At 49.9% G+C, this 42,617-nt stretch carries 59 protein-coding genes (1 of these 59 only partly in view); 54 read left to right on the top strand and 5 right to left on the bottom strand.

Annotated features, from left to right (window positions below):
* The first annotated feature begins 562 nt into the window (after positions 1-562).
* The 36 genes from rpsJ to FD30_RS03480 all read left to right on the top strand — a co-directional run bounded on the left by rpsJ (position 563) and on the right by FD30_RS03480 (position 20,299).
* Positions 563-871 (top strand): 30S ribosomal protein S10, encoded by a 309-nt coding sequence (gene rpsJ / locus FD30_RS03645; protein WP_003638059.1) that lies wholly within the window; start codon positions 563-565, stop codon positions 869-871.
* 43 nt (positions 872-914) lie between these two features.
* Positions 915-1,565 (top strand): 50S ribosomal protein L3, encoded by a 651-nt coding sequence (gene rplC / locus FD30_RS03640; protein WP_024746867.1) that lies wholly within the window; start codon positions 915-917, stop codon positions 1,563-1,565.
* Between the two features lie 21 nt (positions 1,566-1,586).
* Positions 1,587-2,210 (top strand): 50S ribosomal protein L4, encoded by a 624-nt coding sequence (gene rplD / locus FD30_RS03635; RefSeq protein WP_024746868.1) that lies wholly within the window; start codon positions 1,587-1,589, stop codon positions 2,208-2,210.
* A complete protein-coding gene (rplW, locus tag FD30_RS03630) occupies positions 2,210-2,497 on the top strand; it encodes a 50S ribosomal protein L23 (RefSeq protein WP_024746869.1) in 288 nt (95 codons plus the stop codon). Before rplD ends, rplW begins: the two co-directional genes overlap by 1 nt.
* 29 nt (positions 2,498-2,526) lie before the next feature.
* Positions 2,527-3,375, top strand: a complete 849-nt coding sequence (gene rplB, locus FD30_RS03625) for a 50S ribosomal protein L2 (protein ID WP_056943908.1) — start codon at positions 2,527-2,529, stop codon at positions 3,373-3,375.
* 79 nt (positions 3,376-3,454) lie between these two features.
* Positions 3,455-3,730: a 30S ribosomal protein S19 gene (rpsS, locus tag FD30_RS03620; protein ID WP_024746871.1), complete on the top strand. Its 276-nt coding sequence runs from the start codon at positions 3,455-3,457 to the stop codon at positions 3,728-3,730.
* Between the two features lie 13 nt (positions 3,731-3,743).
* Complete coding sequence (rplV, locus tag FD30_RS03615) at positions 3,744-4,100, top strand: 50S ribosomal protein L22 (RefSeq protein ID WP_024746872.1); 357 nt, start codon at positions 3,744-3,746, stop codon at positions 4,098-4,100.
* Between the two features lie 3 nt (positions 4,101-4,103).
* Positions 4,104-4,760 carry a 30S ribosomal protein S3 gene (gene rpsC / locus FD30_RS03610; protein ID WP_024746873.1) on the top strand — a complete coding sequence of 219 codons (657 nt, stop codon included), beginning with the start codon at positions 4,104-4,106 and terminating at the stop codon, positions 4,758-4,760.
* 2 nt (positions 4,761-4,762) lie between these two features.
* Entirely contained in the window at positions 4,763-5,197 is a 435-nt protein-coding gene (rplP, locus tag FD30_RS03605; protein ID WP_024746874.1) for a 50S ribosomal protein L16, read from the top strand.
* The gene (gene rpmC / locus FD30_RS03600) at positions 5,187-5,381 is read left to right on the top strand and encodes a 50S ribosomal protein L29 (RefSeq protein ID WP_024746875.1); all 195 of its coding nucleotides are present in this window, start codon (positions 5,187-5,189) and stop codon (positions 5,379-5,381) included. Before rplP ends, rpmC begins: the two co-directional genes overlap by 11 nt.
* A gap of 28 nt (positions 5,382-5,409) precedes the next feature.
* Positions 5,410-5,676, top strand: a complete 267-nt coding sequence (gene rpsQ / locus FD30_RS03595) for a 30S ribosomal protein S17 (protein ID WP_024746876.1) — start codon at positions 5,410-5,412, stop codon at positions 5,674-5,676.
* A 50-nt stretch (positions 5,677-5,726) separates the two neighbouring features.
* Positions 5,727-6,095 carry a 50S ribosomal protein L14 gene (rplN, locus tag FD30_RS03590; protein ID WP_024746877.1) on the top strand — a complete coding sequence of 123 codons (369 nt, stop codon included), beginning with the start codon at positions 5,727-5,729 and terminating at the stop codon, positions 6,093-6,095.
* A 36-nt stretch (positions 6,096-6,131) separates the two neighbouring features.
* Positions 6,132-6,443: a 50S ribosomal protein L24 gene (gene rplX / locus FD30_RS03585; RefSeq protein WP_024746878.1), complete on the top strand. Its 312-nt coding sequence runs from the start codon at positions 6,132-6,134 to the stop codon at positions 6,441-6,443.
* Positions 6,444-6,468: 25 nt separating this feature from the next.
* Positions 6,469-7,011 (top strand): 50S ribosomal protein L5, encoded by a 543-nt coding sequence (gene rplE, locus FD30_RS03580; protein ID WP_024746879.1) that lies wholly within the window; start codon positions 6,469-6,471, stop codon positions 7,009-7,011.
* A 17-nt stretch (positions 7,012-7,028) separates the two neighbouring features.
* Positions 7,029-7,214 (top strand): type Z 30S ribosomal protein S14, encoded by a 186-nt coding sequence (locus FD30_RS11405; protein WP_011668486.1) that lies wholly within the window; start codon positions 7,029-7,031, stop codon positions 7,212-7,214.
* Between the two features lie 33 nt (positions 7,215-7,247).
* Entirely contained in the window at positions 7,248-7,646 is a 399-nt protein-coding gene (gene rpsH / locus FD30_RS03575; protein WP_024746880.1) for a 30S ribosomal protein S8, read from the top strand.
* A 29-nt stretch (positions 7,647-7,675) separates the two neighbouring features.
* Positions 7,676-8,212 (top strand): 50S ribosomal protein L6, encoded by a 537-nt coding sequence (gene rplF / locus FD30_RS03570; RefSeq protein WP_024746881.1) that lies wholly within the window; start codon positions 7,676-7,678, stop codon positions 8,210-8,212.
* A gap of 37 nt (positions 8,213-8,249) precedes the next feature.
* The gene (rplR, locus tag FD30_RS03565; RefSeq protein ID WP_056943913.1) at positions 8,250-8,615 is read left to right on the top strand and encodes a 50S ribosomal protein L18; all 366 of its coding nucleotides are present in this window, start codon (positions 8,250-8,252) and stop codon (positions 8,613-8,615) included.
* A 22-nt stretch (positions 8,616-8,637) separates the two neighbouring features.
* Positions 8,638-9,141, top strand: coding sequence for a 30S ribosomal protein S5 (gene rpsE / locus FD30_RS03560; protein ID WP_056943907.1), 504 nt, complete (start codon positions 8,638-8,640; stop codon positions 9,139-9,141).
* Positions 9,142-9,155: 14 nt separating this feature from the next.
* Positions 9,156-9,338 carry a 50S ribosomal protein L30 gene (gene rpmD, locus FD30_RS03555; protein WP_024746884.1) on the top strand — a complete coding sequence of 61 codons (183 nt, stop codon included), beginning with the start codon at positions 9,156-9,158 and terminating at the stop codon, positions 9,336-9,338.
* A gap of 35 nt (positions 9,339-9,373) precedes the next feature.
* Positions 9,374-9,808 (top strand): 50S ribosomal protein L15, encoded by a 435-nt coding sequence (gene rplO, locus FD30_RS03550; protein WP_024746885.1) that lies wholly within the window; start codon positions 9,374-9,376, stop codon positions 9,806-9,808.
* A complete protein-coding gene (secY, locus tag FD30_RS03545; protein ID WP_024746886.1) occupies positions 9,808-11,118 on the top strand; it encodes a preprotein translocase subunit SecY in 1,311 nt (436 codons plus the stop codon). The genes rplO and secY overlap by 1 nt, the downstream gene beginning before the upstream one ends.
* Before the next feature lie 99 nt (positions 11,119-11,217).
* Positions 11,218-11,868: an adenylate kinase gene (locus tag FD30_RS03540; protein WP_286162515.1), complete on the top strand. Its 651-nt coding sequence runs from the start codon at positions 11,218-11,220 to the stop codon at positions 11,866-11,868.
* 163 nt (positions 11,869-12,031) lie between these two features.
* A complete protein-coding gene (gene infA / locus FD30_RS03535) occupies positions 12,032-12,250 on the top strand; it encodes a translation initiation factor IF-1 (RefSeq protein ID WP_011668477.1) in 219 nt (72 codons plus the stop codon).
* 30 nt (positions 12,251-12,280) lie between these two features.
* Positions 12,281-12,400: a 50S ribosomal protein L36 gene (gene rpmJ, locus FD30_RS11400; RefSeq protein ID WP_008855781.1), complete on the top strand. Its 120-nt coding sequence runs from the start codon at positions 12,281-12,283 to the stop codon at positions 12,398-12,400.
* 25 nt (positions 12,401-12,425) lie between these two features.
* Positions 12,426-12,791 (top strand): 30S ribosomal protein S13, encoded by a 366-nt coding sequence (rpsM, locus tag FD30_RS03530; protein WP_024746888.1) that lies wholly within the window; start codon positions 12,426-12,428, stop codon positions 12,789-12,791.
* A 29-nt stretch (positions 12,792-12,820) separates the two neighbouring features.
* On the top strand, positions 12,821-13,210 hold the full coding sequence (gene rpsK, locus FD30_RS03525; RefSeq protein WP_024746889.1) for a 30S ribosomal protein S11: 390 nt from the start codon (positions 12,821-12,823) through the stop codon (positions 13,208-13,210).
* Between the two features lie 86 nt (positions 13,211-13,296).
* Positions 13,297-14,247, top strand: coding sequence for a DNA-directed RNA polymerase subunit alpha (locus tag FD30_RS03520; protein ID WP_056943906.1), 951 nt, complete (start codon positions 13,297-13,299; stop codon positions 14,245-14,247).
* Positions 14,248-14,277: 30 nt separating this feature from the next.
* Positions 14,278-14,661: a 50S ribosomal protein L17 gene (gene rplQ / locus FD30_RS03515; protein ID WP_024746891.1), complete on the top strand. Its 384-nt coding sequence runs from the start codon at positions 14,278-14,280 to the stop codon at positions 14,659-14,661.
* Between the two features lie 275 nt (positions 14,662-14,936).
* The gene (locus FD30_RS03510) at positions 14,937-15,806 is read left to right on the top strand and encodes an energy-coupling factor ABC transporter ATP-binding protein (protein ID WP_056943905.1); all 870 of its coding nucleotides are present in this window, start codon (positions 14,937-14,939) and stop codon (positions 15,804-15,806) included.
* Complete coding sequence (locus tag FD30_RS03505; protein ID WP_056943904.1) at positions 15,752-16,627, top strand: energy-coupling factor ABC transporter ATP-binding protein; 876 nt, start codon at positions 15,752-15,754, stop codon at positions 16,625-16,627. The genes FD30_RS03510 and FD30_RS03505 overlap by 55 nt, the downstream gene beginning before the upstream one ends.
* Positions 16,620-17,420 carry an energy-coupling factor transporter transmembrane component T family protein gene (locus tag FD30_RS03500; protein WP_056943903.1) on the top strand — a complete coding sequence of 267 codons (801 nt, stop codon included), beginning with the start codon at positions 16,620-16,622 and terminating at the stop codon, positions 17,418-17,420. The genes FD30_RS03505 and FD30_RS03500 overlap by 8 nt, the downstream gene beginning before the upstream one ends.
* Before the next feature lie 13 nt (positions 17,421-17,433).
* Positions 17,434-18,231 (top strand): tRNA pseudouridine(38-40) synthase TruA, encoded by a 798-nt coding sequence (gene truA / locus FD30_RS03495; protein ID WP_056943902.1) that lies wholly within the window; start codon positions 17,434-17,436, stop codon positions 18,229-18,231.
* A gap of 148 nt (positions 18,232-18,379) precedes the next feature.
* Positions 18,380-18,823 (top strand): 50S ribosomal protein L13, encoded by a 444-nt coding sequence (rplM, locus tag FD30_RS03490; RefSeq protein WP_024746896.1) that lies wholly within the window; start codon positions 18,380-18,382, stop codon positions 18,821-18,823.
* 13 nt (positions 18,824-18,836) lie between these two features.
* A complete protein-coding gene (gene rpsI, locus FD30_RS03485; RefSeq protein WP_011668466.1) occupies positions 18,837-19,229 on the top strand; it encodes a 30S ribosomal protein S9 in 393 nt (130 codons plus the stop codon).
* A 158-nt stretch (positions 19,230-19,387) separates the two neighbouring features.
* Positions 19,388-20,299 (top strand): aldo/keto reductase, encoded by a 912-nt coding sequence (locus FD30_RS03480; protein WP_056943912.1) that lies wholly within the window; start codon positions 19,388-19,390, stop codon positions 20,297-20,299.
* Between the two features lie 64 nt (positions 20,300-20,363).
* Here the strand turns inward: FD30_RS03480 and FD30_RS03475 are convergent, their stop codons facing one another.
* Positions 20,364-21,137: an SDR family NAD(P)-dependent oxidoreductase gene (locus FD30_RS03475; RefSeq protein ID WP_056943901.1), complete on the bottom strand. Its 774-nt coding sequence runs from the start codon at positions 21,135-21,137 to the stop codon at positions 20,364-20,366.
* Between the two features lie 184 nt (positions 21,138-21,321).
* Between FD30_RS03475 and FD30_RS03470 the strand changes: the two genes are divergently transcribed.
* The 5 genes from FD30_RS03470 to FD30_RS03450 all read left to right on the top strand — a co-directional run bounded on the left by FD30_RS03470 (position 21,322) and on the right by FD30_RS03450 (position 27,159).
* Positions 21,322-22,680 carry a TrkH family potassium uptake protein gene (locus FD30_RS03470; RefSeq protein ID WP_056943900.1) on the top strand — a complete coding sequence of 453 codons (1,359 nt, stop codon included), beginning with the start codon at positions 21,322-21,324 and terminating at the stop codon, positions 22,678-22,680.
* A gap of 12 nt (positions 22,681-22,692) precedes the next feature.
* Positions 22,693-23,355, top strand: a complete 663-nt coding sequence (locus FD30_RS03465) for a potassium channel family protein (RefSeq protein WP_024746901.1) — start codon at positions 22,693-22,695, stop codon at positions 23,353-23,355.
* A gap of 143 nt (positions 23,356-23,498) precedes the next feature.
* Entirely contained in the window at positions 23,499-24,914 is a 1,416-nt protein-coding gene (locus FD30_RS03460; protein WP_056943899.1) for an APC family permease, read from the top strand.
* A 51-nt stretch (positions 24,915-24,965) separates the two neighbouring features.
* A complete protein-coding gene (locus FD30_RS03455; protein ID WP_056943898.1) occupies positions 24,966-25,988 on the top strand; it encodes a lipoate--protein ligase in 1,023 nt (340 codons plus the stop codon).
* A gap of 124 nt (positions 25,989-26,112) precedes the next feature.
* Positions 26,113-27,159 carry an LCP family protein gene (locus tag FD30_RS03450; protein ID WP_056943897.1) on the top strand — a complete coding sequence of 349 codons (1,047 nt, stop codon included), beginning with the start codon at positions 26,113-26,115 and terminating at the stop codon, positions 27,157-27,159.
* A gap of 45 nt (positions 27,160-27,204) precedes the next feature.
* Here the strand turns inward: FD30_RS03450 and FD30_RS03445 are convergent, their stop codons facing one another.
* Positions 27,205-27,876 carry an EAL domain-containing protein gene (locus tag FD30_RS03445; protein WP_056943896.1) on the bottom strand — a complete coding sequence of 224 codons (672 nt, stop codon included), beginning with the start codon at positions 27,874-27,876 and terminating at the stop codon, positions 27,205-27,207.
* Between the two features lie 392 nt (positions 27,877-28,268).
* Here FD30_RS03445 and FD30_RS11720 point away from each other — a divergent pair, with 392 nt between their 5' ends.
* The 3 genes from FD30_RS11720 to FD30_RS03435 are packed head-to-tail and all read left to right on the top strand — an operon-like array spanning position 28,269 to position 29,527.
* Positions 28,269-28,703 (top strand): hypothetical protein, encoded by a 435-nt coding sequence (locus FD30_RS11720; protein ID WP_225426459.1) that lies wholly within the window; start codon positions 28,269-28,271, stop codon positions 28,701-28,703.
* Positions 28,700-29,278, top strand: a complete 579-nt coding sequence (locus tag FD30_RS11715; protein ID WP_225426458.1) for a GGDEF domain-containing protein — start codon at positions 28,700-28,702, stop codon at positions 29,276-29,278. Before FD30_RS11720 ends, FD30_RS11715 begins: the two co-directional genes overlap by 4 nt.
* Before the next feature lie 42 nt (positions 29,279-29,320).
* The gene (locus FD30_RS03435; RefSeq protein WP_056943895.1) at positions 29,321-29,527 is read left to right on the top strand and encodes a hypothetical protein; all 207 of its coding nucleotides are present in this window, start codon (positions 29,321-29,323) and stop codon (positions 29,525-29,527) included.
* 73 nt (positions 29,528-29,600) lie between these two features.
* On the opposite strand, the gene FD30_RS03430 is transcribed toward FD30_RS03435, so the two are convergent.
* The gene (locus tag FD30_RS03430; protein WP_056943894.1) at positions 29,601-29,930 is read right to left on the bottom strand and encodes a hypothetical protein; all 330 of its coding nucleotides are present in this window, start codon (positions 29,928-29,930) and stop codon (positions 29,601-29,603) included.
* Positions 29,931-30,095: 165 nt separating this feature from the next.
* On the opposite strand from FD30_RS03430, the gene FD30_RS03425 reads away from it, so the two are divergent.
* The 4 genes from FD30_RS03425 (at position 30,096) to arsC (ending at position 35,262) form a co-directional block, all read left to right on the top strand.
* On the top strand, positions 30,096-31,829 hold the full coding sequence (locus tag FD30_RS03425) for an ABC transporter ATP-binding protein (RefSeq protein WP_056943893.1): 1,734 nt from the start codon (positions 30,096-30,098) through the stop codon (positions 31,827-31,829).
* Positions 31,822-33,660 (top strand): ABC transporter ATP-binding protein, encoded by a 1,839-nt coding sequence (locus tag FD30_RS03420; RefSeq protein ID WP_056943892.1) that lies wholly within the window; start codon positions 31,822-31,824, stop codon positions 33,658-33,660. Before FD30_RS03425 ends, FD30_RS03420 begins: the two co-directional genes overlap by 8 nt.
* Positions 33,661-33,801: 141 nt before the next feature.
* Positions 33,802-34,821, top strand: a complete 1,020-nt coding sequence (locus FD30_RS03415; RefSeq protein ID WP_056943891.1) for a serine hydrolase domain-containing protein — start codon at positions 33,802-33,804, stop codon at positions 34,819-34,821.
* Between the two features lie 24 nt (positions 34,822-34,845).
* Positions 34,846-35,262: an arsenate reductase (thioredoxin) gene (gene arsC / locus FD30_RS03410; RefSeq protein WP_056943890.1), complete on the top strand. Its 417-nt coding sequence runs from the start codon at positions 34,846-34,848 to the stop codon at positions 35,260-35,262.
* A 60-nt stretch (positions 35,263-35,322) separates the two neighbouring features.
* Here arsC and FD30_RS03405 read toward each other — a convergent pair whose 3' ends face one another.
* Positions 35,323-36,027 carry a type 1 glutamine amidotransferase gene (locus tag FD30_RS03405; RefSeq protein WP_056943889.1) on the bottom strand — a complete coding sequence of 235 codons (705 nt, stop codon included), beginning with the start codon at positions 36,025-36,027 and terminating at the stop codon, positions 35,323-35,325.
* Positions 36,024-37,373, bottom strand: a complete 1,350-nt coding sequence (locus FD30_RS03400) for a Mur ligase family protein (RefSeq protein ID WP_056943888.1) — start codon at positions 37,371-37,373, stop codon at positions 36,024-36,026. The genes FD30_RS03405 and FD30_RS03400 overlap by 4 nt, the downstream gene beginning before the upstream one ends.
* Before the next feature lie 187 nt (positions 37,374-37,560).
* Here FD30_RS03400 and FD30_RS03395 point away from each other — a divergent pair, with 187 nt between their 5' ends.
* From FD30_RS03395 to upp, 6 genes are all read left to right on the top strand, one after another.
* On the top strand, positions 37,561-38,145 hold the full coding sequence (locus FD30_RS03395; RefSeq protein WP_024746914.1) for a thymidine kinase: 585 nt from the start codon (positions 37,561-37,563) through the stop codon (positions 38,143-38,145).
* A 21-nt stretch (positions 38,146-38,166) separates the two neighbouring features.
* Positions 38,167-39,252, top strand: a complete 1,086-nt coding sequence (prfA, locus tag FD30_RS03390; RefSeq protein ID WP_024746915.1) for a peptide chain release factor 1 — start codon at positions 38,167-38,169, stop codon at positions 39,250-39,252.
* Positions 39,245-40,093 carry a peptide chain release factor N(5)-glutamine methyltransferase gene (gene prmC, locus FD30_RS03385; RefSeq protein ID WP_056943887.1) on the top strand — a complete coding sequence of 283 codons (849 nt, stop codon included), beginning with the start codon at positions 39,245-39,247 and terminating at the stop codon, positions 40,091-40,093. The genes prfA and prmC overlap by 8 nt, the downstream gene beginning before the upstream one ends.
* Before the next feature lie 20 nt (positions 40,094-40,113).
* The gene (locus FD30_RS03380; protein ID WP_056943886.1) at positions 40,114-41,130 is read left to right on the top strand and encodes an L-threonylcarbamoyladenylate synthase; all 1,017 of its coding nucleotides are present in this window, start codon (positions 40,114-40,116) and stop codon (positions 41,128-41,130) included.
* Between the two features lie 88 nt (positions 41,131-41,218).
* Entirely contained in the window at positions 41,219-42,460 is a 1,242-nt protein-coding gene (gene glyA, locus FD30_RS03375) for a serine hydroxymethyltransferase (protein WP_056943885.1), read from the top strand.
* A 93-nt stretch (positions 42,461-42,553) separates the two neighbouring features.
* Positions 42,554-42,617, top strand: the start of a protein-coding gene (gene upp / locus FD30_RS03370; protein WP_024746919.1) for a uracil phosphoribosyltransferase. It continues 566 nt past the right edge of the window; only the first 64 of its 630 coding nucleotides appear in the window; it begins with the start codon at positions 42,554-42,556; its stop codon lies beyond the right edge, outside the window.

The following is a 42,617-nucleotide window of genomic DNA, read 5'->3' as shown; positions in this document are numbered from 1 at the left end:
AAATGAATTGGATTCTCACATTAGTCCTCATCAACACCAGTTGACAAAGAGCCTTTTTTTGTGGCATAAGGCGCGGGGGCCAAGCTACTGGTATCAAGGGATAAGCCTCATTTGGGGGTTCTAGATTAGGACGAGTTCTACTATTATATATGCAAAGACTTCCGCGTGGAGCTGGTTTAGTCGGCGGTTGAGGGGGAGTAGTGGGGGGCAGTTAGTTACTTACTAAAATAAAGTATCAAAATAATTGACAGGGGTGCCCATTCCGCGGTATTCTAATACGCGAGTTTGTAATAAGAATTTTTATTCGGTGCGCGGGAATGAACCGGGCACTGGCTAAGAAGTTTTAGGAAATTCAGCGAAAACCCTTGTCATACGGCGTTTTATTTAGTATGATAGTTAAGTGCTGATTTTCAGGGGTGTTTTTTGCACTTCTGGTGACGGCTCAAAAGTTTAAGCGATGATGTGGGAGATTGCGACACGCCCGGCCGCTTTGCCATGAGGGCGTGGCGGGAATTCACACGGAGTTAGTCTTATTTTTAAAATAGACGAAGGAGGGAACACAATGGCAAAACAAAAGATTCGGATCCGGTTAAAGGCATACGAACATCGTATCCTGGACCAATCCGCAGACAAGATCGTTGAAACGGCAAAGAGAACTGGTGCCACTATTTCAGGCCCAATTCCATTGCCAACTGAACGGACGATCTACACGGTTTTACGTTCACCACACAAGTTCAAGGACTCGCGTGAACAATTCGAAATGCGGACGCACAAGCGTCTGATTGATATCGTTAACCCAACGCCTAAGACGGTCGACTCATTAATGAAGCTTGACCTGCCTAGCGGTGTGGACATCGAAATCAAGTTATAATTCTAGTGTACCAACTATAAAACATTAAATCGGAGGTGTACTCATGACCACAAAAGGAATCTTAGGGAAAAAGGTCGGGATGACGCAAGTCTTCACTGATGCTGGCGAATTAATCCCCGTTACTGTTGTCGAAGCAACGCCAAACGTTGTGTTGCAAGTTAAGACGATGGAAAACGACGGTTACGAAGCTATCCAACTTGGTTACCAAGACAAGCGTGAAGTACTTAGCAACAAGCCCGAACAAGGTCATGTAGCAAAAGCAAACACGACTCCTAAGCGCTTCATTCGTGAATTCAGAGATGTTGAGCTGGGAGATTACAAGGTGGCTGATGAAGTCAAGGTAGATGTCTTCGCAGCAGGCGACATCGTGGATGTCACTGGTGTCACTAAAGGTCATGGATACCAAGGTAACATTCATAAAGACGGTCAAAGCCGTGGCCCTATGGCCCATGGTTCTCGTTACCACCGTCGTCCAGGTTCTCTGGGTGCCATCATCAACCGGGTATTCCCTGGTAAGAAGCTCCCAGGTCGGATGGGTAACAAGCAAGTTACCATTCAAAACCTGCAAATCGTTAAGGCCGACGTTGACAATAACGTTCTGCTGATCAAGGGTAACGTGCCTGGTGCTAACAAGTCACTCGTTGTTGTTAAGAGTGCTGTTCGCCCACCACGTCCTAAGCAATCTGAAAAATAAATCGGAAGGGAGGATAATTAAATGACAAGCGTAGCATTATACAAACAAGACGGTAGCCAAAACGGCGACGTCACTTTGAATGCCGATATCTTTGGTATCGAACCTAACGAAAACGTTGTGTTCGATACGATCTTGATGCAACGGGCTTCCATGCGCCAAGGAACTCACGCCGTTAAAAACCGGAGTGCTGTCCGTGGTGGTGGTAAGAAGCCATGGCGTCAAAAGGGTACTGGTCGGGCCCGTCAAGGTTCCATCCGTTCCCCACAATGGGTCGGTGGTGGTGTGGTCTTTGGCCCTACCCCTCGTTCCTACAGTTACCGTCTTCCTAAGAAGGTCGGTCGCTTAGCTATCAAGTCCGCGCTTTCCCAGAAGGTCTTGGACGAAGGCTTAGTCGTTGTTGACGGCTTAGCATTCGATGCACCTAAGACGAAGGAATTCGCTGCTGTGTTGGCTGGTTTGAATGTCACGACGAAGACGTTAGTTGTTCTTGAAGACGACAACGTTACGGCCGCATTAGCAGCCCGGAACTTGGCGAACGTCAAGGTTATTCCAGCCAAGAGCTTGAATGTCCTGGACGTCGTTGATGCCGATAAGTTAGTGATTACCCAACCAGCCCTTTCTCAAGTAGAGGAGGTGCTCGCATAATGGAAGCACGTGACATTATCTTACGTCCTGTTATCACCGAAGCCTCAATGGCAACGATGGATGACAAGCGTTACACGTTCGACGTTGACGTACGGGCAACCAAGACGCAAGTCAAGCACGCTATCGAAGAAATCTTCGACGTGAAGGTTGTTAAAGTTAACATCATGAATTTAAAGGGTAAGAAGAAGCGTCAAGGACGTTACGAAGGCTACACTAAGAAGCGTCGTAAGGCCATTGTCAGCTTATCTGCCGACTCAAAAGAAATCAAGTTATTCAACGAAGAATAACAATCTGATAAATATAGGAGGGAAATAACGTGGCGATTAAGAAATACAAACCAACAAGCAATGGTCGTCGTAACATGACGAGCTTGGTTTACAAAGACGTCATCACTAAGACGACTCCTGAAAAATCATTGCTTGATTCACAAAGCCACACCGCAGGGCGGAACAACGCCGGTCGTATGACCGTACGTCACCGTGGCGGTGGTAACAAGCGCCAATACCGGATCATCGACTTTAAGCGGATTAAGGATGAGGTTCCAGCAACGGTTAAGGCTATCGAATACGATCCTAACCGGACTGCCAACATTGCATTATTAGTTTACGCCGATGGTGTTAAGTCTTACATCATTGCTCCTAAGGGCTTAAAGGTTGGCGACCAAGTACAATCTGGTCCCGATGCTGATATCAAGGTTGGGAACACGTTGCCATTGAAGAACATCCCATTTGGGACTGTGATTCACAACATCGAATTGAAGCCAGGTAAGGGTGGCCAATTGGTCCGCTCCGCTGGGACTTCCGCACAACTTTTAGGTAAGGCAAACGATGACAAGTACGTCTTGGTTCGTTTATCTTCCGGTGAAGTTCGGATGATCTTAAACGTTAACCGGGCAACGATTGGTGCCGTAGGTAACGAAGAACATGAACTGGTTAACGTTGGTAAAGCCGGCCGGACTCGTTGGGCTGGTCAACGTCCTCACGTTCGTGGTTCTGTTATGAACCCTAACGATCACCCACATGGTGGTGGTGAAGGTAAAGCGCCTGTTGGTTTACCATCTCCTCTGTCCCCATGGGGTAAGAAGACCGTTGGTAAGAAGACGCGTAAGAAGAAGAACCAGACTGACAAATTTATCGTTCGTCGTCGTAAGGGTTCTAAGATGTAATCATCCGCTTGTTCGGATGATTCGAGACCTGGTGATCATCGTGAGAAACGATGCGCCACAAGTAGAGGAGGTTTCATAAATGGGTCGTAGTTTAAAAAAGGGACCTTTCGCCGATGCGCATTTGCTGAAGAAGATTGATGCACAGAAGGATCAAGACAAGAAGGCCGTTATTAAGACCTGGTCCCGCCGGTCTACTATTTTCCCTAGCTTCATTGGTTACACCATTGCTGTTTATGACGGACGGAAGCATGTCCCAGTTTACATCCAAGAAGACATGGTAGGCCATAAGCTTGGCGAATTTGTCCCAACGCGGACGTTCCGTGGCCATGGTGGCGACGACAAAAAGACACGATAAGGAGGAATAACTAATGGCTGAACAAGTTACATCAGCACAAGCGACTGCTAAGACGGTTCGGATTGCTGCACGCAAGGTCCGTCTGGTTATCGACCTTATTCGCGGTAAGAGCGTCGCTGAAGCATTGGCTATCTTAAAGTTCACACCGCGTGGTGCTTCACCGGTTGTGGCTAAGGTATTAAACTCTGCAATTGCAAATGCAGAAAACAATTTTGACTTAGATCGTCAAGATTTAGTTGTTAGCGAAGCTTACGTTAACGAAGGACCAACCCTCAAGCGGTTCCGTCCTCGTGCCAAGGGTTCCGCTTCACCAATCAACAAGCGTACGAGTCACATTACGGTTGTTGTATCTGAAAAAGAGGAGGGATAACGCGTGGGTCAAAAAGTAAATCCAACCGGATTACGGGTCGGTATCATTCGTGACTGGGAAGCAAAGTGGTATGCTGAAAAAGATTTTGCTGCTTACTTACGAGAAGACCTTCAAATCCGTAAATTCATCGAAAAGCGTCTTGAAGATGCTTCAGTTTCAACTGTTGAGATTGAACGGGCTGCGAACCGCGTCAACATCTCAATCCACACTGCCAAGCCAGGGATGGTTATTGGTAAGGGTGGTTCCGAAGTTGAAAACTTACGGAAAGAACTTAACAGCTTAACTGGCAAGCGAGTTCACATCAACATTGTGGAAATCAAGAAGCCAGACTTAGATGCTAAGTTGGTCGGCGAAAACATTGCACGTCAATTGGAAGGCCGGGTTGCTTTCCGTCGGGCAATGCGTCAAACGATGCAACGGACGATGCGTTCTGGTGCCAAGGGTATCAAGACGCAAGTTTCCGGTCGGTTGAACGGTGCTGATATGTCCCGTGTCGAAAGCTATGCTGACGGTACGGTTCCTCTGCACACGTTGCGGGCCGACATCGACTACGCATGGGTAGAAGCTCACACGACTTATGGTTCTTTAGGTGTTAAGACCTGGATCTACCGTGGTGAAGTTCTCCCTGCTAAGAAAAATAACGGACAAGGAGGGAAATAAACATGCTGGTACCTAAGCGAGTAAAGTTCCGTCGTGTCCACCGTGGTAAGCTACGTGGCGAAGCCAAGGGTGGTAAGAGCGTTGCTTTCGGCGATTACGGTTTGCAGTCATTAGATTCACATTGGATCACGAACCGTCAAATCGAAGCAGCACGTATTGCAATCACGCGTTACATGAAGCGTGGTGGGAAAGTTTGGATCAAGATTTTCCCTCATAAATCCTACACCGCTAAAGGTGTTGGGGTCCGGATGGGTAATGGTAAAGGTACGCCTGATGGTTGGGTAGCACCTGTTAAGCGCGGCAAGGTCTTATTCGAAGTTGGTGGCGTTGATGAAGCGACTGCCCGTGAAGCCTTGCGTTTAGCTGCCATGAAGCTTCCCGTTCGTACTAAAGTTTTGACCCGAGAGGAAGTAGGTGGCGAATCTAATGAAGACTAAAGACATCAATGAATTAACCACTGCTGAAATGCTCGATAAAGAAAAGAGCTACAAGGACGAATTATTCAACTTGCGGTTCCAATTAGCCACTGGTCAGTTGGAAAACACCGCTCGGTTGAAGCAAGTTCGCAAGAACATTGCGCGGATTAAAACCGCTCTTCGCCAGCAAGAATTGAACAAGTAGAATACGATAAAAAGGAGGTCACTACTACATGAGTGATGCACGTAATCACCGTAAGGTATATCGCGGTCGGGTTGTTTCTGACAAGATGGAAAAGACGATCACCGTCGAAGTCAACACGACCAAGACGGATGCACGGTATGGCAAGCGGGTCAAGTACTCCAAGAAGTACAAGGCGCATGATGAAAACAACGAAGCCCACACCGGCGATCTTGTTGAAATCATGGAAACACGGCCATTGTCTGCTACCAAGCGGTTCCGCTTAGTCGACGTTGTTGAAAAAGCAGTCATTATTTAAGTGTCGTTTTTATCGTATTCTGAACTAGAACTGAAGGGAGGACACTAGCTGTGATCCAACAAGAAAGTCGCTTAAAGGTTGCCGATAACTCCGGCGCCCGGGAAATTCTGACCATCAAAGTTCTGGGTGGCTCAAAGCGTCGCTACGCCGGAATTGGTGATATTATCGTTGCTACTGTCAAACAAGCAACACCAGGTGGCGTTGTCAAAAAAGGTGATGTCGTAAAGGCGGTTATCGTTCGTACGAAGTCACGGGTCCGTCGGAATGACGGTTCCTACATCAGTTTTGATGAAAATGCCGCTGTGCTGATTAAAGACGACAAGAGCCCTCAAGGGACTCGGATCTTTGGACCAGTTGCTCGTGAATTACGGGACAACAACTACATGAAGATCATCTCATTAGCACCCGAAGTACTGTAATCAAGAATCGTTTTTAACAAGGAGGTGCCCACAGGAATGCTTATTAAAACTGGTGACAAGGTCCGCGTGATCGCTGGCAAGGACAAAGGCAAGGAAGGTACGATTTCCAAGGTCTTTGCAGCCAAGAACCGTGTGATTGTCAAAGGCGTCAACATGATCAAGAAACACCAAAAGGCTTCTCAATCGAACCCTCAAGGTGGCATCCTTGATGTTGAAGCACCAATTCACGCATCCAACGTTATGCTTATCGATCCTTCGAACAACGAACCAACCCGGCTTGGCGTTCGTATCGAAGATGGTCACAAAGTCCGGTTCGCGAAAAAGTCCGGCGAAACCATCGACAAATAATCCGCGAAAGGAGGAATAACATTTCATGTCAGCTCGTTTAAAAGAAAAGTACGTTAATGAAATTACGCCATCTATGATGGATAAGTTCAGTTACAGTTCAATTATGCAGACTCCTAAGATCGACAAGATCGTCTTGAACATGGGTGTTGGTGACGCGGTCTCCAACGCTAAGAATCTGGACGAAGCCGTTGAAGAACTCGGTTTGATTTCTGGTCAAAAGCCATTGGTTACTAAGGCCAAGAAGTCAATCGCGACCTTCCGTCTTCGTGAAGGTATGTCCATTGGGGCCAAGGTTACCCTGCGTGGCGACCGGATGTACGAATTCCTGGATAAATTGATCAACGTGTCATTGCCACGTGTTCGTGACTTCCATGGTGTTAGCTCCCGCTCCTTTGATGGTCGCGGTAACTACACTCTGGGTGTTAAGGAACAATTGATCTTCCCAGAAATCAACTTTGATAACGTTAACCGTGTCCGTGGTTTGGACATTGTCATCGTTACGACGGCAAACACCGATGAAGAGTCTCATGAATTACTGGCTCAATTCGGCATGCCATTTGCACACTAAAAAGGAGGTCCATACAATTGGCTAAGAAATCACAAATTGCTAAGAACAAGCGTCCTGCGAAGTTTTCTACTCAAGCATATACTCGTTGCGAACGTTGTGGACGTCCACACTCTGTTTATCAAAAGTTCCACCTTTGCCGTATCTGCTTACGGGAATTAGCCCACAAGGGTCAAATTCCTGGCATGAAGAAGGCTAGCTGGTAAACCGAATTTTAAACAAAGGGAGGGAAAACGTTAATGTCCATGACTGATCCTATTGCAGACTTCTTGACGCGGATTCGTAACGCCAACATGGTTCGTCACGAATCACTCGAAGTACCTGCATCAAAAATTAAACGTGACATCGCTGAAATCCTGAAGCGCGAAGGGTTCATCCGGAACGTGGAATACATCGATGACGACAAGCAAGGCATTATCCGCGTATTCTTAAAGTACGGTAAGGATAACCAACGTGTCATCAGTGGTTTGAAGCGTATTTCAAAGCCCGGCTTACGTTCATACGTTAAGGCCGACGCTGTACCAAAGGTATTGAACGGTTTAGGTATCGCCATTATCTCCACCTCTGAAGGGGTTATTACTGATAAAGAAGCGCGGGCCAAGAAAATCGGTGGCGAAGTTCTCGCCTACGTTTGGTAAAACTTTAAAAAGACAGGAGGTGCCTTACTGTGAGTCGTATTGGTTATAAAACGGTTGTTGTTCCTGCCGGCGTTGAAGTTAAGCGCGACGGGGACCAAGTTACGGTCAAGGGTCCTAAGGGTTCCTTAACGCGTACTTTTGCATCCGAAATCTCAATGAAGATTAGTGACGGTGCGGTTGATTTCGACCGTCCTAACGATAACAACAAGATGCGGGCCTTACATGGTACGCAACGTGCCAACCTTAACAACATGGTTGAAGGGGTTGTCAACGGTTTTGCGAAGACCTTGAAGCTCGTCGGTGTTGGGTACCGTGTTCAATTGAAAGGTAACGACCTGATTTTGAGCGTTGGTTACTCCAACCCAGTGCACATGGATGTTCCTGAAGACCTGGATGTTAAGGTCCCAGATAACACCACGATCAACATTGCTGGTATCAGCAAGCAAGAAGTCGGCGACTTTGCTGCCGAAGTTCGTGCCGTTCGTTCCCCAGAACCTTACAAGGGTAAGGGTATCCGTTACGAAAACGAATATGTTCGGATTCGTGAAGGTAAGACCGGTAAGTAAACTTAAAGCAGCTTAATTGCTGAAATTTTTCAAAGAGGTGACTATTTTGATTACGAAACCAGATAAAAACAAGACGCGTCAAAAGCGTCATGGACGTGTCCGGAACAAAATTTCTGGTAATGCAGAACGCCCACGCTTAAACGTATTCCGCTCTAACAAAAACATCTACGCTCAAGTAATTGATGACGTAGCGGGTGTAACGCTTGTTAGTGCCTCTACGTTAGACGATGGTGTTAATGGCGACAACAAGACCGACCAAGCTGCGGCTGTCGGTGCTTTAATTGCCAAGCGTGCCGTTGAAAAGAAGATTGAAAATGTTGTGTTTGACCGTGGCGGGTACTTGTACCATGGCCGTGTTCAAGCGCTAGCGGAAGCTGCTCGTGAAAACGGGCTCAAATTTTAATAGTAAGGAGGAATAACCACACATGGCAAAGTTTATTGATCCCGACAAGTTGGAACTAGAAGACAACGTCGTTGCTATCAACCGGATTACGAAGGTTGTTAAAGGTGGTCGTCGTCTGCGATTTGCTGCTCTTGTCATTGTCGGCGATAAGAACGGTCACGTTGGCTTCGGTACTGGTAAAGCACAAGAAGTTCCAGAAGCTATCCGTAAGGCTGTTGAAGCCGCTCAGAAGAACCTGATCGAAGTTCCAATCGTGGGAACGACCATTCCTCACGAAATTATTGGTAACTACGGTGGTGGGAAGATCTTGTTGAAGCCTGCTGCTGAAGGTTCTGGAGTTGCCGCTGGTGGTGCCGTACGTTCCGTCATGGAATTAGCCGGTGTTGCCGATGTTACTTCAAAGCGTTTAGGTTCCAACACGCCTGTTAACGCTGTTCGGGCTACTTTCGAAGGTCTTGAACGTTTGAAGCGTGCTGAAGAAGTTGCTGCCCTCCGTGGCGTATCACTTCAACACTTAGCTGAATAAGGAGGAGTTCTAAGATGGCTCAATTGAAAGTTACTTTAATTCATAGTGCTGCTCACCGTCTCCCTAAACAGCGTAAAATCGTTGAAGCAATGGGCTTAAAGCGAGTTAACAGCTCTGTTTTACAACCCGACAACGAAGCTACTCGTGGTGCGCTTTTCCAAATCGCCCACTTGATTAAGGTTGAAGAAGTTAAGTAGTACTCATATCATTAAATAAGGAGGTGCGCAATAGCATGAAGTTGAATGAATTGAAACCTGCTGAAGGCTCACGTAAGGTCCGTAACCGGGTTGGTCGTGGTGACTCATCTGGTAACGGTAAGACCTCTGGTCGTGGCCAAAAGGGTCAAAAGGCTCGTAGCAAGACCCGTTTGGGCTTTGAAGGTGGCCAAATGCCATTGTACCGTCGGATTCCAAAGCGTGGGTTTACCAACATTAACCGTAAGGAATTTGCTGTCGTAAACTTGGACGCTTTGAACGTCTTCGATGATGGTGCTGAGGTTAACCCAGCTGCATTGGTTGAAGCCGGAATCGTGAAAAACGAAAAGGCTGGCATCAAGATCTTGGGTAATGGCGAACTGAAGAAGAAGTTGACGGTCAAGGCCGCTAAGTTCTCCAAGTCCGCTAGCCAAGCTATCGAAGCTGCTGGTGGTAAGACTGAGGTGATTTAATGCTATCAAGCTTGAAAAACGCCTTTAAGATTAAAGACATTCGTAATAAGATTCTCTTTACTCTAATGGTTTTGATCGTCTTCCGGCTTGGAACGTACATTACGGTACCTGGCATTAACGCGAAGGCTCTTCAAAGCGTTGCGTCTTCTGGATTGGTTAGTATTTTAGATACCTTTAGTGGTGGTGGGTTGACCAACTACTCCATCTTTGCGATGGGGGTGTCGCCTTACATCACTGCACAAATCGTTATTCAATTGTTACAAATGGACATCGTTCCACGTTTCGTGGAATGGAGTAAGCAAGGGGACGTTGGTCGGCGGAAGTTAAACCAAGCAACGCGTTATCTCGCGATTGTTTTGGCTTTCGTCCAGTCTATCGGGATCACGGCTGGTTTCAGTGCCTTAAGTTCACTGAAGTTGGTTGAGAACCCGAGTGTGCAGACATACTTAGCGATTGGGTTAATCCTGACCGGTGGGACTATGTTGACCACTTGGATGGGTGATATGATTACCGACCGCGGATTAGGTAATGGTATTTCGATGATTATCTTCGCCGGAATTGTTGCCCGGACCCCGAAGTCGGTTTACCAACTTTACCAAACTTACTTTGTCGATGCGGATAAGGGAACTTTATGGCAAAGTGTCTTGTTCATCATTGCGTTGATCGTGATTGTTTTAGTCATCGTTACGTTCGTAACGTGGGTTCAACAAGCCGAACGGCGGGTGCCGATTCAATACACGCGGCGGGTATCTGGTTCGCCAGATAGCAGCTACTTACCATTAAAGGTCAACGTTGCCGGGGTTATTCCTGTTATCTTCGCAAGTTCGTTTATTGCGACGCCACAAACTATTTTGATGGCGTTCCAAAACGCGCATTCGCAAGATACGTGGTACCGTACCTTATCGGATATTTTCAATATGCAAACGGTCGACGGAGCCATTTTGTACACCGTTCTGATCATTGTGTTCACGTTCTTCTATGCGTTCGTCCAAGTTAACCCAGAAAAGTTATCTGAGAACCTGCAAAAGCAGGGCAGTTACATTCCTGGTGTCTGGCCTGGTCACGAAACACAGTCATACGTTTCCAGATTATTGATGCGACTCTCAACGGTCGGGTCACTGTTCTTAGGATTCGTATCCTTGATTCCGTTGTTAGCCCAAAACCTGTGGGACTTAGATGAGTCCATCGGGTTAGGGGGAACTAGCCTCTTAATCGTGGTTGGTGTGGCCATCGAAACGATGCGTCAAATTGACGGATTAATGATGAAGCGCGAATACGTTGGCTTTATCCAAGATCCAGAACCAGCTTAATGAGTTTCCAGCGGGTGTGTTGAATTCTTTTAGCACACCTGCTTGTGTATTTAAGGCTAAGTTTACGATTAGGAAATGAGGAGTTCGAACATGACAGCAATGAACTTAATTCTTATGGGTCTGCCAGGTGCCGGTAAAGGGACTCAGGCTCAAAAGATTATTGAAGAGTTCCACTTACCACACATCTCAACGGGAGACATCTTCCGTGATGCGATGAAGAACGAAACTGAAATGGGCGTTGCCGCGAAAAAGTTCATCGACAAAGGTGAATTGGTTCCCGACGAAGTCACGAACGGGATCGTTAAAGATCGGTTGGCTCAGGATGATGTGAAGGACGGCTTTATGTTGGACGGGTATCCCCGTTCACTGGCTCAAGCTGAAGCATTGGACAGCTTTGGCCCAGAATTAGGTCGGACGATCAATGCCGTGATCAACATTCATGTTGAACCGGATGTGTTGGTAGAGCGGTTATCCGGTCGGTTTATCTGCCGGACTTGTGGCGCCACTTACCACAAGCTCTACAATAATCCCAAGGTTGCAGGCACTTGTGATGTCTGCGGCGGTCATGACTTCTACCAACGGGAAGACGACAAGCCGGAAACGGTGAAGAATCGCTTGGCGGTTAATCTTAAGATGAACACGCCACTGGTTGATTACTACACCAAGAAGAACTTGTTGTACACCGTTGATGGTGACCGGGACATCGATGACGTCTACGTCGACATCGAAAAAATCCTCAAAACCCTTTAAGCTAACACTCTTCTTGCGTCAGCAAGGGAATTATGGTAAGCTTATTCAGGTTTAGCCTGTAAATGGCGCGCTGTCGCAATTCGCAGGTGCAAGGTGGGGAGACGAATCGTGTCCCTGCCACTTTTCCACGTGTTTTGAACACAATCAAAAGGGAGGTACTTTCGTGGCGAAGAGCGATGTCATTGAAGTCGAAGGTAAAGTTACTGAAACATTACCTAACGCGATGTTTCGGGTCGAATTAGAAAACGGTCATGAGATTCTTGCTCACGTTTCTGGTAAGATTCGGATGCACTACATCCGAATCCTGCCTGGTGATCGAGTAACTGTTGAAATGTCACCGTATGACTTGTCTAAAGGCCGGATTACTTATCGTTTTAAGTAAACCGTCTTTGACAGAAGTAGGAGGGTTATCATGAAAGTAAGACCATCAGTTAAGCCAATGTGCGAACACTGCAAGGTTATCAAGCGTAAGGGCCGAGTTATGATCATTTGCTCTGCCAACCCTAAGCACAAACAACGCCAGGGTAAGTAATTTAATTTAACAGGAGGTGCAAGTAATGCCACGTATTGCTGGAGTGGATTTACCACGTGATAAGCGTATCGCTTATGGTTTGACTTACATTTTCGGAATTGGTATCAACACGGCACACAAGATTGTTGCTGATGCTGGTGTCTCCGAAGACGTACGAGTTCGCGACTTAACGCCAGACCAAGAAGACAAGGTCCGGGCAGAAGTCGACAAGTACAAGGTTGAAGGTGACTTACGTCGTGAAGTCAGCTTAAACATCAAGAACTTACAAGAAATGGGTTCATACCGTGGGATGCGTCACCGTCGCGGTTTGCCAGTTCGCGGTCAACATACCAAGAACAACGCCCGCACTCGTAAGGGTAAAGCCGTATCGATTGCCGGGAAGAAGAAGTAATTAAGTAATAAGGGAGGTTTAAATCTTTTATGGCTACTAGAAGAACTAGTCGCAAGCGTCGGGTCAAGAAGAATATTGAATCCGGTGTTGCGCACATTCATGCTACGTTTAACAATACTTTAGTAATGATCACTGACGTTCAAGGGAACGCAATTGCGTGGTCATCAGCCGGTGCCTTAGGTTTCAAGGGTAGTCGGAAGTCAACGCCATTCGCCGCACAAATGGCTGCCGAAGCTGCTGCTAAGGCATCTATGGAACACGGTGTAAAGTCCGTTGAAGTTGCTGTTAAGGGTCCTGGTTCAGGACGTGAATCTGCTATTCGTGCAATCCAAGCTACTGGTATCGAAGTTACGGCTATTCGTGACGTGACGCCAGTGCCTCATAACGGTACTCGTCCTCCAAAGCGTCGTCGGGTTTAATTGAGCGTTTCATTTATGAAGGTATCCTTCATGATGGGATTGACTTATAGGAGCTCAACGCGGTTTGAAAGGGGTAAACGATAAGAATGATTGAATTTGAAAAGCCTAACATTCATAAAATTGATGAGAGCAGCAATTACGGCAAGTTTATTGTCGAACCGTTGGAACGAGGTTATGGGACTACCTTAGGGAACTCATTACGTCGGATCCTGCTTTCTTCATTACCTGGTGCAGCCGTTACCAGCATTCAAATCGACGGGGTTCTGCATGAGTTTTCGACTATCGAAGGCGTCGTTGAAGACGTTACGCAGATTATCTTGAACGTCAAGAAAATCGCGTTGAAGCTTAATGGCGCTGACGATCAGGAAGAAACGATGGAGATCAACGTTAAGGGACCTGCACAGGTCACTGCCGGTGATATCGTCGCTGGGGCGGATGTTGATGTGTTGAACCCAGACCTGTACATTGCGACGGTCGCTGATGGGGCAACCTTCCACATGCGAATGACAGCAGATAAGGGCCGTGGCTATGTTTCCGCTGACGAAAACAAAGCTCGGAATACCGAAATGCCAATTGGTGTTTTAGCTGTTGATTCGATCTACACCCCAATCGAACGGGTTAACTACCAAGTAGAGAATGCACGGGTCGGCCAACGGGCTGACTATGATAAATTGACCCTAGATGTTTGGACGAACAGTTCAATCAATCCTAGCGAGGCCATTTCATTAGCTGCGAAAATCTTGACCGAACACTTAGCAATGTTTGTTGACCTAACGGACGAAGCTAAGAATGCGGAAATCATGGTTGAAAAGGAAGAAACTCACAAGGAAAAGATGCTTGAGATGACTATCGAAGAGCTCGACTTGTCAGTTCGTTCTTACAACTGCTTGAAGCGTGCTGGTATCAACACGGTTCAAGAATTGACTAACAAGACGGAAGCGGACATGATGAAGGTTCGTAACTTGGGTCGCAAGTCCCTGGAAGAAGTTAAGGCAAAGTTAGCCGATCTCGGTTTGTCACTTCGGAAAGAAGACTAATTTTAGACACTCAAAGGAGGGTTTCTGGTTATGAGTTACCGTAAATTACAACGGACTAGTTCTCAACGTAAAGCTTTATTACGCGACTTGACCACTAGTTTAATCTTAAACGGTCGGATCGAAACGACTGAAGCACGCGCTAAAGAAGTTCGTAAGACTGCCGACAAGATGATCACGTTAGGTAAGCAAGGCGACTTGCACGCCCGGCGTCAAGCTGCTGCGTTCGTTCGTAACGTAGTTGCCGATGTTAAGGAAGACGGCGATGACATCAAAGTTACCAGCGCATTGCAAAAGCTGTTCAGCGAATTAGCACCTAAGTACGCGGACCGTAACGGTGGTTACACGCGGATCTTAAAGACGATGCCTCGTCGCGGTGATGGTGCTGCAATGGCAATCTTGGAATTCGTTGACTAATCTGATTAGTTAAGGTTTTCGGGCTGATCGCGCCCCTTAGTGTGCGGTAATAGGTAACACATAAATCACTAGGACCATGTGGTATAGAGCGTTATGATGATGGGATTTCCCCGAGTCTAGCTTGAATGGGGGCGAAAGCCTCAGCGCCGCTGGTTTGTTAGTGATTTTTTTGTACCCAAAATTCGATGGCTGACGGACAATGGGAGAAGCCCTACGAATGTTGGTGATTCTTTGGTATAATTAGCGGTGACTTTTTAAAGGGAGAATCTGCGCGAATGGCAAATATTATTGAAGTACAACAACTTTCATACCAGTATCCCGATAGTGGCGACCGGCACGCCTTAGACCGGGTGAGCTTTGATGTTCACCAAGGGGAGTGGCTAGCCATCGTGGGCCATAACGGGAGTGGTAAATCTACTTTGGCCCGAGCGATTGACGGCCTGTTGCCCTTCAAGGAGGGAACGGTCACGGTCGGAGGGATTCAACTGTCTCCTGAGACGGTCTGGGATGTTCGGGCGCAGATTGGGATGATCTTTCAGAACCCGGATAATCAATTTGTGGGTGCCACGGTCGCCGATGACGTTGCCTTTGGGTTGGAGAATCGACAGGTTCCGCGTGCGACCATGCAAAAACGGGTCCAAGCAGCGCTAGCTAAGGTTGGCATGACGCAGTTTGCACACCGTGAGCCGGCTTCGTTGTCGGGCGGTCAGAAGCAACGCGTCGCCTTGGCTGGTGTTGTGGCCATTGCGCCTAAGATCTTAATCTTGGATGAAGCAACCAGCATGTTAGATCCCCAAGGACGCCAGGCCGTCTTAGAACTCGTACGTGAGTTACGCCAAACGCAGCAACTGACCGTTATTTCGATTACACACGATATTGATGAAGCTGCCAGCGCTGACCGAATCTTGGTGTTGGATGACGGTCGATTAATCGAAGAAGCGACTCCCGCAACAATTTTTGCGCGGGGAACGGCGCTGATTCAAACGGGATTAGACGTTCCCTTCACGGTGAAGTTAGCCGCTGAGTTACGCGCCCGAGGAATCGCCGCTCCGCAGGACTTTCAAACCACAGAAGAAATGGAGGCGTGGCTATGTCAATCGCTTTTAAACACGTCGACTACACCTACCAAGCAGGGACGCCCTTAGCAACGCCAGCTTTAACGGATATTTCCTTAACGGTGCCGGATCATGGCTACTTGGCCATCATTGGCCATACGGGGAGTGGAAAATCAACGCTGATTCAACAGCTGAACGCACTACTTAAGCCCACAGCCGGTGAGATTCAAATCGACCAGTTTACGATTACGCCGCAGACGACTAACGCTGCTTTAAAACCTTTGCGGCAACACGTGGGCATGGTCTTTCAATTCCCTGAGAGTCAGCTGTTCGAAGAGACGATTCAAAAAGACATTGCTTTCGGTCCCCGTAACTTTGGGGCCAGTGTTGACCAGGCCAATCAATTAGCCACCACCATGTTGGATCTAGTTGGATTGGATGCCAGCTATGCCCAACGCTCACCGTTTGACCTCTCAGGGGGCCAGATGCGCCGGGTCGCAATTGCCGGTGTTTTGGCCATGCACCCCCAAATCTTAGTGCTGGACGAACCTACTGCGGGGTTAGATCCGCAGGGGCGCCAAGAAATGATGGCCCTCTTTGACCGATTACACCGAGAACAGGGATTAACCATCGTCTTAGTGACCCATCAAATGGAAGATGTGGTGGCTTACGCTGAGCAGGTCGCGGTGATGCAAGGCGGGCGACTGGTCAAGACGGGAACACCGCAGGAAATCTTTCAAGATCCTGCGTGGCTACGAGCCCACCAGCTGGATGTCCCGCGAGCGGCTAAATTCGCCCAGAAATTGGCGCAGCGGGGCGTTCAATGGCCAGCGGGTCTCCCGCTAAGCGCGGAGGCTTTAGCCGATTCCATCGCCCAGCAGTGGCCGCAGGGAGGTGGCACCCATGTCTAAGTTTATTTTTGGCCGGTACCTGCCCTTAAATTCGGTGGTGCATCGTCTCGATCCCCGGAATAAACTACTTCTTAGTTTTTGTTATATTATTTTGGTCTTTTTAGCAAATAGCTGGGTGAGCTACCTCATCTTGATTATCTTAACGTTGGGGGCCATCGCAGCCTCGAAGATTAAGTTGGGATTTTTAATGCGGGGAATCCGGCCCCTGATTTGGTTGATTATTTTTACGGTGTTATTGCAGATTTTATTTAGTCCCGTAGGCGGACAAGTCTACTGGCATTGGGCGTTTATTAATATCACCCAGTCAGGATTGATCAATGCCGGGTTTATTTTTATTCGGTTCTTATTAATCATTATGATGTCGACGCTGCTGACCCTGTCCACCCAACCGCTGGACATTGCTACCGGGTTAGCGTCATTAATGCGTCCTTTGCGGTGGTTACACGTTCCCGTAGATACTCTTGCCATGATGCTTTCAATCGCGCTACGGTTCGTGCCTACGTTGATGGATGAAGCGCAGAAGATCATGAACGCGCAGCGGGCCCGCGGGGTCGATTTTGGCGAAGGGGGCCTGGTCAAGCAGGCCAAATCCCTGATTCCATTGATGGTTCCGCTATTTATGAGTGCCTTTAACCGCGCAGAGGACCTGTCAACCGCGATGGAAGCCCGCGGGTACCAGGACAGTGAACATCGCAGTCAGTACCGTATCTTAACTTGGCAACGACGGGATACGGTGACTTGGATTATTTTTGGGGTGGGGTTGGTCCTCATCCTGATTAGTCGTCGTTGGTGAGAGAGGATAAACTATGCAACGCTATAAAGTAACTTTGATGTATGATGGAACGGCTTTTGCTGGTTTTCAGCGGCAACCCAATAAACGGACCGTTGAAGGCGTCTTGACCCAAATCGTGAACAAAATGGCCAAGCATCCCGATCCGGCGATTGTCGTCTACGGCTCGGGGAGAACGGATGCGGGGGTCCATGCCTTAGCGCAGGTCGTGCATTTCGACCTACCGTTTGTGATCCCAGCGGCGAATATGCATAAGGGACTCAACAGTATGTTACCGTTAGATATGGAGATCACTAAGGTGGAGTTGGTGCCAGAGACCTTCCATGCCCGGTACGACGTTTCGGGTAAACGCTATCTGTACCGCATGGATCTAGGCGAGTTCCGTAACCCCTTTAAGCGGAACTACACTGGTCACTGGAAATTCCCAGTGGACTTAGCGAAGATTCGGCTGGCGTTAGCGGACCTGGTAGGGGAACATGACTACACCAGTTTTGTTGCCTCGGGCGCGCAGACGCGGACGTTTGTCCGGACCATCTACGAAGCCACTTGTCGGGTAGATCAGGCCAATAACGAACTGGTCTTTGAATTCTACGGCAACGGCTTTATGTATAATCAGATTCGAATCATGGTGGGGGTCTTGGTGGAGATTGGGTCGGGGACCCGGCCGGTCCATGACGTGCTACGGCTCTATCAAGTTAAGGACCGTCGGCAGGCACGGCGCACCGCCCCGGCAGCGGGACTCTATCTTAAGCACGTCTATTACCAGGGTGAAGATCCGCAACATCCAACTAAATTGCCACCCCATCAACGATAAAGTCCTGAAATTTTCAGTGCCGGGGTAATCAGCCATTGACTTTAGCCGGTTTTCTTTGTATTATGGTCATTGGTATTGTTTGCCCCACGATAAGCCCCGGAAAGTTTACTTGGTGTCAGACAAACACAGATTTATGGAGGAATTTAACGTGCGTACAACTTATATGGCAAAACCAAACGACGTTGACCGTAAATGGTACATCGTCGACGCAACTGACGTTAGTTTAGGTCGGCTTGCTTCCGTCGTCGCTTCTATCTTACGTGGTAAGAACAAGCCAACGTTCACCCCTAACGTGGACACTGGTGATAACGTGATCGTTATCAACGCCAGCAAGATTGCTTTGACTGGCCGTAAGACCACGGACAAGATTTACTACCACCATACTCACTTCGCTGGTGGTTTGAAGTCACGGACCGCTGGTAACTTCCGGGATGAAAACCCTGAAAAGTTAATCGAAACTTCTGTCCAAGGCATGCTTCCGAAGAACTCATTAGGTCACCAAATGGCCTTGAAGCTTCACGTTTATGCTGGTGAAGACCACAAGCATGAAGCACAAAAGCCAGAAGTCTTAGACATCACGAACCTAATTTAAGGAGGAAACCCAATTGGCACAAGTTCAATATCGCGGCACTGGCCGTCGTAAAAACTCTTCTGCCCGTGTACGTTTAGTACCCGGTTCAGGTAAGATTGTCATGAACAACAAGGCAATCGAAGATTACATTCCATTTGCAAGTATCCGTGAAGTGGTTTTACAACCCTTCAACGTTACGGAAACGCTTGGTAACTACGATGCTTTAGTTACTGTACGTGGTGGCGGTTTCTCTGGCCAAGCTGGAGCTACTCGTCATGGGATCGCACGGGCTTTGCTCGAAGTTGACCCAGACTTCCGTGGCCCATTGAAGCGTGCAGGTCTGTTGACCCGTGACGCTCGAATGAAAGAACGGAAGAAGCCAGGTCTCAAGAAGGCCCGGAAAGCTTCACAATTCTCCAAGCGTTAATCTCAGGATTACCTTGGTGCAACCAAAAGGCGCTCACAGCGATGTGGGGCCTTTTTTGGTTTGTTTAGCAAAACGCCTTCCCAAGCGTGCCGATTGCGTTCAATTGAAGACCGGCACTAAACTAGGGGTGGTATTAGAGAAGGGGAGGATTTTTAATGATGCCAGAATCTGTTTTAAATCAACGCATCACCTTAAATAACGGTGTTACGATGCCACGGTTAGGCTTAGGCTCTTGGAAGGCGTCCAACACGGCGACTGATCAGGCGGTGAGTGCAGCCATTCAACAGGGCTACCGGTTGATTGATACCGCTAAACAGTATGGTAACGAAGCCGGCGTGGGTGCTGGGATTCGCAATGGTCTGTTAGCGACGGGATTGAATCGAAAAGACCTCTTTGTGACTACTAAGGTATATAACGGCGATCAGGGGTATGACAGCACGCTACGGGCTTTCGATCAGACTTTGAAGCAGTTGCAACTTCATTACGTCGATCTTTATTTGATTCACTGGCCAGTCGATGGGAAGTATATCGACACTTGGCGCGCCTTAGAGGAACTCTATCGTAATGGTCAGGTACGCGCGATTGGGGTTTCCAACTTTGACCAAGAACGTCTCACGAACTTATTGGACAAGACAGCGGTGACGCCAGTGGTCAATCAGATGGAATTCAATCCGCTTAATCAAGAGCGCGGATTACGCCAGTTGATGCGGCTCACCGGGATCCAGTTAGAAGCTTGGTCCCCATTAGGCGGCGGGGCATCGTTGAATCAACCCGTGATTCAAGAATTGGCGCACAAGTACCATAAGACGCCCGCACAAATTATCTTACGGTGGGATTATCAAGAAAATATTGTGACGATTCCTAAGTCCGTTCATTCCGGGCGTATCTTGGAAAACAGCCAGATTGGCGACTTTACGTTGAGTGAGCATGACGTGGCGGCCATCCAAGCGCTCGACCAGGAGAAGCGGGGCTTGTGGTATGAGGACTTTGCTTGGCATAACCCGACGGATCCCAAAGCGATGAAGGATTTTGTCTCATCTTGGGATGATACGGCTAAGTATCAGAAGTAACCATTAGTGTATCAAAAGTGGCCTAAGGCGAATGTCTTAGGCCACTTTCTGTTGGATTAGATTTTTACCGCAGGAGGTACCCGCCGTCTACGGGTAACATGACCCCCGTGACGTAATCGGAAGCGGCGCTGGCCAGAAAGACCATGGGTCCCATGAGTTCGTCCGGGACGCCCCAGTCACCGGAAGGGATGTGCGCTTTGATTTCGGGCCCCCGGACCGGGTCTTGCTGGAGTGCGACGGTCATGTCCGTCTTAATGTAGCCGGGTGCTAGGCCATTGACCTGGATATGGTAAGGTGCCAGCGCGTCAGCGTAGGCTTTAGTTAGGCCTAAGACGGCGTGTTTACTGGCGGTGTAAGGGAAGATGTACTTTCCTGCCCGGTAGGACTGCATGGACCCAATGTTGATGATTTTACCGTGACCTTGTGGGACCATCACTTGGGCGGCAGCGTGTGATAGGTAGTAGAGGGCGTTGAGGTTGACATCGATGACCCGTTGCCAATCAGCGTCTTTAAAGGCCAAGACGTCATCCCGTCGTTGCATCCCCGCGTTATTGACCAGGATATCTAGGTGGCCGAAACGGTCAATGACCTGTTGGATGATTCGGGGGGCACACCCTTCTTCCGTGATGTCTTGTTGCAGAAAAGCAATTTGGTGGCCGTTCGCTTCAACTTTTTGTCGGGTAGTCTCCCAGCCGGTCTGTTGCCGACTGACCACGAAGATATCAGCCCCGTATAGCGATAAGGCTATGGCGTAGTTTTGGCCTAAACCACTAGCCCCACCAGTAATCAGTGCCACTTTACCGGTTAAATCAAAACTTTGACGATTAAATGTAGACATTTGCGTCACCCCTTCGAAAGATTAAAAGCCTCTGGCGTTAATATAGGCTGGTGGCAGGCGCCCTGTCAACGGCCAATATTTAGGGACCGGTGTTGGGGAGAGAAATTGGCAAGAATCGCTTGCGTTATCCCGGGAATAAGGCTTAAGCTAGTGAGAGATATTTAAAGACATAAGGCAGGCACATATGAAAAAACTGGTAAAATTGAACTTTTTTAATACATTATCGAAGAAAATGGTCTTCGGATTCATTCTGCTGATTATTCTGGGGACCATTCTTCTGAGTCTGCCGATTGCAACGGTTCATCAGCAAGGAACGGCCTTTATTGACGTCGTGTTCACGGCCGCTTCGGCGACCTGTATCACGGGGTTAACCGTGGTGAACACCGCGGCCCATTGGTCGATTTTTGGCCAGTTGGTGATCTTGGGGATGGCTGAAATTGGGGCGTTGGGGTACATGACCTTTGCGGTGTTGCTCTTTAACATTATTCGGCGCCACCGTAGTATGGGACTGTCCACGCAATTATTGGTCAAAGAATCCCTGAACCTGGAAAACCTTAGTGATACCAAAAGTGTGATGAAGTACGTGATTGGGTTATCCGCCTTTTTTCAGATTGGCGGGGTCTTTTTATTGGCTTGGGACTTTGTTCCCCGGTTTGGTTGGAAACGGGGCCTTTACGTGTCGGTTTACCATTCCGTGATGTCGTTTTGTAACGCGGGCTTCGACGTATTTGGCAACAGCCTGATGGCCTTCCAAAATGATTCGTATGTGTTGATCGTGACGATTATCCTGATTGTAGGTGGGGGCTTAGGCTTCTTGGTCTGGCGTGACTTGTTGCTTTACCATGAACGTAAACGGTTAAGTTTGAACTCTAAGCTGACCTTGACCACTACGGGCACGTTATTCGTATTAGGTTTCGTTATTTTGCTGGTCACGGAAGGTAACCTCTCTAGTCTGGCGGGGAAGATGTCGTGGGTTAACCGCACCGTGAACACCCTATTCTTAAGTGTGACGCCCCGGACGGCGGGGATTATTACGCTACCGACGGACTCACTCCACTCCGGAAGTGTCTTCTTGATTATGATCCTGATGTTTGTCGGGGGGACCCCGGGCTCCACGGCCGGGGGGATCAAGACCACCACCTTTGGGGTCTTGATGCTCCAGAGCATTGCGCAGTTACGCGGGCGTGAGGACGTTGAGTTCAGCAAGCGGCGCTTCAGTCAAGCCAATATTAGCCGGGCCCTTTTGCTGGTTTTCTTGGCCAGCATTGTGATTACGCTGGCGACCCTAGTCTTGACGCAGACGGAAAAGATTCCACAGGGCTACGGCCTGGAGTACATTGTCTTTGAAGTGTTGTCTGCCTTCGGGACGGTGGGGTTAAGCCTAGGCCTAACCCCGCATTTGACGGTGATTGGTAAAGTGATTATCATGATTTTGATGTTCGTTGGCCGGGTTGGCATCTTTACGTCCTTATACGCCTTATCGAAACGGCAAACGCGGGTCAGCCGACTCCGGTATCCGGAAGAAAATATTTTGATTGGTTAGGGAGAACTTCTTATGAAAAAGAACTTTGCAGTCTTGGGACTCGGGCGTTTCGGTGAAGCCGTGGTCCGGACGTTAGCGAACATGCAACAAGATGTTTTAGCGGTGGATTGTCGCGAAGACCGGGTCAATGAACTGATGGACGTGGCCACGCAGACGTTGATTGCGGATACGCGGGATGAAGAGGTCTTGCGGCGACTGAATATCGACACTTTCGATTACGTGATCGTGGGAATTGGTAATAACATGGAAGCCAGTATTTTGACCACCCTGTTGGCGAAAGAGCAGGGGGCTAAAAAGGTGATTGCGAAGGCCGAAACCAGTGACCATGGTCGGGTCTTAAAGCGGGTCGGTGCGGACCAAGTGGTCTTCCCAGAACGGGACATGGGTCACGGCATTGCCCGAAAGCTATTATCGAACCATATCTTGAACTTCATTGACTTAAGTGAAGATTACACCCTGGCTGAAGTGGTGATCACGGACCCGACGTTTGTCGATCAGGATCTCGTGAAGCTCAACTTACGGCAACGGTTTGACTTGAACGTGATTGCCATTCAGCGGGGCAACGACGTCGATATCTCGCCACAACCCACGGCGGTCGTCCGGTTGCACGATGTGTTAACGGTGGTGGGACCGGTCAAGAGCGTGGAAGCGTTGGATGAAGCCTTGAAAAAGTAAAGCAGATTGGAAGCGATGACTGGGATTGACCGGTCATCGCTTTTTTAGAAGCCACCCATTGACAAGTGGACCGAATAAAATTAAAATGTGTTAATTAATCTAATCTTATTCTCATTTTAAATTTTTAGAAGGGAGGGACCAAGATGCACCAATCGTGGCACCTGTTTGTGAAGAAACCCGTTCAGACGGACCTTTATCGGAAGACGGGGTTGGCGAAGACCCTAACGGCGTTTAGTCTGACGACCATGGGAATCGGCGCCATTGTGGGGTCAGGTATCTTCATCACCCCGGGACTCATTGCGGCCAAGTATGCGGGCCCCGGCGTCATGTTTTCCTTTATGATTGCGGTCGTAGTCTGTGCGTTGGCCGCGCTGTGTTACTCGGAGTTTTCCTCGACCATTCCACTGGCCGGGAGTGCCTATACCTACGTGTACGCCGTCTTCGGTGAATTTGCCGCTTGGTTGTTAGGATGGGCGTTGATCTCGGAATATTTATTTGCGGTCTCGTCGGTCGCGGTGAGCTGGTCGTCGTACTTTCAGAACCTCTTACGCGGCTTCGGGGTGACCCTGCCGTCCTTTTGGCGGGCAGCGTCCGGCACGGCGGGCGTTCAGGGCGGGGGCATCGACATCATTGCGTTAGGCATTACGCTGATCGTGGCGGGCTTGCTCTCACAGGGCATCCGGGAGTCGGCTAAGGTCAATAACGTCATGGTAGTGGTTAAGATCTTGGTGATTCTCTTATTTATCGGCATCGCGATTTTCTACGTCCGGCCAGCTAACTACCACCCGCTATTGCCATTTGGGGTCAACGGTGTCTTTAAGGGAGCCGCGGTGGCCTTTTACGCGTATATTGGGTTTGATGCCGTTTCGACGGCGAGTGAGGAAGTCAAGAATCCTAAGCGAAATATGCCGATTGGTATCATTGCGTCCTTGCTAGTGGCGGCGGTTCTTTACATTGGGTTAGCCGCAGTCCTGGTTGGCGTGGTCCCTTATAGTCGGTTGAACGTTGCCGACCCGGTGGCCTTAGCACTCAACCTGATTCACCAGGATTGGGCAGCGGGCGTGGTTTCCTTTGGGGCCATTGTGGGGATGACGACGGTCCTGATTGTGATGTCCTACGGGGGAACCCGGTTGCTCTTTGCGATTAGTCGGGATGGCCTGTTACCACGGCCCCTGATGCGCTTGAACACCAAGACTCAGGTTCCCGTGGTCAATACTTGGATCTTTGGGGGGATTGCGAGTGTCTTTGCGGCCGTGATTCCCATTGATAAGATTGCGGAGCTCGTGAATATCGGGACCCTGTCGGCGTTTGCCATGGTCTCGTTAGGAATCGTCTTCTTACGGCGAGACGCACGGTTCAAGAACCTCGATACGGCCTTTAAGGTTCCCGGCTATCCCTGGTTACCCATTATTTCGTTTTTAGCCTGCCTTTATCTGATGAGTCAGCTCCAGCGGTTCACCTGGGAGGCCTTCGGAATCTGGGTGGTCATTGGTCTGTTGGTTTATGGCGGTTACGGGTATCATCACAGTCGGGTACGGTCAGAATTGGTCAACCGATAACGCTTACATCAGTGGTAAGATAGACCCAAGACTATCTTAGGGAGTGACGAGATGCGTTATTTAACCAGTGAAAGTACAGATATTCGCCGCAACTTGGCGGTGGAGACCTATCTCATGGAACATGCCGATTTGACGGAACCGATTTTGTATTTCTATATTAATTCTCCATGCATTATTGTGGGCCGATACCAGAACGTTCTAGCGGAGATCAACCAACAGTACGTCCGGGATCACCAGATTATTTTGACCCGACGGACATCTGGCGGTGGTGCGGTCTACGATGACTTGGGGAATGTCAGCTTTAGCTTCATTACCCGAGACGATGGGGATGCTGTGGGGAATTTCAAGCGGTTCACGGATCCGGTGATTAAGGCCCTCCATCAAATGGGGGCCACTGGTGCGGCGATGACCGGTCGGAACGACTTGACGATCAATGGTCAAAAATTCTCCGGTAATGCAATGCACGTGGAACGAGGACGTATGTTCTCCCACGGAACCTTGATGTATGACGTTGATCAGACCCAGATTGCCAACGCCTTAAATGTGCCGGCGGATAAATTGGCCACTAAAGGCATCAAGTCGGTCAAGAGTCGGGTGACGAACTTGCGCCCGTACTTTGAGCCTAAGTACCAACACCTGACGATCGAAGCGTTTCGGGATACCTTGGCCAAAGAAATCTTGGGGGTCACGGACTTAGCGGCAGCTCGACGCTACCAATTGACCGCGACGGATCAGGAAGGCATTCAGCAACTGGTCGACCAGTACTTTAATAATTGGGACTGGATCTACGGAAGTGATCCAGACTATGCCGTGACGCGACGGAAGCATTTTGCGGCCGGAACCGTCGAATTTGACCTGAACGTGGTCCAGGGACATATCGCAGCGATTCAGATTCACGGGGACTTCTTCGGTCAGCGGCCCATTACGGAGGTCACTGACCGGTTGCAAGGCATTGCGTACACGCCTGAAGCGATTCAAGCAGTCTTTGCACAACTGGATGTCGCCAGTTACTTCGGTAAGATTCCGGCAGCGGCACTGGTGCAATTATTGGCGGAACAACCGCAGGATGCTTAATTCTTGGGTTTTGGTAAAGATTCAGGGGGGCTTAGAAATCTTTAAGATGCACTCCCTATAATGGGGGAATCAGTAAATCCCGCACCATTGTAACCATGCGGGCGAAAGGATGGCTAACTAAGCAATGCAACGACGACAAATCAGACGGCGACACCCAGTTCGAAATACCCTCCTGTTTCTCCTACTCGCGTTAATCATCGGTGGGGTGGCTTACGGGATGCATCGCTATCAGAGTCTCCAGAACTCCGTTAAGCAATCCTATAAGGCTTCGGGCGTGACGAAATTGCGGAACGTGAATAAGCAACTCGCACAAAAAAAGCCGATTTCGATCCTGTTGATGGGGACGGATACCGGGGCCCTAGGTCGGACGTTTCAAGGACGTACGGATAGCATGATGGTGGTGACCATCAATCCAACGACCAATAAGACGACGATTACCAGTATCCCGCGGGACACGGCCGTCAACATCCCCGGGTATGAGAACCTTTCGCCCGCGAAGATCAACGCAGCCTACGCGTACGGAAAGTCCAAAACGGCCATTACCACCGTTCAAAAAATGTTGAACATCCCCATTGATTTCTACGCCATCATCAACATGGGGGGAATGGAAAAGATCATCGATGAAGTGGGTGGGGTGACCCTGAAGCCGTCCCTTAGCTTTAGTTACGGCGGGTTCACGTTTAAAAAGGGGGTCGCCACCCACATGAACGGGAAGAAGGCCTTAGCTTACGCGCGGATGCGGGATGATGACCCTAAAGGGGATTATGGACGTCAAACGCGGCAACGGAAGGTCATTATGGCGTTGTTGAATCAAAGTAATTCGGTTTCGACGTTGCTAAACCAGGACTTTATTAGTTCCTTGAGTAAGCAGACCCAGACTGACTTGACCTTCAATGACCTGACTGCGTTGGTCCGTAGCTACCGGAGTGCGACCCACCACATCAAGAGTACCCACTTACAGGGAACCAGTGAGATGTTGAATGCGCAAAGTATGGAAGTGGCGAGTCAAAAAGAACTCCAACGGGTCACGAACTTCATTCGGACGGGATTGGGGTTGGCTCACGCCACGACCGGTCAGATTGCGTTAACCACTGACCAGGATTCAACGGGCCAAGCAACCAGTACCACAACTGCACAGAATGGTGAGAATAGCGGTGGCGGTGGTTACTAAATTATGGCAAACTAAATGAGCATCCCGTTTTTGGGGTGCTCATTTTTAATCACCATCGAGTTTGAGTAAGTGGGGCTTGCCGTAGAACCAGCCTTGGCGGTAGTCGATGCCGAGATCGTTGGCCATATCGTGTTCGGCTTGATTTTCGACCCCTTCCAGGATCAGCCGTAAGCGGTGCTGGTCAGCAACCTGTTTCCAAAAGGCAAGGGCATCGGGAATCTCAGCGGCCCGCCCTTCCTGACGAAAATTCTGCATGGCGAATTTGATTTCGCTCGCGTAGGGAAGAATCGGTTTGATGTGGTCGTAGGTGTTAATCCCCGTGCCGATATCATCTAGGCTGAGTTGGATGCCATGTTCGTCAAAGTAGTGAACTTGGTCAATAATTTGTTGGTTCGTTACATGTTGGTCGGTCACTTCTTCGGTGACTTCCAAGACAAGGTTCATTGGGTAAATCTGTTTTTGCGCGGATAGAATGGCTTGCGCGATGGTGGGGTCGATGAATTGGCTCTGGTTGGTGTTGAAAGAGACCGAGCCAACCTTTAAGATGATTTTCTGAGCGGTCCGGCGAATGAGATCGGCTTGGACGTCAATGGGGATGGACGCAAAATCGTGGGGGAGAACCCATTTACCAGCAACCTGTTGGCGAATTAAGAGTTCGTAACCAATCAACGAGTTATTGGACGCGTCCAATTGGGGTTGTAAAAAATAACGGTACATGACCAATCCTACCTCCTTAACTTGAGTCAGTGTCTTTATGATACTGTATTTTCTGGAAGCTGAGTAGCCCCACGGGCCTAAAAATAGCGATTTTTATGGGAACGTTCCCAGATAAGTCTGAATAACTAGCTTGGATAATGTATATTTTATGGTTTTAAGACGAAAAATGTTTTATAGTAGTGGTAGATGTTAATCTTATTAACCGCTAAAATAGCGAATCGGTTTATTAACGATGCGACTAATCGATTGAACTTTAATTAATGAGGAGCCTGATATCAATGACCTGGTCCATGTGGCTAGTTCCCCCGTTTGTGACTAGTATTTTCTTTGTGTTAGGGGTTATTACCCTGTACTGGTCAATCTTTAATTGGGTGACTGCAAAAGCAGAATCTTTGAATAAACCTGTCAATCTGAACCACGTCCAGATCTGGGTGGGGGCACTGTGTGCATCCGTATCGATCTTAGCGTTACAAATGTTGGTCCGGGACAGTCACCTATCGTGGACGTTCACGAGCTTCCAGTTACTGATTCTACTGTTCGTCGCGTATTTTCTCCAGATACGGATTCCTTATTGGATGATTGTCATTGTGGCGGTGGTGTTCATGCTGATCAACGGCAACATTCAAGAGCCGTTGTCGTGGGTATACACTTTCATCTTCGGGGCCTTTTACGTGGTGGCCTATGCGCAGAGCGTCCGGATGTGGCCGCATCCTCTAATGCGGTACCTCATGACGACGTTGATTTTTGCCATGGCACTGTGGCTCTTCGTCAAGTTTCGCTTCTCGCTTTCGTGGCGGACCTACGTTGAAGAGCTCATAACTACATGATCTTAGCAGGATTGATGTACGGGTACTTTAAGTTACAGAATAAAGACCGGCGAATCAAAGACCGGTTGTTCCAAGCGGCTAATTGGGATGCGCTGACACGCGTTAAGAATTACGCGGCGTACGACCGCGAGATTGGGTACCAATTTCAGCACAGTGTCGCCCATCACCGGGATTTAGCGATGATTATGTTCGATATCGACCATTTTAAGCATATTAATGATACCTACGGACATTTAGCCGGGGATGAAGTGTTAAAAGGGATTGCGAGTGCGGTCAGCAACGTCCTAAAAAAGGACGGCGAAACGCTGACGCTTTATCGGACCGGGGGTGAAGAGTTTAACGTGATCTTACCCGGTTATAAGGTCGAACAAGCACAAGCGGTCGCGCAAGATGTCTTCAACGCGGTGGCCCAATTATCCGTTAAGTACAATGAAAATGTGATTCACGTCACCTTGTCCATCGGTGTTTCTTCACTAGCAGTGAAGGACCGTAACCCGTTAGACTTCTACAAGCGAGTCGATGCTAACCTGTACCACTCAAAGAAAAACGGGCGGATGCAGATTACGGTCGATTAAGCGACGGGGATGAGTAGACGATTAAGATGAGGAGGCTTCTGTGTGATTTTAGGCCTGTTATGCTTAGTGTTACTGTTTTTCGTTTTACGGCTAGTTTTTGGCTTAGCCGGCTGGCTGTTAGGACTGGTGGGGGCCGTGATTGTTGGGGGCGTGGTTTTACTAGCGTTTGCAGCCCTCTTCAAGGTCTTCTTGCTGCTGATACTCGTGATTGGTGGTGTCTGGGCGGCGAGAACATTAGTCAGTCGCTGAGCGGTTCCAATTTTAGGTGAAAAAAGAGGAGGTTAGGACAGTCGATGTCCTAGCCTCCTCTTTGGGCTTGTCCTTATTCGAATGAAAGCTCGACCAGGTAAGCCCGTTGATCGACCACGTGGCCCGTGGTGATCCAGACGTTCCGGTAGGCGGTCTTTGAACCGTGTGTGCGAATAAAGAAATCGTTGAGTAGGTCGCCGTGCATGGCGAGAAAGTCCTCACTCATCCGGTTGACAACTAGATGACCATCCGGAAAGTAGAGGTCAACGTTGGCGACGGGAACGTCGTCAGGCACGCCTACGGTAACCACGTTACTGTTACGTTGTTGAATGAAGGCAACCTGTTGGGGATGCCGGTGAATATAGGTCAAAACGTTGTAGATGGAATCTGAATTGCTCGCCACGATTTGCTTACTCCCTTCGGTGGTTATATTGTAACAAATTTTCATTGGATTACCAGTTTTGTTCGTGGGATGATAATTGCAAATGAAGGTTATCCGAGTATAATTGTTGCATATGCTTTTTGCAAATTTTTATAGCGTAAATGATAGAAAGAAGGCCAAAATCAAATGATGCGACTTGCCCGAAAACACCTTGATTGGTGGGCAGTGGCCCTAGCAGTGGGCTTTATGATCGTTCAAGTAGCGTGTGACCTCTCGTTGCCCACGTTGACCTCGAATATCATCGACAAAGGGATTGCCAATAACGACATTGGCTACATCTGGCGGGTTGGTGGTCAGATGTTACTCCTGAGCTTTATCGGCGTCCTCGGGGCGGCCGGTAATGTGTATTTCGCCGCCACCCAGTCCCAGAAAATGGGGCAACGGATTCGGTCGGGAATTTTTAAAAAAGTGACGTTTGCGTCCACAGAAGAGTTTGAGACCGTGGGGAATGCTTCCCTGATTACGCGGACCACGAACGACGTGGTGCAGATTCAAAACGTCATGGTACAGATGTTACGGATGATGCTGATGGCGCCAATCATGCTGATTGGCGCGGGGGTCTTAGCTTACCTGAAGAGTCCGCGGTTAACGTTGGTCTTTTTAGTGGCACTTCCCGTATTGGCACTCTTTACTGGAGGAATCATGTACTTTGCGGTTCCTTTGTTCAAGAGTCTGCAAAAGAAAATCGACCGGATCAACCTGATTTTCCGTGAAGGCTTGACGGGGGTCCGGGTCATCCGGGCGTTCAATCAAGACCAGTTCGAACAGGATCGGTTTGAAGGCGCCAACCAAGACTACACCAAGACTGGGATTAAAGTCTTCATGATTGTTTCGTTGATGTTCCCCGTGATTACGCTGATTATTAGCGGGACCAACATCGGTATTGTCTGGTATGGGGGCCAACTGATTGCCCATCAGGCGATGGAAGTGGGGAATTTGGTCGCATTTATGACTTACGCGATGCAGATTCTGATTAGCTTTATGATGGTTTCCATGGTCTTCGTCTTTGTGCCCCGGGCGCAAGCTTCTGCGGCACGGATCAACGAAGTCATGGATCTGAAGTCGAAGATCAACGACGCGGACCAGCCCGTGGACTTACCCAGTCAGGAAGCGAGTCTGGCGTTTGACCATGTTGATTTTCGGTATACGGGTGCTGAGAAGCTGGCGTTAAGTGACGTGAACTTCTCAGCCCAAGCCGGTCAAACCGTTGCCATTATTGGTGGGACGGGGTCCGGTAAATCAACACTGGTCAACCTGATTCCTCGATTATTTGACCCCGAAAGTGGGCAGATTCGCCTGAACGGGGTGGGCTTGACGGCTATTAGTCAGCAGGCCTTACACCAGGCAATCTCCATCACCCAGCAAAAGGCTGTTCTCTTCTCCGGAACGATTCGGAGCAACATGGTCTACGGGATGGCGGACGCAACGGATGAACAAATCTGGCATGCGTTAACGGTCGCTCAAGCGGCCGACTTCACGAAAGAAGCCGGTGGACTGGATGCGGTGGTTGAACAGAACGGGGATAACTTCTCCGGTGGTCAGCGCCAACGATTGGTCATTGCGCGGACGATTCTGAAACGGGCCAGTGTATACGTCTTTGATGATTCCTTCTCCGCACTGGACTTCAAGACCGATGCGTTGCTACGGCAACAATTACGGCAAGATGCCCAGGTACAGGCTGGGGTGACGGTCATCGTGGCACAACGGGTCTCAACCGTTGCGGATGCGGACCTCATCTTGGTTATTGATGGTGGAAAGATCGTGGGCCAGGGCACCCATGCGGAATTGAAAGCTCATAATAAGACTTATCAAGAAATTCTAGAATCACAACTGCGGAAGGGAGATGCTGTCGATGCGTAATGGACGCGGTTCAGCGACGATTCAACGTCCCCAGAGTTTTTGGAAGACCACGGGACGCCTCTTTCGCTATATGAAGCCTTGGCTGTTGGGCATTCTAGTGGTGTTGATTTTTGCCGCAGCCTCGGTTATTTTACAAATTCGGACGCCTAAAATTTTAGGGGAAGCCACCACGGAACTCTTTAAAGGGGTCATGAAGGGGACGGCTGAACTTAAGGCCGGTATCGGCCTGACCAGTCTACCTGTTAACTTTGGCAAGATTGGCCATATTTTGGTCATTGTCGCAATTTTGTACGTAGGTTCCGCACTGTTTGGGATTATCCAGCAAGTCATCATGAACTGGATTGCCCAAAAGGTGGTCTACCAATTGCGGCGTGACCTGAAAGACAAGATGCAGCATCTGCCCATCAACTACTATGATACGCATAGTAACGGGGACTTGATGTCCCGGATGGCCAACGATATGGATAACATTGGGGGCACGTTGCAACAGACGCTGTCGCAAATGGTGACCAGTGTCCTGACCTTCTTCGGGGTCTTGTACATGATGCTGACCATCAGTGGTTGGTTGACCCTGGTGGCGTTGATCTCAGTACCACTGAGTCTACTGGTGGTCATGATCGTGGCACCACGATCACAGAAGTTCTTCGCGAGCCAACAAAAGAACCTGGGGTTGCTGAACAACACGGTTGAAGAAACTTACGCGGGGCATACCGTGATCAAGACCTTTAACCAAGAAAGCAACGCCCAAGAGCAGTTCGAAGAGCATAATCAAAAGTACTACAAATCGGCTTGGAAGGCCCAGTTCGTCTCCAGTCTGATCTTTCCTTTGATGAACTTCGTTAAAAACTTGGATTACCTGGCTGTCGCCGTTATCGGGGGCATTCAGGTTGCCAACGGACAAGTGACGCTGGGGAACGTGCAAGCTTTCTTGCAATACACCAACCAATTCTCACAGCCGATTACGCAGATGGCGAACTTGACCAACACGATTCAGGCCACGATTGCGTCCGCTGAACGGGTCTTTGCGGTCCTGGATGAGGACGATATGCCGAACACCGCGACAGCCGAATTGCCGGCCCAAGCGACGACGGATCAAGTGATTGAATTCGATCACGTAAACTTCCAGTATGTGCCGGAAAAGCCGCTGATTGAGGACTTTAACCTGAAGGTCAAGCCGGGCGCGATGGTGGCCATTGTTGGACCCACAGGAGCCGGCAAGACCACGATCATTAACCTGCTGGAACGGTTCTACGACGTGGACAGTGGTCAGATCAAGTATCGCGGGCAAGACACCCACGCGGTCTCCCGGATGGATCTGCGCAAGCACTTTGCCATGGTCTTGCAGGATACCTGGCTCTTCACCGGGACCATCTTTGATAACATCAAGTATGGTCGCGAGGATGCGACGGCGGATGACGTGTACGCAGCGGCGAAGGCGGCCCACGCCGATACCTTTATTCGGCAGTTACCTCAAGGGTACGACACGGTCTTAAACGAAGCGGCCACGAACATTTCTCAAGGACAACGGCAACTGTTGACGATTGCCCGTGCCTTTGTTGCTGATCCGGATGTGTTGATTCTGGATGAGGCCACGAGTTCTGTGGATACGCGGACGGAAATGCTGATTCAACAGGCTATGACCCGGTTACTTTCCGGGCGGACCAGCTTCGTGGTGGCCCACCGGTTGTCGACGATTCAAAATGCGGAAAACATCGTGGTCATGAACCACGGCCAAATCGTCGAAACGGGGAACCATCAGAGCTTGCTGGCGGCTAATGGCTTCTACGCAGACCTGTATAACAGTCAATTTGCGGGGAATAATCTCGCTTAATTCAAGTCGGGATGACTCAATAATCCTAGGACGTGTAGCATTGCGCTGCACGTCTTTTTGTTTGGCATCATTTTAGCTTGAGAATTGCCTTTCGATCGGGAATGCGGTTAAATAAAAGGCAGAAGAAAGCGAGGAGATTAGATGGCATATCAGGCGACCAAGGCGGCTTTACAGCGGTTGGTGGATGAGCACGTGGTCCCCGGGGTCAGCTACGCGCTGATCGATGGTGATCAGGTGGAAACGGGAACCCTGGGATTGGCGGCCGTGGTCCCACAACCGGAAACGTTAGCCCCGGGGATGACTTATGATTTGGCATCACTGACCAAGGTCGTGGGGACGTTGACCGTAACGTTGCAACTCTTAGCGGAGGGGCGATTAACGTTGGATGCCCCCATCACGCGGTGGTTACCGGACTGGACGGACGACCGGGTCACGGTGCGGCATTTACTGACCCATACGTCAGGAATCGTGGGGTACATTCCGCATCGCAATCAGTTAAACGCCACAGAGTTGACCAAGGCCCTGTATACATTGCACGTAGGACCCACGTTCAACTGGAAGATGGTGTATGCGGATGTCAACTATATCCTGATGGGATGGCTGATTGAGGCGCTATTGGGCGAGCCCGTTCAATTGGCAATTAAGCGACGCGTCTTGGTGCCGTTGGGGATGATTCATAGTACGTTCACCCCGATGAACGCCATGCAATGTGTTCCCACGGCGGTGACGCCTGAACGGGGCTTGATTCGGGGGGCCGTCCATGATCCGAAAGGGTATGTGCTCCAACGTCGGTGTGGTTCGGCGGGGCTCTTCAGCACCGTGGATGACCTGGTCCGTTTCTGTCAGGCGATGCTCCATCCCGAACAGGCCGCAGCGGTCTTGCCACCTGATTGGATCCACCGGTTAGTGGGGGATTGGACGCCGGATGGCCACGCTGGTCGGTCGTTGGGCTGGGCGTTAACGGCAACGCAGTGGCCCACCCCTCATCGGGTCTTGTGGCACTCGGGCTTCACGGGGACCTACTTGGTAATCGATCCGCAGCAGCAACAAGCCATGGTCTTCTTGACTAACCGGGTGCACCCGCAAGCGCCTAACTTACCTTACTTGGATCAACGTAACGCCGTGATTGGAACTTACTTGGCCGAAAAGGCTGGTGTCTAACCAAAACTTTGTGGAGGAATTAGGATGGCTAAGATTTACTTTCTTTGTACCGGCAATTCGTGTCGTAGTCAAATGGCAGAAGGTTTTGCTCGACAATTACTCCCCGCCACCTGGCAGGTCGCCAGCGCGGGACTAGAAGCGCAGGGGGTGAACCCCCGGGCCATTAGGGTGATGCGGGAAGTGGGCGTGGATATCACGGCCCAACGATCGACGCGTCTGGATCCGTCCGCGTTGGCCCAGGCAACCATGATCGTGACGTTATGCGGGGATGCGCGTGACCACTGCCCAGTCACACCGGCCATGGTCACCCGTGAGCACTGGCCCTTACCCGATCCGGCGCAAGCAACGGGAACGCCGGAACAGCAGCTGGCGGTCTTTCGCGCCGTTCGGGATGAGATTCGGCAACGGGTGGTCGCTTTAGCTCAGCAGCTAGCAGATTGAAGATTTGATGAGACAACGCAAAAAGGCGTGAGAGAGCTCTCACGCCTTTTTGGTGTCGTCTTAGAAAGTTGCTGGAATGGGGAGGGCTTCTTGTTGACTGAAGTCCTCATCTGGGAACTTGCGTTTGAGCGCCGCAACCAAGAGGTGCTTAGCGATATCCCCGTTCCGGGTCAGAATTGGGCCGTGGAAGTAGGAACAGTAGACGTTCTTGTAAATGGCGCCTTCAGTCCCGTCTTCGCCGTTATTCCCCTTACCGGAAATCACGTTTCCTAATGGGCGTTCACCTTGGCCGATGAAGGTTCGTCCCTGGTGATTTTCAAAACCATGGTAGGTCTCACCCGTTTCGGCATTCTTAATCACGATATTACCAATGAACCGGTGGTTGTCCTGTTTCAGGGTGTAATGATCCAGGGCGCCGATTCCGGGGAGCTTTTCGCCGTCCGCTCCGATGTAATAGTGGCCGAGCAGTTGGTAGCCACCACAGATTGCCAGTAGTGGGCCGTCAGATTCAATGAACTTGGTCAGTTCAACCTTTTTGGTCTGAATATCCTTAGCCACAATGGTCTGCTCAAAGTCTTGGCCTCCACCGAAGAAGGCTAGATCATAGTCGGCAGCGTGGAAGTCTTCTTCTAAGCTGACGATCTTAACGTGTAACTTAACGTCCATTTGTTTGGCGTAGTAGTTCAACGCTAAGATGTTACCGACATCACCGTAAGTGTTCATTAGGTCGCCATACAGGTGGGCGACGTTTAAATCGTAGGTCATACGCCGAGTCCCTCCTTAATGTAGCCTTTGCTGGCTAAAATCTTACGCATTTGTAACATGGCCGTGTAGGTTGCTAGGACGTAAACCCGCTGGGTCGGGACCGTTTTGATGCGTTCGACGACCTTTTCCAAGTCTGGTTCGACGATGTGCTTGTCGTCAGGCACACCGGCAACCTTGAGCCGGAACGTGATATCCTTGTACCGTTCGCCCCCGGTAATGAAGGTCGGAATATTCAGTCCGGCCAGCTGTTCGAAGTCACCGTCCCAAATCCAACTGGTATCGATCCCGTCCGCGTAGTTCGCGTTGAGGAGTCCGACGAAGGAGAAGGGGTGCTGGTCCGTACTGATCATGTGGAGCACTTGGTCCAGCCCAACGGGGTTCTTGACCAGGATGATGGTGACTTGCTTGCCATCGACGTCGATGACTTCTTGGCGTCCAAAGACCCGTTCGTTCGCCGTAAAGGCATGTGCAATCTGGTCGGGGGTGACGTCCAGAAAGCGGCCTACAGCATAGGCTGCCAAGGCGTTGTAGATGTTATAGGTCCCGCCCACGTGAATCGTGAAGGGATGACCGTCCACGTCGAATTGTGACGATGTCGGGGTCTGTTCCCCCAACTTGGTCAGGCGATAGGTCAACTCAGGGCGTTCGAACCCACAGTTGGGACAGAAGTACTTGCCTTGGTTACTGTAAGTTAAGGAATGGTAGTGGAGAATGTGTTGGCAGTTGGGACATAGGACCCCATCGGTGTTCGGTTTGGCCTTGAAGTCCCGGTCAGGCTGGTCGTCGAATCCATAGTATTGAATGGGGTTCGGCAGTTGTTTCGAATTGAAGATGGGGGAGTCCCCGTTGGCGATGATGGTGGCTTTAGGAGCCAGAGCAACGCCATCTAAGATTTTTTGGTAAGTGGTGTAGATTTCACCGTACCGGTCCATTTGGTCCCGGAAAATGTTGGTGAACACGAACGCTTTAGGCTGGATGTAGGTCGTGACCTTGATCACGTTGGCTTCGTCCACCTCCAGCACTGCTAGGGGCCGACCAGTCTTCGGCCGCTTGGCATTCAAGAAGGTCGTGACGATTCCTTGCTCCATGTTCGACCCCGTGGGATTGGTGAGAATGGAGGGGTACTTTTCGTGGAGGACGGAAACCGTTAGTGCGGTCGTCAACGTTTTACCGTTGGTGCCCGTGATGACGATTACGTCGTATTTGGCGCCCAGAGACCGCAGAATCTGCGGATCTAACTTGAGCGTAATTTTACCTGGTAGAGAACTTCCACCGTGTAGAAACGTGTGAAGAAACCAGTAAGATGATCTCCCCGCAAAGGTGGCAACGCCGCTTCTCAATGACATGGATGATTTCGCTCCTTAATAAAACTAGGTTCATATTCAAGGCTTAATTTTAGCATTTTTTAGCGGAATCGGGGAGTGAAAGCCTTGAACTTTGCGAAAAAGCAAGGAAAGAATCCAAATGGCCGGTCGAATTTTTTATGAGAATCGGCTATAATAGATTGAAAACTGTCAAAAAGGTGGGAGAAACGTGGCGCAGCTCTTTTTTCGGTACGGCGCAATGAACAGTGGGAAGACGATTGAAATTCTCAAAGTCGCGCATAACTATGAGGAACAGGACAAGCGGGTCATCATCATGACCAGTGGCCTGGATACGCGAGATGAAGTGGGGTATATCACCAGTCGAATCGGTCTCAAACGGGCCGCTCACGCAATCTTTAAGACCACTAACGTGTACGAAGAAGTGAAGCGCCTCGACCCTAACGCCAACTGCGTGCTGATCGACGAAGCCCAATTTCTGACTAAGGCGCACGTACTTCAGTTGGCAAAAATCGTGGATGACCTAAAGATTCCGGTCATGACGTTTGGCCTCAAGAATGATTTTCGGAACGAACTCTTCGAAGGCTCCAAATATCTTCTATTATATGCGGATAAGATCGAAGAGATGAAGACCATCTGTTGGTTCTGCACCAAGAAGGCCATCATGAATTTACGTTTTCATGATAATCACCCCGTCTATGAAGGGGAACAAGTTCAAATCGGGGGGAATGAAGCTTACTACCCCGTCTGTCGGCGTCACTACTTTAATCCGCCGTTGGATCAAATCGGCAAATAAGAAATCGAGGTTAACACAAGAATGGATGAAATGTTTGATAAGCTCCAAGCCGTCGCTGACCGCTACGACGAACTCAATGAATTAATCAGTGATCCGGAAGTCATCGCGGACACCCAGAAGTTCATGGCCCTATCTAAAGAAGAAGGGGAATTGCGGGAAACGGTCGAAAAGTATCACCAGTACCAGGATGTCACCAAGCAGATCAAGGATGACGACGAACTGCTTCGGGAAAAGTTAGACGATGATATGGAATCGATGGTCAAAGACGAGCTCAAGGATCTCAACGATCAAAAGGCAAAGTTGGAAGAGGACATCAAGATTCTCCTACTGCCTAAGGACCCCAACGATGATAAGAACATTATCATGGAAATCCACGGGGCCGCTGGTGGGGATGAAGCCAGCCTGTTCGCTGCCGATCTGTTCAGCATGTACTCTAAGTACGCAGAACGGCAGGGGTGGAAGACGGAAATCATTGATGAGAACGCCACGGAAGTTGGTGGATTCAAGGAAATCGTCATGATGATCTCTGGTGATAAGGTTTATTCCAAGCTCAAGTACGAAAACGGTGCGCACCGTGTCCAACGGGTACCGGTAACGGAATCTGCGGGCCGGGTGCACACCAGTACGGCAACGGTCGGTGTGATGCCAGAAGAACAAGACGTCGACATCGATATTGATCCTAAGGATATTCGGACTGACGTTTACCGTTCCTCTGGTGCCGGTGGCCAACATATTAACAAAACATCGTCTGCCGTTCGGATGACCCACTTGCCAACGGGGATCGTGGTGGCCATGCAAGACGAACGGTCACAACAGCAAAACCGGGCGAAGGCCATGCAGATTCTGCGGGCCCGGGTCTACGACTACTACAAGCAGCAAGAAGAAAGTGCCTATAACGCTGAACGAAAGTCGGCGATTGGGACGGGGGACCGTTCAGAACGGATTCGGACCTATAATTATCCGCAAAACCGGGTGACCGACCACCGTATCGGCCTGACGTTGAATAAGCTGGACCGAATCATGAACGGGGAATTAGACGACATCATCGATGCCTTGATTCTTTCCGACCAAGCGGCCAAACTTGAAGACCTCAAGAATAATGGCTAACCCGATCACGTATTTTCAAGTGTTACGGGAGGCTGAGCAACGGCTGACCCGCGACCATCAAGATCCTAGTGCGGCCCAGTTTCTCCTATTGGAGGGCCATCAGTGGACGTTCACCCAACTGGTGCAACATTACCGTGACCAGGTGCCCAGTGACGAATGGCGGACGTATCAGCAGCAGATTCTCCGGGTGGGGCGTGGTGAACCAGCCCAGTATGTTCTCGGCCACGCGCCGTTCTATGGCCGGGACTTTCAGGTGACGCCGGCAACGTTGATTCCTAGAGAAGAGACAGAAGAGCTCGTTGAGTGGGTGCTGGCCAGTGTGCCAACGTCTGAGGCCCACGTGATTGACGTGGGAACGGGAAGCGGGGCGATTGCTGTGACCTTACAGGCCGAACGACCGCAGTGGCAAGTGACGGCAACGGATATTTCAACGGCTGCGTTGCAAGTGGCACAAGCTAACGCCCAGCGGTTAGCAGCTAAGGTGCGGTTTACCAGCGGGGACCTGTTGGCTCCAGTACAGGGGCAACGATTTGACGCCATCGTGTCGAATCCTCCCTACATTGACCGGGAGGAATTGGCCGTGATGGATGATTCTGTTCGACGTTACGAACCCGAACAAGCATTGTATGCGGCGGACCACGGCTTAGCCTTTTACCACCGGTTCGCGGCGGTGCTCACGGATTTCTTAGCGCCTAAGGGGTCCTTTTTTGCCGAGATCGGGTATCGGCAGGGGCCGGCCGTTCAGGCCTTGTTTCAGCAGGCCCTGCCGGGGGCAACCGTGACGATTAGGCAGGACATGAGCGGTCATGACCGGATGGTTCGGGTAAACTTAACAGATTAAAAGAGGAAGAGAGTACAGGTATGGAAACTCAAATTTTTCAACCAAATCAAGTTGAGGCAGCGGCAGCCTTATTGAAGGCCGGTCAATTAGTGGCATTCCCCACTGAGACCGTGTACGGATTAGGTGCCGATGCAACGAACGAAACTGCAGTCAAAAAGGTCTATGCGGCCAAGGGACGTCCTAGTGACAACCCCTTAATCGTGACGGTTACCGGACAGGCCATGGTTGAGGAGTACGCTCAACCGCTTTCCGCTACGGCTCAGAAGCTGATGCAAGCCTTTTGGCCGGGTTCTTTGACGTTGATCTTGAACCTACAGCCGGGCGCCCTCTCTAAGGCGGTAACTGGCGGGTTGCGGACAGCGGCCTTTCGTAATCCCAAAAATAAAACCACGTTGAACTTGATCCAAGCTGCCGGGGTCCCCATTGTAGGGCCTTCGGCGAATACGTCGGGGAAACCTAGTCCGACCCTGGCTCAGCACGTCTATCACGACTTGAACGGTAAGATTGCCGGAATCGTCGATGATGGCCCAGCGGCCGTGGGGGTGGAATCCACGATCTTGGACTTGACGGCGGACGTACCCACGATTCTGCGCCCAGGGGCGGTCACGGAAGAACAGTTGGCGGCCGTCATTGGGACGGTTCGGTCGAACCACCACAAGGTGGGGGCGACCGAAGTTCCTAAGGCGCCAGGGATGAAGTATAAGCATTACGCCCCGGATGCCCAGGTCTACATCGTGGATCAGGTGGCAGATTGGCCAGCTGCTCTGCAGTGGGCGGCTCAACAGACCACACCAGTAGGGGTGATGGCTGTGGATTCCGTTCTAGCTGACCAGACGTTACCTGCAAATGCGGAAGTCTTTTCGTTAGGAACTGACATTGCGAGTGCCAGTCATTTACTCTTTGATGGCTTACGCCACTTCGACCTGGAATCCCCAGTTAAGAACATCTTGACGCAGGGCTTCCCACCAGTGGGATTAGGAGCAGCTTATATGAACCGGCTGAACAAGTCCGCTGGTCAGATGCATTTTTCAAAATAAATAGGATTTCAGCAAGCGGTTCCCCGCTTGAGCGAAAAGTTTGGTAAAATATAACCAGCAATACGCTCAAGCTTAGGAGGGACCGCTTTTGAATTATCAAGAAAAAGATCCAGCATTGTGGGACGCGATTCATCACGAAGAACAACGTCAAGAAGACACGATTGAATTAATTGCTTCTGAGAACATTGTGAGTGCCGCTGTTCGGGCTGCCCAAGGGTCAGTACTGACCAATAAGTACGCTGAAGGGTATCCTGGCAAGCGCTACTACGGGGGAACCCAATACATTGATGTGGTTGAGCAATTAGCCATCGATCGGGCCAAGCAACTCTTTGGTGCGGAATACGCTAATGTTCAGCCGCATTCTGGGTCGCAGGCTAATCAGGCGGTTTATGCGGCCTTTCTTAAGCCGGGCGACACGATTCTAGGAATGGGCCTGGATTCCGGGGGCCACCTGACACACGGTGCTAAGGTCAACTTCTCCGGGAAGCTCTACCGCACGTTTAGTTACGGGCTGGACCCGCAGACGGAACGCTTGGATTACGATGCCATTCGGCAACAAGCGTTAGACGTTAAGCCGCAGCTGATCGTGGCGGGAGCTTCGGCTTACTCGCGGATTATTGATTGGCAAGCTTTCCGTCGAATCGCCGATGAAGTGGGGGCCTACTTGATGGTCGACATGGCCCACATTGCGGGATTAGTTGCGGTAGGCCTGCATCCGAGTCCCGTGGGAATTGCGGACGTGGTCACGACCACGACCCACAAGACGTTACGGGGACCGCGGGGCGGCTTGATCCTCTCCCAAGAAAAGTACGCTAAGCGGCTTAATTCAGCGGTCTTCCCGGGGACGCAAGGGGGACCTTTGGAACACGTGATTGCCGGGAAGGCTGCGGCGTTCTTCGAAGACCTGCAACCAGACTTTAAGATCTATGGCCAGCAGATCATTGACAACGCCCACGCCATGGCAGCGGCTTTCAAGGAAGCCCCGAAGGTCCGGGTGGTTTCCGGCGGGACGGATAACCATTTGATGACGTTGGACCTGTCACAGACCACGCTGAATGGGAAGCAAGCCCAAGACTTATTGGATAGCGTAATGATTACGACCAATAAGGAATCAATTCCCAACGAGACGCTAAGTCCATTCAAGACGTCCGGCATTCGCTTGGGAACGCCGGCAATCACGACGCGTGGCTTTAACGCCGCAGAGTCCCGTGAGGTTGCCGAGTTGATTGTTAAGACAGTGCTGAATCCAACTGATGACGCTATCTTAAATGACGTTCGGGCGCGTGTTCATGCGTTAACGCAGGCGCACCCGCTGACCGCCCTGCAATAAAATTAGGATAAAAACGATTTCATGTCTAAAAAGACCACTATCCTTGCTCAGATAATGGTACAATTGTAAGAAATAATAAAGGAGCGTTTATTCATGGGGAAGTTTCAAGTACTCGACCACCCGCTGATTCAACACAAGCTGACGATTATTCGTAACA

It is taken from the genome of Levilactobacillus namurensis DSM 19117, from assembly GCF_001434785.1.
GTDB classification, from domain to species: Bacteria; Bacillota; Bacilli; order Lactobacillales; family Lactobacillaceae; genus Levilactobacillus; species Levilactobacillus namurensis.
Note: the sequence above shows the minus strand (reverse complement) of the source record. Positions and strands in the feature narration are given on the sequence as shown.

What these genes read in the sequence shown, in the direction of transcription:
- rpsJ (WP_003638059.1), top strand. Translation starts at nt 563, where the DNA reads ATGGCAAAACAAAAGATTCGGATCCGGTTAAAGGCATACGAACATCGT.
- rplC (WP_024746867.1), top strand. Translation starts at nt 915, where the DNA reads ATGACCACAAAAGGAATCTTAGGGAAAAAGGTCGGGATGACGCAAGTC.
- rplD (WP_024746868.1), top strand. Translation starts at nt 1,587, where the DNA reads ATGACAAGCGTAGCATTATACAAACAAGACGGTAGCCAAAACGGCGAC.
- rplW (WP_024746869.1), top strand. Translation starts at nt 2,210, where the DNA reads ATGGAAGCACGTGACATTATCTTACGTCCTGTTATCACCGAAGCCTCA.
- rpsS (WP_024746871.1), top strand. Translation starts at nt 3,455, where the DNA reads ATGGGTCGTAGTTTAAAAAAGGGACCTTTCGCCGATGCGCATTTGCTG.
- rplV (WP_024746872.1), top strand. Translation starts at nt 3,744, where the DNA reads ATGGCTGAACAAGTTACATCAGCACAAGCGACTGCTAAGACGGTTCGG.
- rplP (WP_024746874.1), top strand. Translation starts at nt 4,763, where the DNA reads ATGCTGGTACCTAAGCGAGTAAAGTTCCGTCGTGTCCACCGTGGTAAG.
- rpmC (WP_024746875.1), top strand. Translation starts at nt 5,187, where the DNA reads ATGAAGACTAAAGACATCAATGAATTAACCACTGCTGAAATGCTCGAT.
- rpsQ (WP_024746876.1), top strand. Translation starts at nt 5,410, where the DNA reads ATGAGTGATGCACGTAATCACCGTAAGGTATATCGCGGTCGGGTTGTT.
- rplX (WP_024746878.1), top strand. Translation starts at nt 6,132, where the DNA reads ATGCTTATTAAAACTGGTGACAAGGTCCGCGTGATCGCTGGCAAGGAC.
- rplE (WP_024746879.1), top strand. Translation starts at nt 6,469, where the DNA reads ATGTCAGCTCGTTTAAAAGAAAAGTACGTTAATGAAATTACGCCATCT.
- rpsH (WP_024746880.1), top strand. Translation starts at nt 7,248, where the DNA reads ATGTCCATGACTGATCCTATTGCAGACTTCTTGACGCGGATTCGTAAC.
- rpsE (WP_056943907.1), top strand. Translation starts at nt 8,638, where the DNA reads ATGGCAAAGTTTATTGATCCCGACAAGTTGGAACTAGAAGACAACGTC.
- rpmD (WP_024746884.1), top strand. Translation starts at nt 9,156, where the DNA reads ATGGCTCAATTGAAAGTTACTTTAATTCATAGTGCTGCTCACCGTCTC.
- rplO (WP_024746885.1), top strand. Translation starts at nt 9,374, where the DNA reads ATGAAGTTGAATGAATTGAAACCTGCTGAAGGCTCACGTAAGGTCCGT.
- secY (WP_024746886.1), top strand. Translation starts at nt 9,808, where the DNA reads ATGCTATCAAGCTTGAAAAACGCCTTTAAGATTAAAGACATTCGTAAT.
- FD30_RS03540 (WP_286162515.1), top strand. Translation starts at nt 11,218, where the DNA reads ATGAACTTAATTCTTATGGGTCTGCCAGGTGCCGGTAAAGGGACTCAG.
- rpmJ (WP_008855781.1), top strand. Translation starts at nt 12,281, where the DNA reads ATGAAAGTAAGACCATCAGTTAAGCCAATGTGCGAACACTGCAAGGTT.
- rpsM (WP_024746888.1), top strand. Translation starts at nt 12,426, where the DNA reads ATGCCACGTATTGCTGGAGTGGATTTACCACGTGATAAGCGTATCGCT.
- rpsK (WP_024746889.1), top strand. Translation starts at nt 12,821, where the DNA reads ATGGCTACTAGAAGAACTAGTCGCAAGCGTCGGGTCAAGAAGAATATT.
- FD30_RS03520 (WP_056943906.1), top strand. Translation starts at nt 13,297, where the DNA reads ATGATTGAATTTGAAAAGCCTAACATTCATAAAATTGATGAGAGCAGC.
- rplQ (WP_024746891.1), top strand. Translation starts at nt 14,278, where the DNA reads ATGAGTTACCGTAAATTACAACGGACTAGTTCTCAACGTAAAGCTTTA.
- FD30_RS03510 (WP_056943905.1), top strand. Translation starts at nt 14,937, where the DNA reads ATGGCAAATATTATTGAAGTACAACAACTTTCATACCAGTATCCCGAT.
- FD30_RS03505 (WP_056943904.1), top strand. Translation starts at nt 15,752, where the DNA reads ATGTCAATCGCTTTTAAACACGTCGACTACACCTACCAAGCAGGGACG.
- FD30_RS03500 (WP_056943903.1), top strand. Translation starts at nt 16,620, where the DNA reads ATGTCTAAGTTTATTTTTGGCCGGTACCTGCCCTTAAATTCGGTGGTG.
- truA (WP_056943902.1), top strand. Translation starts at nt 17,434, where the DNA reads ATGCAACGCTATAAAGTAACTTTGATGTATGATGGAACGGCTTTTGCT.
- FD30_RS03480 (WP_056943912.1), top strand. Translation starts at nt 19,388, where the DNA reads ATGCCAGAATCTGTTTTAAATCAACGCATCACCTTAAATAACGGTGTT.
- FD30_RS03475 (WP_056943901.1), bottom strand. Translation starts at nt 21,137, where the DNA reads ATGTCTACATTTAATCGTCAAAGTTTTGATTTAACCGGTAAAGTGGCA.
- FD30_RS03470 (WP_056943900.1), top strand. Translation starts at nt 21,322, where the DNA reads ATGAAAAAACTGGTAAAATTGAACTTTTTTAATACATTATCGAAGAAA.
- FD30_RS03465 (WP_024746901.1), top strand. Translation starts at nt 22,693, where the DNA reads ATGAAAAAGAACTTTGCAGTCTTGGGACTCGGGCGTTTCGGTGAAGCC.
- FD30_RS03460 (WP_056943899.1), top strand. Translation starts at nt 23,499, where the DNA reads ATGCACCAATCGTGGCACCTGTTTGTGAAGAAACCCGTTCAGACGGAC.
- FD30_RS03455 (WP_056943898.1), top strand. Translation starts at nt 24,966, where the DNA reads ATGCGTTATTTAACCAGTGAAAGTACAGATATTCGCCGCAACTTGGCG.
- FD30_RS03450 (WP_056943897.1), top strand. Translation starts at nt 26,113, where the DNA reads ATGCAACGACGACAAATCAGACGGCGACACCCAGTTCGAAATACCCTC.
- FD30_RS03445 (WP_056943896.1), bottom strand. Translation starts at nt 27,876, where the DNA reads ATGTACCGTTATTTTTTACAACCCCAATTGGACGCGTCCAATAACTCG.
- FD30_RS11715 (WP_225426458.1), top strand. Translation starts at nt 28,700, where the DNA reads ATGATCTTAGCAGGATTGATGTACGGGTACTTTAAGTTACAGAATAAA.
- FD30_RS03425 (WP_056943893.1), top strand. Translation starts at nt 30,096, where the DNA reads ATGATGCGACTTGCCCGAAAACACCTTGATTGGTGGGCAGTGGCCCTA.
- FD30_RS03420 (WP_056943892.1), top strand. Translation starts at nt 31,822, where the DNA reads ATGCGTAATGGACGCGGTTCAGCGACGATTCAACGTCCCCAGAGTTTT.
- FD30_RS03415 (WP_056943891.1), top strand. Translation starts at nt 33,802, where the DNA reads ATGGCATATCAGGCGACCAAGGCGGCTTTACAGCGGTTGGTGGATGAG.
- arsC (WP_056943890.1), top strand. Translation starts at nt 34,846, where the DNA reads ATGGCTAAGATTTACTTTCTTTGTACCGGCAATTCGTGTCGTAGTCAA.
- FD30_RS03405 (WP_056943889.1), bottom strand. Translation starts at nt 36,027, where the DNA reads ATGACCTACGATTTAAACGTCGCCCACCTGTATGGCGACCTAATGAAC.
- FD30_RS03400 (WP_056943888.1), bottom strand. Translation starts at nt 37,373, where the DNA reads ATGTCATTGAGAAGCGGCGTTGCCACCTTTGCGGGGAGATCATCTTAC.
- prfA (WP_024746915.1), top strand. Translation starts at nt 38,167, where the DNA reads ATGGATGAAATGTTTGATAAGCTCCAAGCCGTCGCTGACCGCTACGAC.
- prmC (WP_056943887.1), top strand. Translation starts at nt 39,245, where the DNA reads ATGGCTAACCCGATCACGTATTTTCAAGTGTTACGGGAGGCTGAGCAA.
- FD30_RS03380 (WP_056943886.1), top strand. Translation starts at nt 40,114, where the DNA reads ATGGAAACTCAAATTTTTCAACCAAATCAAGTTGAGGCAGCGGCAGCC.